This is a genomic window from Enterobacter genomosp. S, from assembly GCF_001631805.1.
In the GTDB taxonomy this organism is placed as follows: Bacteria; Pseudomonadota; Gammaproteobacteria; order Enterobacterales; family Enterobacteriaceae; genus Enterobacter; species Enterobacter quasihormaechei.
The window spans coordinates 288,358-344,139 of the sequence record NZ_LVVA01000020.1; the positions used below are offsets into that span (position 1 = coordinate 288,358).

Genomic DNA, 55,782 nt, shown 5'->3' on the forward strand with positions numbered 1-55,782 from the left:
TTTCCGCCCGACCTCCCTGCGTCCGAAGACGCTGTTTATCAACTTCCATCTGCACTGGCGCGACAAAGGTTTGCCGCGACTGTTTCTGATGGGATTCCTGCTGATGGGGTCATTCGTCACGCTGTTTAACTATATTGGCTACCGGCTGATGCTCTCGCCGTGGCATCTCAGCCAGGCATTGGTGGGTTTGCTCTCTGTGGCGTATCTCACCGGGACGTGGAGTTCACCAAAAGCCGGCGCCATGACCGCTCGCTTTGGCCGCGGGCCGGTGATGCTGGTTTCTACCGCCGTGATGCTGTTCGGGCTGCTGATGACGCTGTTCTCCTCCCTGTGGCTGATTTTTGCCGGAATGCTGCTCTTCTCTGCCGGCTTCTTTGCCGCGCACTCCGTTGCCAGCAGCTGGATTGGCCCGCGCGCGCGCCGCGCCAAAGGTCAGGCATCGTCGCTGTATCTGTTTAGCTATTACCTGGGTTCCAGCCTCGCAGGGACCCTCGGCGGCGTGTTCTGGCATCATTACGGCTGGAACGGCGTGGGCGGGTTTATCGCCCTGATACTGTGCGCGGCGCTGCTGGTAGGCGGAAGTCTGCATCAACGTCTGAAATAGGTTAACGCTATCCCCGCATGAACGTAATTGTGCGGGGCTCATTTATGACGTTAGTATTGCTTAATTTAAAATTAAGCAAAATCAACGACTTAATATCGTTTCGTGTATTTATCAACCTTCCCTCTCTCTGTAAGCTCATTGACTCCATTCTATAAAAAGAGGGGTTTTACATGGCTATTCCAGGCAACATGTGGTTGTACGATGACGGTGGTGCACTGATCAAAGGCGGATTCGACGTGCAGCAGAGGGAGTACAGCATTGAATTTAAGGGTTTTCATCATAATCTTTCCACGCCGACCGATAATCTGACAGGCAAACCCACGGGTAAGCGCATCCACTCCCCAATGATGATTGTTAAGGAATTTGATTACTCATCACCCTATCTCTATAAGGCAGTCGCCACTGGTCAGGCTCTGCAAAAAGCCGAACTCAAGTTCTATAAGATTAATGATGCTGGCCTGGAAGCGGAGTATTTCAATATTCTTCTGGAGGCCGTGCGAATTGTTTCGGTATCACCTGCCATGGCCGCGCCGGGCGACAACAATAACAACCACCTCGAAACGGTTGAATTGCGCTACGAGAAAATCACATGGAAGCATAACGATGGAAATATTATTTTCTCTGACGCATGGAATGAGCGGGCGTCAGCGTAACTGGGATCGATATGGATACAATCGAAGAAGTTAACGGCACCTACTTTTATAGAGGCCATTCAAACGTCACTCCGGGCGAGTTACTTGAGATCATATTTCTGGAGGAGTTCTGTATGGAACTCGGAATAGACGCAGTATCGGGAGCTGCAATCCTTTCGGGCCAACCCTGGCTCGGCACCCGAGCCAAACCTGTAGGTGCAACACTGGGAACAAGCGTTGTTTCAAAATATGCCCGGATAATATTACGAGATGCGCGTATCCCCTTTGGGATAAAAGTCCCTACTCCCGTTGGCGTCAGGATGCAAAGAACTAACAAACTCGCAGCGGTAATTGGTCGTTATGTTCCTTGGTTAGGATGGGCTTCACTTGCGCTGACGCTGCATAGAATTTCAACGCGGACGCAAGAAAAATACAATTTGATTGCCCGACCCAAAGACCGCATACAATGGACATCTTTCTAATGACCATAATCGATGATGTATTATCTATGTTTCGGGAAGAAATCCCCGGCTATCTAGATGACCAGTGGGAAGAGGTTCCGCTGGAACTCGATTCTGATTTATTCGACTCACCAGGCGATGACCTTCACGACGCGTTAAACCGGTACGAGAAAGAATTTAACGTGGATTTATCTGCTGTTAAATGGTCTCGTTATTTTCCCTGGCAGAACACCCCATTATTGAAACGCTGGTTTAAGCTGAAGCGGGAAGAGGTGGAATCAACCCGCATTCCGTTAACCGTAAGAATGTTTGCTGAATCTGCAAAAGCAGGAAAATGGCTCTACGACTGAATTAACAGGGGCTTCACGCCCCTGTTATCAAAAGTGCACGGTTCCTCCCTGATTCGCGTTACACTCCCCTGAACACCTCCAACAGAACGAGAACTATAATTATGCAGAAAAACGTTTCTTATCAACAACTCACCCGCACCTTCCAGCGTCTCTCTCGCTTCTCTCATCTCTCCTCTATCGCCAGCTGGGACATGTTTACCATGATGCCGCCCGGCGGCAGCGCCGCGCGCGGTGAAGCTCTGGCGGAGATGAGCGTCCTGCAACATCAGATCCTGACCGATAAAAAAGTGGGTGAATGGCTGGATGCGGCGGCTGAAGAAGATCTGAACGACGTCGAGCAGGCCAACCTGCGTGAAATGACGCGCCACTACCAGCAGGCCACCTTACTGCCGGAATCGCTGGTTGAGGCAAAATCGCTGGCGGGCAGCAAGTGTGAACACGCCTGGCGCACTCAGCGTCCGGCCAACGACTGGCACGGCTTTTCAGCCAACCTGAAAGAGGTGGTGAAGCTCAGTCGTGAAGAAGCTCGCCTGCGCGCCGAGGCCAAAGGCTGCACGCCTTACGACGCGCTGCTGGATATTTTTGAACCCGACATGACCAGCGCACGCCTGGATGTGCTGTTTGGCGATATGAAGTCGTGGCTGCCGGATCTGCTGGCAAAGGTTGTGGAAAAACAGGTACAGCGATCGTTCGTTCCGCCACAGGGTCCCTTCCCGACCGCCACGCAGCGCGAGTTGGGCCTGGAAGCGATGAAAATGCTTGGCTTCGATTTTAACGGCGGTCGTCTGGACGTTAGCGCCCACCCGTTCTGCGGCGGCGTGCCGGAAGATGTGCGTATCACCACGCGTTACGATGAAGACGAGTTGCTCAGCGCACTTTTCGGCGTGATCCACGAAACCGGACATGCCCGCTACGAGCAAAACCTTCCCCAAGCGTGGGCCAGGCAGCCCGTTGCGCTGGCGCGCTCTACGGCGATCCACGAATCCCAGAGTCTGTTCTTTGAGATGCAGCTGGGCCGCAGCGAGGCATTCCTCAAGCATCTGCTTCCGGCGGTCCATGCCCGTTTCGGCAGTCAGGCGGCGTTCAGTGAAGAGAATTTCATTGCCTGGAACCAGCGCGTGAAACCGGGATACATTCGCGTGGATGCGGATGAAGTGAGCTACCCGGCGCACGTGGTGCTGCGCTATGAGATCGAGCGCGCGCTGATCAACGGCGAAATCGAAGTCGACGATATTCCCGCCCTGTGGGATGAGAAAATGCAGGCCTGGCTTGGGCTATCCACCAAGGATAATTATCGCAACGGCTGTATGCAGGATATCCACTGGACCGACGGCGGTTTTGGCTACTTCCCGTCTTACACGCTGGGGGCAATGTACGCAGCACAGCTCTTCCATGCCGCCAAAACTGCACTGCCCGGGTTGCAGGCATCCATTGCCGGAGGCGATTTCTCGGCGCTGTTTGACTGGCTGCGTCAGAACATCTGGCAGCACGGCAGCCGCTTCAGCACGTCGCAGTTAATCACTCAGGCTACGGGTGAGGATTTGAACATCCGTTACTTCCGCGAACACCTGACTTCCCGCTACCTGTAACCGAACGCGCCGGGGTGACGCCCCGGCGTTGTACATACGGTTACACGCCGATACCAATCACTCACGGAAACCCCGAATTTACAGGGATATAGTTCTTTCAACGGCCCCGCAGTGGGGTTAAATGAAAAACCAAATTCGAGGGTATGAAAATGAAAAAAGTATTAGCTCTGGTTGTTGCGGCTGCTATGGGTCTGTCTTCTGCTGCATTCGCGGCTGAAACTACCGCCACCGCAGCGCCTGCGGCGACCACTTCGGCTCCGGCCAAAACGGTTCACCATAAAAAACATCACAAAGCGGCTAAACCTGCGGCAGAACAGAAAGCGCAGGCGGCTAAAAAGCACCACAAAAAAGCGGCAAAACCCGCGGTAGAACAGAAAGCACAGGCGGCTAAAAAGCATCACAAAAAAGCGGCAAAACACGAAGCGGCTAAACCTGCTGCACAGCCAGCAGCGTAAGAGTACAAGCTTAACCGTGCCCCTCGGGGCACGTTGGTAAACCGGCGCTGAACGGGTTTGAGGTCAGCGCCGTTTTTTTATCCGAAGGGCGTATGCTGCGGCGCTATCGGTTTGAGTTCATTCTTATCCTGCTAATCTTGTGCGCGCTCATCGCCAGCCACTTTTATCTTTCCTGAATGTAGCACGCTGATTTTACTCCCACTTTCTCGCTGTCGCGTCTATAGTATTTTCATAGGGTTCACTTTTAATAATCATAATTACCCCCACCAGAGTGTGATATGCGTAAATCTGTTGTGTTGTTACTGGGAACGTTTAGCCTTTTTGCTGGCTTTTCACATGCGGATGATGGTGACGATGTCGCCATTAGCGCCAAAGAGGTAAAGACGCTGTTTTTTGGTCATGACGATCGTACGCGTGTCACCGATCCTACCGAAGCGCCCTGGGATGCCATCGGGCAACTGGAAACCGCCAGCGGCAATTTATGTACCGCAACGCTCATTACGCCACGCCTTGCGCTGACGGCAGGTCATTGCCTGTTAATGCCGCCCGAGGGCAAACCGGATAAAGCGATCGCCCTGCGCTTTGTGTCGCAAAAAGGAATATGGCGCTACGAAATCCATGGTATTGAGGGGCGGGTGGATCCGTCGCTCGGTAAACGCTTAAAACCGGATGGCGATGGCTGGATTGTGCCGCCCGGGGCGGCATCCTGGGATTTCGGTCTGATCGTTTTGCGTTATCCGCCGTCCGGGATCGCTCCCCTACCGCTTTTTGATGGCGACAAAGACGCGCTCACCGCCGCCCTGAAGGCCGCCGACCGCAAAGTAACGCAGTCAGGCTACCCTGTTGATCACCTCGATTCGCTGTATACCCATACGGACTGCGTGGTGACGGGCTGGGCGCAAAACAGCGTGCTTTCGCATCAGTGCGATACGCTACCGGGTGATAGCGGATCGCCCCTGATGTTGAAAACCGCTAACGGCTGGCAGCTGATTGGCGTTCAGAGTTCTGCGCCAGCGGCGAAAGACCGCTGGCGCGCCGACAACCGGGCGTTGGCGGTGACCGGTTTTCGCGACAGGCTGGAAGCCCTGGCGCAGCAGTAGGTTACTCAGGCCAGTTTAATCATGATCATGCCGGCGAGCAGTAATACCAGCCCTATCCAGCCTTTATTGTTTAAACGCTGCCCGAACATAATCCAGCCTGCCGCCAGGGTGGCGGCAATCCCGAAGCCGCCCCACAGCGCATAGGCCACGGATAGATCGATGCCTTTTACCGCCTGTGACAGGGCGCTAAACGCCCCCAGCACCGCGGCAATCGAAAGCAGGCCGTAGGCTTTACGACGAAAACCGTCGGAGAACTTCAGAAAGACGTTCGCAATAATTTCTAAAACGATCGCGAAACCCAGCCAGGCCGCGTGGATCCATTCAAACTGCTGCATGGGTCTGCTCCTTCTGCTGTTTTGCCGGCTTGCGCGTACCCGATTTAATCAGCACGATACCTGCCACCAGGGTCGTCAGCCCGGCAATTTTCATTGTCGTCAGGGTTTCATCAAATATCATGACGCTGAACAGCGTGATCAATAAAATACCAATACCTTCCCACAAGGCATATGCCACGCCCAGCGCGATTTTTTTAACCGCGAAGGAGAGGAAAATATAGGAAAGCGTAATCATGACCAGCATCAAAATAAATCCGGTGTTGCCGTCACTCACGCTCGCCCATTTCATCGACAGGGTGCCGGTAATTTCAGCTACGATAGCCAGCGCTAATAAAATCCAGTAAAACATGTTTTTCTCCTGCTTGAGAATATAATCCATCGAGGCTCGCTGCGGACAGCAAACCAAAAAATTGGGAATTAAATCAATTAGCTAAGCGCATAGCGCCAGCTCAGGCAGAAGACGTGACTATAGCGCGGAGCGCCAGTGTTGTTCACCGGAAAGCATGCAGAGGGAGGTTGAAAACAGAGCAGTGTTGTTTGAAAAATACGTCCTGAACAAATTGTCCATAAAATTACAATTATCCGCGGTGTTGCTTCTCGTCTTTGCGGATGAAAATTGTCCTCAGTAGTTGAACACGCCTGATTTGTATCATAAGCCAGGACTTTACTCAAAGCCTTTTCATTTCTTTACCCAGTCTGTTTGATTTTGGTTAGTTTTTTTAATCCGCTTTCCCCTCTATTATAAATAAAAAACTTTTCAGGAACGTCCATGGCCAAACCCATTATCACCCTCAACGGGCTTAAGATAGTCATCATGCTGGGCATGCTGGTGATCATTTTGACCGGCGTTCGTTTTGCGGCCGATATCATCGTGCCCTTTATCCTGGCGCTTTTTATCGCGGTGATCCTCAACCCGCTGGTGCAGCGGATGGTGCGGATGCGCATACCGCGCGTGCTGGCGATCAGCCTGCTTATCAGTATTATTATCGTTGCGATGGTGCTGTTAGTTGCCTATCTGGGAACGTCCCTGAACGAGCTGGCGCGAACCCTACCGACATACCGTTCTTCCCTGGCGACCCCGCTGCTGCAAATTGAACCCTGGCTGCAACGCGCCGGCATCGAAGTTTCGGTTGAGGAGTTGCTTAAATACATCGATCCGAATGCTGCCATGACGATTGTCACCAGCCTGCTGGCACAGCTTTCCAACGCCATGACCTCCATTTTCCTGCTGTTCCTGACGGTCGTATTTATGCTGCTGGAAGTCCCTCAACTGCCTGCAAAGCTACAGCACATCATGGTGCGTCCGGTGGAAGGAATGGGCGCCATTCAGCGCGCGCTCGACAGCGTTTCACGCTATCTGGTTCTGAAAACGGCTATCAGTCTGGTGACGGGATTCGTGGTCTGGGGGATGCTCGCCGCGCTGGACGTGCGTTTCGCCTTTGTCTGGGGGCTGCTGGCCTTTGCCCTTAACTACATTCCTAACATCGGCTCCGTGCTGGCGGCGATCCCCCCTATCCTTCAGGTGCTGGTTTTCAGCGGTTTATATGATGCGCTGATTCTGCTGGCAGGCTATTTGGTGATTAACCTTGTCTTCGGGAACATTCTTGAGCCACGCATAATGGGACGCGGGCTGGGGCTTTCAACCCTCGTTGTGTTCCTGTCCCTGATCTTCTGGGGCTGGCTGCTCGGGCCTGTCGGCATGCTGCTCTCCGTTCCGCTGACGATTATTGTGAAAATTGGCCTGGAGCAGACCGCCGGTGGACAAAGTATCGCTGTACTGCTGAGCGACATGAGCCATAAGGCCGATTAATCCTTCATCGACAGCACGGGCTTGCGCGTTCTACCCGCTTCGCGATAGTTGCCCAATGCCCGCTGCCATTCCGACAGAGGGTAAAGGGTGACATCGCTGCACTGGCTGGCCCGCAATTTCGGCCAGATGCGCTGAAACTCCGCCTGCCACGCCTCCGCGCTGAGCGCGTCCAGGTAGTTACGAATGTGAAACCACGCCACGCGCGGCAGCGCCCGCTGCTGGCGGAACGTCTGACCGGAGAGCAGCCCGTAGCAGACAAACGTGCCGCTTTCAGGCATCACGCTCAGGATTGTCTCCGCCAGGCTGCCGCCCGTGGCGTCGTACACCACGTCTGCGCACGCGGCGGCAGCGTTGACTGCGGCCATATCATGTTGCGCAATGGGGACGATCCCTAATTCGGCCAAACGTTGAGCGTGAACGGGCGAGCGGTGGATCCCATAAACCGCCTCTGCACCCGCCTGACGTGCCCATTGCCCGAGCAGAACGGCACAGTCAGAACCGGCGGCGGTGAGCAGCACCGTTTTCCCGGCCGGAGGATAGCGGTCCAGCATCATCTGTGCAGCGAGCGGATTGATATACGCCCGCGCGGCAAGAAGCGAGTCGACGTCGTCCGGAACAGGAACCACGTACCCTGCCGGGCAATCGACATAACGCTGCCACGTCCCCTTACCGCGTAACGGCAGCACCCGCTTGCCCAGCAGCGCCGGGTAAGCGGCGGGCGTTTCGGTTACTATCCCGACCCCTTCATAACCGGCTATCGCAGGCAGCGCCGTGCGATGGCGATACGCCCCGGTTATGGGGATAAGATCGGAGGCGTTCACGGGCGAAAAAAGCATGCGCACACGTATCTCTCCCGGCTGGCGCGGCGACAAAGGCGCGGTTTCCGGTTGCAGTACCGATTCAGGCTCACCAAACCGGCGATACCAGAGGGTCAGATTACGCATTACGATCGCGCCATCCCATTTCCGGTGCGACATGTTTCAGTATGGACTCGATGACATGCGCGTTGTATGCCACGCCCAGCTGATTCGGCACGGTAAGCAATAGCGTATCCGCTTCAGCGATCGCTTCATCCTTTTTGAGCTGTTCAATCAGCTTGTCTGGCTCTGCGGCGTAACTGCGTCCGAAAATTGCCCGCGTTTTCTCATCCAGATAGCCAACGCTGTCGCTCTCGTTGCGGCCTGAACCGAAATACATCCGGTCGCGATCGTCCATCAGGGCAAAAATACTGCGGCTGACCGAAACGCGCGGCTGGCGAGTATGCCCAGCCTCTGCCCAGGCCTGTCGGTAGGCACGGATCTGTTTTGCCTGCTGAATATGAAACGGCTCGCCGGTTTCATCGTCTTTTAGTGTTGAGCTTTGCAGGTTCATCCCCAGTTTTGCCGCCCATACTGCCGTTGCATTGGAGCCAGCGCCCCACCAGATACGATCGCGTAAGCCTTCTGAATGCGGCTCCAGACGCAACAATCCCGGCGGGTTGGGGAACATCGGCTGTGGGTTAGGCTTCGCAAACCCTTCACCGCGTAATACATCAAGCAGTACTTCGGTGTGGCGGCGCGCCATATCAGATTCGTTTTCCCCTTCCTGCGGCACGTAACCAAAATAACGCCAGCCATCAATCACCTGCTCCGGAGAGCCCCGGCTGATACCCAGCTGTAATCGCCCGCCGGAGATGAGATCTGCCGCGCCAGCATCTTCCGCCATATACAGCGGATTCTCGTACCGCATGTCGATCACGCCCGTACCGATTTCGATACGTTTGGTTTTTGCGCCTATCGCAGCCAGCAAGGGGAACGGCGAACTGAGCTGGCGGGCAAAATGGTGCACGCGGAAATAAGCGCCGTCCGCGCCCAGCTCTTCAGCGGCGACCGCCAGATCGATGGACTGTAGCAGCGCGTCAGCCGCGGTCTGCGTGCCGGACTGAGAAGACGGCGTCCAGTGACCAAACGACAAAAATCCAATCTTTTTCATAGTGAGGTATCCTGACAAAGCATTGCGTTACCCCTACTCTACGCATTCGCGGATGAGAATAAATGGTGATTATTTAACGGAATGCTTCAAATAAACTGACAGAAGCCATCAAGTTTCAATCTATTCTACACTGGTTATCTGTCTGATTTAGCGCTATTACTGTAAGCCATTTCCCGCCAGGCAGAACAAATAATGAAAAGACGCTATGTCGTTGCAGATGTTTTTACGAATACGCCGTTTCTCGGTAACCCGGTCGCCGTTGTCCTTGATGCTGAGGGTATGAGCAGTAAACAGATGCAGCAGGTTGCCGTTGAATTTGGCTACAGCGAAACGACATTTGTGCTGCCGCCAGAAAATCTCTCCAGTACGGCACGTGTGCGGATATTCACCCCCTCGCGCGAAATACCTTTCGCCGGGCACCCTAACATCGGAACCGCCTTTGTGCTGGCGCATCACGCCATAGAAAACGGGCAGACATTACCCGACACCTTGCGCTTCGAAGAAATCGCGGGGATGGTGCCGGTGCGGCTGTTAAAACAGAACGACACGGTGACGGGAGCTGAGCTGTTAGTTCCTGAAGCGCTTTCCTGCCACTCTGAAGTCAGCGCAGAGCAGGTTGCTGCCTGCCTTTCCTTAAGCCCGGACGATATACGCAGGGACGTGCATAATCCTGTTGTTGCCTCGGTGGGTCTGCCCTTTTTGATCGTAGAGCTGGTCTCCCGCGATGCGCTTCGTCGATGTGTGCCCAATTTACAAGGTTTCCGCGCGATTCTGCCCCTTGACGGCGCAGTCTCTGTCTATACGTATACTTCAGACAGGGCTTCAGATGAGTCCTCCGATCTTCAGGCACGTATGTTTACTCCACGAATGACGGAAGATCCGGCAACCGGCAGTGCAACCGCAGCAACTACGGCGTTGCTGGCCCTGCATCATAATCAAACCACGCTTTCACTGAAGATCAGCCAGGGCGTTGATATGGGGCGGAAAAGCATGTTGTTTTCGGACTACGATGCATCGTCAGGAAAGGCTGTGGTTCGGGTCGGTGGTGAATGTGTTATTACGCTTGAGGGAACATTTACGCTTTGACGAAGAGACGCGTTCCCCTTCCGTTCTCTTATGGGATATATTGACGCTATATTATTTTTAACAGGTAACAACAGTAATGGCTCTGATCCCCAAAAACTACGCACGGCTGGAAAGCGGCTACCGTGAAAAAGCGCTGAAAATTTACCCGTGGGTCTGCGGACGCTGCTCGCGAGAGTTTGTCTATTCGAATCTTCGTGAACTCACGGTTCACCATATCGATCACGATCACACCAATAACCCGGAAGACGGCAGTAACTGGGAGCTGTTGTGCCTGTTTTGCCACGACCACGAACACTCAAAGTACACCGAAGCGGACCAGTATGGCACCACCGTTGTCGCGGGTGAGGATGCGCAAAAAGACGTGGGTGTCGCCACGTTTAACCCTTTTGCCGATCTCAAGGCGATGATGAACAAGAAGAATTAATATCGACGATTTTACTGCCCATACCTGCCGTATGGGCAGTCGGTGATCTATTCAAGTCACAGGTTGAATAATGAGACGGCCTTAATATCCGCTTCAGGATTCACGCGTTTTACTGCCTCTAAAAACGCAGCGAAGTTTTGATTAAACACCGTCAGATTATTATAAAACTGCACCTGCTTTTCACCGGTTCCCTCAAGATAGCTCACAGACCAGATCCGCCTGTTATTCACCACTATCGAGCCCGGCTTAATTTTTACGATAGCCGCCAGTTCAATTTTATGGGTGCCGCTCTTTCTGACCTCGTATAAATACTGCTCATCAAAAAAATAGGTTTTAGCTGACGATCCGCCAAACCAGAAAGGATGGGTAGAGATTTTTTTCATTCCCCGGCCGTCGGCAACAATACGCGTTGGATGCCGGATACGCCTGACGAAAAAGCGCATCAGCATAATCAGCGCCGCAAAAGACAGAACCATGAAAAGTATATTAATGCTCTCGCGCATATTTCGTTACCTGCCACGCATTACTCTACGTGGCGGAGTATAACTCAGGGAACGTATGCAGGGTAATGGCAGCTGAAACGGGAAATGCTTTTGCCTCGACACGCAAGACGATGTGCCGTTCGCCATACCGTTAAGTGATATTAACAATTGCTGCTAAGTTGTAAATTTCTCCTTGCCGGACCGGACAAATCGGTTATCGTGCCAGGCAACTTTTTCGGCAATACAAGACAGTGGGATGCGCTATGGCGATTTTTGATGGTCACAATGACCTGTTGCTTAACTTATGGCTTCACCATCGCCAGGATCCGGTAACGGCCTTCTTTTCCGGTATTGAGAACGGACATCTCGATTATCCCCGCATGCAGCAAGGCGGATTTTCCGGCGGGCTGTTCGCACTGTTCGTGCCGCCGCAGGCGTATATCGCCCGCATGGCGCCGCAATACGCCAGCGAGCCGTGGGAGCCGGTCGACATTCTCTGGCAGCAGTTGACGATCCTTAAGCAGCTTATCGCCCACTCCGCAGGCCGGGCGCGGTTGTGCCTGAGCGCGGCGGATATCGAACGCTGCCGTCAGGATAAGGTGCTGGCAATGGTGGCGCATATTGAGGGCGCGGGCGGTTTTGATGGCGAGGGAGACGATCTACAGGCCTTTTATGCCGCAGGCGTACGCAGCATTGGGCCTTTCTGGAACATTGCTAACCGTTTCGGCACCGGCGTTAACGGGGCGTTTCCCGGCAGCCCGGACAGCGGCCCAGGACTCACCGCGGAGGGGATCGCCCTCATCAGGCAGGCTAACGCCCTGAACATGGTGATTGACGTCTCGCATATGAATGAAAAAGCGTTCTGGGATACCGCTCGTCATTCCTCTTCACCGCTTATCGCCACCCATTCCAACGCCCATGTGCTGTGCCCGCAACCGCGCAATCTGACCGATCGGCAGCTGCTGGCTATCCGCAACAGCGGCGGCGTGGTGGGCGTTAATTTCGGCAATGCCTTTTTGCGTGCCGACGGTAAACGCGATAGCGATACTCCGCTGAGCACAATCGTTCGCCATATCGACTATCTTATTAACATCATGGGTGACGATCACGTCGCGCTCGGCTCCGATTTTGACGGCATTACGTTGCCGGATGATTTGCACGATGTGAGTGGTTTACCGCGGCTGATCAGCGCGTTGCGCGACAGCGGCTATGATCAATTTGTGCTGAATAAACTGCTGTGGGGCAACTGGCAAAGGGTATTGCAAAATGTTTGGCAACAATAGGTTGCGTTGTAAACATTACGTTAATTCCTTACATATTTTGGGTTGAGCTTTGCCCCCCTGTAGCGCATTATTTGATGACCATCACAAAACTGGCACAAACGATGGCGTGAGTGCTGTATTTTTAAAGAGGAAAAAACGATGTGGAAGAAACCTGCTTTTATTGATTTACGTCTTGGCCTGGAAGTGACGCTGTACATCTCCAACCGCTAATCACTCAGCCCGCCATCCGTGCGGGCATTTTCGTTTTACTACCTGGCCTATCTTCATGTTTATTAAAGTCCTCGGTTCCGCCGCCGGCGGCGGTTTCCCACAGTGGAACTGTAACTGTGCCAACTGTCAGGGTTTGCGCAACGGTACTCTTCAGGCGACCCCTCGCACCCAATCGTCGATCATCGTCAGCGATAACGGCAAAGAGTGGGTGCTGTGTAACGCCTCGCCCGATATCAGCCAGCAGATTGCCCACACGCCAGAACTGAACAAGAAAGAGGTTCTGCGCGGCACGCATATTGGCGGCATTATTCTCACCGACAGCCAGATTGACCACACCACCGGGCTGCTCAGCCTGCGCGAGGGCTGCCCGCATCAGGTATGGTGTACGCCCGAGGTGCATGAAGATCTTACCAGCGGTTTCCCGATTTTTACCATGCTACGGCACTGGAACGGCGGCCTGATTCATCATCCGATCGCCCCGCTCACCGCCTTTAGCGTGGAAGCCTGCCCTGATTTGCAGTTTACCGCTGTCCCCATCGCCAGTAACGCACCGCCCTATTCACCGTGGCGCGACCGCCCGCTGCCGGGACATAACGTGGCACTGTTTATCGAAAACCGCCGCAACGGTCAGACGCTGTTCTACGCGCCGGGTCTCGGTGAACCCGATGACGCCATTCTGCCGTGGCTTAAAAAAGCGGACTGTCTGCTGATTGACGGCACCGTCTGGCAGGACGATGAGCTTCAGGCCGCCGGCGTCGGGCGCAATACCGGCCGCGACATGGGCCATCTGGCGCTCGGCGATGAACACGGCATGATGGCGCTGCTGGCCTCACTGCCGGCAAAGCGCAAGATTCTGATTCATATTAATAACACTAACCCGATCCTTAACGAGCAATCGCCGCAGCGTCACGCCCTCACGCAGCAGGGAATAGAAGTGAGCTGGGACGGGATGACCATCACGCTTCAGGACTAACTATGCACATTCGCGAAACGCTCTCGCCGCAAGAGTTTGAACACGCCCTTCGGGCGAAAGGCGCCTTTTATCATATTCACCATCCGTACCATATTGCGATGCATAACGGCGAGGCCAGCCGCGAGCAAATCCAGGGCTGGGTGGCGAACCGTTTTTACTATCAGACGACGATCCCGCTGAAGGACGCGGCAATTATGGCGAACTGCCCGGATCCGCACACGCGTCGCAAATGGGTGCAGCGGATCCTCGATCACGATGGTAGCAGCGGTCATGACGGCGGTATCGAAGCCTGGCTCCAGTTGGGCGAGGCCGTGGGGCTTAGCCGCGATGAGTTAATCAGCGAACGCCACGTGCTGCCCGGCGTCCGTTTCGCCGTCGACGCTTACGTTAACTTCGCCCGCCGCGCCAACTGGCAGGAGGCGGCATGCAGCTCGCTAACCGAGCTGTTTGCCCCGCAAATTCATCAGTCGCGTCTCGACAGCTGGCCACAGCACTATCCGTGGATCAAAGAGGAAGGCTATTTCTATTTCCGCAGCCGCCTCAGCCAGGCCAGCCGCGACGTTGAACACGGTCTGGAGCTGGCGAAGAGTTACTGTGATAGCGCGGAAAAGCAGAACAGGATGCTGGAGATCCTTCAGTTTAAACTCGATATCCTGTGGTCAATGCTCGACGCGATGACCATGGCCTACGCGCTACAGCGTCCGCCTTATCACACGGTCACCGACAAAGCGGCCTGGCACACAACCCGACTGGTATAAGCATGCAAAAGAACTCAATTGTCGCCTTTCGTCGCGGCTATCGCCTGCAATGGGAAGCCGCACAGGACAGCCATGTGATCCTCTATCCGGAAGGCATGGCTAAACTCAATGACACCGCGGCCGCCATCCTCGAACTGGTCGATGGCCAACGCGATGCGGCAGCCATTATTGCCGTACTCAACGAACGCTTCCCGGAAGCCGGCGGCGTGGATGACGACGTCGTTGAATTCCTGCAAATCGCTTATCAACAGAAGTGGATTATTTTCCGTGAGCCAGAATAAAACCGCCGTCAATCCACCGCTGTGGCTGCTGGCGGAGCTGACCTATCGCTGTCCGCTACAGTGTCCTTACTGCTCTAACCCGCTGGACTTCGCCCGGCAGGACCAGGAGCTCACCACAGAACAGTGGATCGACGTTTTCCGCCAGGCGCGGGCGATGGGCAGCGTGCAGATAGGCTTTTCCGGCGGCGAACCGTTGACGCGTAAAGACCTGCCGGAGCTGATTCGTGCCGCCCGCGATCTCGGTTTTTATACCAACCTGATCACCTCGGGAATTGGCCTGACGGAAAGCAAGCTCGACGCGTTCAGCGAGGCGGGTCTGGACCATATCCAGATTAGCTTCCAGGCCAGCGATGAAGTGCTTAACGCTGCGCTGGCGGGGAATAAGAAAGCCTTCCAGCAGAAGCTGGCGATGGCCAAAGCGGTTAAAGCACGCGATTACCCGATGGTGCTGAATTTCGTCCTGCACCGGCACAATATCGATCAGATAGATAAGATCATCGAACTGTGCATCGAGCTGGACGCCGATGACGTCGAACTTGCCACCTGCCAGTTCTACGGTTGGGCGTTCCTCAACCGTCAGGGGCTTCTGCCGACGCGGGAACAGATCGCCCGCGCTGAGCGCGTGGTCGCTGACTACCGGCAAAAAATGGCCGCCAGCGGCAATCTGACCAACCTGCTGTTCGTCACGCCCGATTATTACGAAGAGCGGCCAAAAGGCTGCATGGGCGGCTGGGGGTCGATTTTCCTCAGCGTAACCCCGGAAGGCACGGCGCTGCCCTGCCACAGCGCGCGCCAGCTGCCGGTGGAATTCCCCTCGGTGCTTGAGCAGAGCCTGGAGTCCATCTGGTATGACTCTTTCGGCTTCAACCGTTATCGCGGGTTTGACTGGATGCCGGAGCCGTGCCGCTCCTGCGATGAAAAAGAGAAAGACTTCGGCGGCTGCCGCTGCCAGGCCTTTATGCTTACCGGGAATGCTGATAACGCCGATCCGGTGTGCAGCAAATCGCCGCATCATCATAAAATTCTGGACGCGCGACGCGAAGCAGCCTGTAGCGATATGAAAATTGGTCAGCTTCAGTTCCGCAACCGAACCCGCTCTCAGCTTATCTATAAAACCCGGGAACTGTAGCGACAATGACCATCCGCATCGTTGAGCTGGCGGGCGGTTTACGCGCAACGCTGGTTCATCAGCCGCAGGCGGCGCGCGCGGCGGCGCTGGTGCGCGTGAGCGCCGGAAGCCATCATGAGCCACCGCGCTTCGCCGGCCTCGCGCATTTGCTTGAGCATCTGCTGTTCCGCGGTAGCGAGCGCTATCAGGGCGACGATCGGCTCATGGCCTGGATCCAGCGTCAGGGCGGCAGCGTCAACGCCACCACGCTGGCTCGCCATAGCGCGTTTTTCTTCGACGTTGCCGCCGATAACCTGTCCGACGGCGTCGCACGACTGCGGGATATGGTGCAGGCGCCGCTGCTTTCCCGGCAGGACATCCAGCGCGAAGTGGCGGTCATTGATGCGGAAAACAGGCTCATCCAGCAGCATGATGCCGCCCGGCGCGAAGCCGCGGCGCGCCACGCGATGGAACAACCGGGGGTTTTTCGCCGTTTTCAGGTGGGTAGCCATGATTCTCTGGGGCAAGTCACGGGATCGCTGCACGCCGCGTTGCGCGACTTTCATCGCCGCTATTATGTGGCCGGACACCTGCAATTGTGGCTACAGGGACCGCAAACGCTGGATGCGTTAACCGAGCTTGCCCATACGTTTGCGACAGGTTTTGCTTCAGGTGGCGTGCCTGAAGCCGCACCCCCGTTACGCCTTAGCGCTGAAGCAAATTATCAGCTGGCAGTGACGGAGCGACCCGCGCTGTGGCGCTGTCCATTAATCCGAAAAAGTGACAACGTCACTTTACTTCGGGAATTCTTGCTGGACGAGGCCCCCGGAAGCCTGATTGACGGGCTGCGGGCGCGCGGGCTGGCAGAAGAGGTATCGCTGGACTGGCTTTATCAGGATGACGATTACGGCTGGCTGGCGCTAACGCTTGACGGCGAACGGCCCGAGGCCATAGACGCGCATATCACGCGCTGGCTGCGGGCCCTACAGCAAACGACCCAAGAGCAACAGCGGCATTATTATCGGCTGGCACAGCAACGCTTTAGCGCCCTGTTGCCCCTTGACCAGCTTCGCCAGCGGGCGTTTGGTTTTGCGCCCGGCGCGGCGCCGGTTGATTTTTCCGCCTTCTGTGCCGACTTACTGGCGGCGCCCACCTCATATCTGGCCTGTAAAAAAATGGAAGCCGCCGGGACAATTTCCAGCCAGGGATTTGCCCTGCCGCTTAGCCACTGGCGTCGCCAGCCGGTTGCGGATGAAAGCCCCATCGCGTTTTCCTTCTACCCACGTGCTACCCAATATTGTGCGCCAGCCCTGACGCCAGAAGCCGTTCCGCTGCTGCATTTATCGGTGCAGGCACAAGCGCCGACGCTGATCCTCCGCAGGCCTTTTTATTCGCGTGTAAGCGAGTCACAGGGGGTGGCGACAGGTAAACAATTACGCCCTCTTCTGGCTGAACTGCGCCATATCGGCGGCAGCGGCGAGTGGCAAACGGTTGAGGGTAGCTGGCAGCTAACCCTGCGGCTGCCTGACGCAGTGGTGACGGCGGAACCCATCATCAGGGCGATTGCCGATCGCCTCTCCCGCCCCATACCGGCTGTTACGCCAGCGCCAGATGGCATTGCGATCCGTCAGCTGCTGAAGCAATTGCCTGAACGGCTGGCATCGGAACCGCCACGGGATGGCTGGCTGGCGGCGTTAGCTGGCGGCAGCGCCGAACACGCGCACGGTATAGCCCGGCAGCTTGGCCTGCTCCGGTCGCCGGTTAACGCTAAGTGGTCGCCGTTTAGCGATTGTCAGTGCGGGATCGAACGTATCCCGCACGCCAGCGCGGACTCGGCGCTGCTGGTGTTTATTCCGCTGCCGCCGGGCGCTTCGCTCGCCGCGCTGCGGCTGCTGGCGCTATGCTGCGAACCACAATTTTTCCAGCGCCTGCGCGTGGAACAGCAAATTGGCTACGTGGTCAGCTGTCGTTATCAGCGTATTGCCGATCGCGATGGCCTGCTGCTGGCCCTACAGTCGCCTGACCGTTCTCCCGTGGAACTGCTGGGCTGCTGTAAACGCTTTTTGCGCGAGCTGACGCCGTGCGATGAATCCGGGTTCAGCCTATTGCGACGGCAGCTGGCGACGCAGATCCGGTCACCGAGGGATGCCAGCGCCACGGCAGTGGCCGCCCTGCGCCAGCGCTATGGTTTGTCGGTGTTAACCCCGCAGGCTATCGATGCCCTGCAACATGATGAGATCATCGCGCTGTGGCGCGAAATGACTCGCCGTCGCCGCCGCTGGCGGGTGCTTTTCGCTGGCTGACCGGAACCGCCGCTTTCCCGGTATGCGTGATTTTTAGCCATAAAAAAAGCCCCGTACTAAGACGGGGCCTGGCTGCTTATTTCGCTGTTACTTATCCAGCGCGTAGGCAATCACGTAGTCACCACGATCCGGCGACTGGCGTGCACCGCCGGCAGAAATCAGAATGTACTGTTTGCCGGTTTTCGGTGATACATAGCTAATAGGACCGCCCTGGCTACCCACCGGGAGACGCGCTTTCCACACTTCTTCCCCCGTAGAGGAATCAAAGGCACGCAGGTAGTAATCCTGGGTTCCGGCAATAAAGACCAGACCGCCCTGAGTGGCGAGCGTACCGCCCAGCGTCGGCATACCGACAGGCATTGGCATGCGCATTTTTACCCCAAACGGACCGGTATCCTGAACGGTACCGACCGGCACCTGCCAGACGATTTTCTGCGTTTTCAGGTCAATGGCGGACAGGGTGCCAAACGGGGGTTTCTGGCACGGAATGCCCAGCGGTGACATGAAGCGGTTTTTGTTGACCGAGTATGGCGTCCCTTTCATAGGAACGGCGCCCATTCCGGCGTTCACGGCTTCACCGCCGGTGTTTGCCACCGCGCTTTGCGGATCTTGCTTAATCAGCTGAACCCACAGACCCAGACGCATGTCGTTGACGAAAATGTACTGGTTGTTCGGATCCGTGGACAGACTACCCCAGTTCATTCCTCCCAGCGAGCCCGGGAAACTCAGGGAAATATCGGTGCCCGGCATCGTGTACAGACCGTCGTAACGCATCGACTTGAAGCTGATACGACAGGCCAGCTGGTCAAACGGCGTCGCTCCCCACATATCAGACTCTTTCAGGGTCTCCGCGCCAATCTGCGGCATGCCCACGGAACGTGGCTGCGTTGCGGGATACTGCTCACGCGGAATATCCGCTGGTTTTACCGGAACCTCTTTCACTTCGGTGAGCGGTTTACCGGTCAGGCGATCGAGAACGTAAATCTGCCCCGCCTTGGTGCCCACCACGACCGCTGGCTTGTTGCCTTCTTTGGTTGGGAAATCAACCAGGCTCGGCTGCATCGGAATGTCGAAATCCCAGAGGTCGTTATGCACGGTCTGGTATACCCACTTCTCTTTCCCGGTTGTCGCATCCAGCGCCAGGATTGAGGTGGCGTACTTGTGGTCTTCCGGAATACGGTCTGCGCCCCACAGGTCAACAGAGGAACTTCCCATCGGGATAAACACGGTATTCATCGACGCATCCCAGGACATAGGGGCCCAGGAGTTTGCGGAGCTACGTTTGTAGTGTTCGCCCGGCTTCAGAACGTAGTTCGGATCCGGATTACGCGGATCGAACGCCCAGCGCAGCTGGCCGGTGATCACGTCATAGCCGCGCAGCACGCCGCCCGGCATATCGGTGCTTACGTTATCCGCGACGCGCCCGCCTACCACGACCGTGGTGCCCGCCAGGGTTGGAGCCGACGTCAACACGTAGGTGGGATCTGACACATCGCCCATCCCTTCATGCAGGTTAACGCTGCCGTTAGTGCCGAAGTCCGGACAGAATTTGCCGTTATCGGCGTCTAACGCGATCAGCTTACCGTCAATGGTATTCATCAGAATACGACGCTGGCATGCTGCGCCCGGTGCGACCTGCGCAGGCAGAACCGGCGTGGAGCCGGCTACCGTTGGCTGCACCAGCGGTTTGGTGGCATCGAAGTACGCCAGACCACGGCAGCGCATCCAGATGGCAGACTTGGCGTTGATTTCCGCTTTCCAGATCTCTTTACCGCTGTCGGCATCCACGGCGATCACGTTGTTATGCGGCGTACACAGGAAGACACGATCGCCTACCTGTAGCGGCGTTTGCTGATCTTCTGCGCCATTGCCATCCGGGCTTAGCGGAATATCACCGGTATGGTAGGTCCAGACCGGTTTCAGATCTTTCACGTTGTCACGGGTTATCTGGTCCAGCGCCACAAAGCGACTGCCACCAGCCGTATTACCGTAGTGATCCCAGTTCTGCTGTTTCGCCTCGTCTTTTACCGGCACCAGCGGGCGCTTGTCGCCGCTAAACGGCACGGTCGGATGGGGTTGAAACATCTGAACAAACGTGACGCCCATGCCGAAAATAAGGACTGCACAGACCCCCATCGCCCCTTTCGTGGAGGACGATTTTCCTTCACGCTTGCGCAGTGCAGGCCAGCTGGCTGCTGCCAGCACCATCAGCCCGGCGGGTACCATCAAACGGGAAACCAGCGGCCAGAAGTCGAGTCCGGCATCATAAAATGCCCAAATCAGGGTGCCAAGAAACACCAGGGCAAACAGCCCCACGGCGGAAGACTTGCGGCGGAAGAACTGGATTGCAGAGAGCAGCGTGACAATCCCGGCAATGAGAAAGTACCAGCTCCCCCCCAGGGTAACCAGTTTAAAACCGCCGATGGCAAAGAACAGCCCTGTCACAAGAAGTACCACACCCACCAGCAGGCACCACAGGCCTAACCAGCCGAACGGGCGGGGATTATTGTCTGACATAAAAATGAATCTCCTGATTTCTTTATATAAAGCAGGGTCTTATTAACTGCCACGATGCTAAAACCCTGCACAACGCTAATTGTTCGTATGCGAAGCATAAATTAAAAAGAGAACGTAGACAAAAGCAATTACGTGGTAAGAAAAGAAAACCAGCGCAATTGTATGGATTTAGCAACGTAAAATAAGTGAATATCGCTAACCCTACCACCACCGCTGGAATATTTGACCACCCAGACATCACTTAAAGGATGAATATCAGGATTTCCCGGCAAGACCGTTCTTATAACGTCAGATTTTTACAGTTGAGCCTTCAGACAATAGATTTAATTATGCAATACCCATTAATAAGCAGAGTGATTAACCTGAATTAAGTTTCAGGCAGAAATTATTCATGAGTGTGTTAAACATTCAGTCATTAACAGAACTGTAAATGATATTTTCTGCATAAATACGGATTCAAAGCGTGGATAACGCAGACACTACATCAACACTTCATTAAGACTTAATGACATAACAATACAAAATCATAATCACTGAGTCATCACTATTCGTTGACTTTATATTGAGACTAACGCATATTTTACAGCACAAATTAGCAAGACAATTTTGGAGGACGTTTTCTATGCCAGCCCGTGATTATCCCGATAAGCGTGTCGCTCGCGGTTTAGCAAAGGAGGCCGATCTCAGGATGTTAAGCGCCCGCATCGATCCCGCGCTGATGGAGTACATCCGCATCACTGCGTATGAAACACGGAAAAGTAAGCAGGAAATCGTGGCGGAAGCGTTAGCGCTTCACCGTGAACAAAGTCAGATTGGATCGTAAACAACAAAAGCCCGAAAGATCCTCCGGGCTTCCGTTGCCGTCGGGATTACTTCACCAGCGAATTTAACGTCTCCAGCGCCTCAGGCGGTAACACCAGATCGGCTGCCCCCAGGTTTTGATGCAGATGTGCCACCGAAGAGGTTCCCGGGATCAGGAGGATATTTGGCGAGCGTTGCAGCAGCCATGCCAGCGCCACCTGCATCGGCGTCGCACCCAGTGAATCCGCCACCGCCTGTAGCCCGGAAGATTGCAGAGGCGTGAAGCCCCCCAGCGGGAAGAACGGCACCCAGGCAATCCCCTGCTCCGCCAGCGAATCGACCAGCGCATCGTCACCACGATTCACCACGTTGTACATGTTCTGCACGCACACCACGGAAACCATCTTCTGCGCCTCAGCAACCTGTGAAGCAGTGACGTTGCTGAGCCCTATATGGCGAACCAGCCCCTGCTGTTGCAGCTCCGCGAGGGTGCTCAGCGGCTCGGCAATCGATCCCTCCGCCGGCCCGTGGGCGCTAAACATGATCCGCAGGTTAACCACGTCCAGCACATCCCGCTTCAGGTTACGCAGGTTGTCATGCACCGCCTGCGTCAGCTCCTGCGCGGAAAACGCCGGTAGCCAGGAGGCATCTTCACCGCGTCGGGCACCGATCTTGGTCACAATCGTGAGGTCGTCCCGGTATGGATGAAGCGCCTCGCAGATAAGCTGGTTGGTGACATGGGGGCCGTAAAAATCGCTGGTATCGATGTGATTCACGCCCGCCGCCACCGCTTCACGCAGCACCGCCAGCGCGGCATTTTTGTCTTTTGGCGGACCAAAAACCCCCGGTCCGGCAAGCTGCATTGCACCATAACCAAACCGTTTAACCGTACGCGTTCCGAGCGTGAACGTGCCGCTTTTATCAATGCTGCTCATGCTGACCTTCCTCATAAAAATGATCCGGATTTACAACAGGTTCCGCAACGAAACCATTAGTTAAGCAATAGTAAAATTAAAGTTTAAATTCGCTACGACGATAGTATTGATGTAACCCTGCCTCTTCTCTTACGGACGACCGCTATGCTGAAAAATCTGCACGTGATTACCGGTATTCTCTTTGCCCTCACCATATTCTGTCTGCTGCAAGTTGTCACGGGAGGGTTGTTCTACTCTGCCGTTAACAACGATCGTCATAACTTTCAGAACTCCGGGTTGCTCAATGCCCAACAGGAGAGCCTGAGCGACAGCGTTAACACGCTGGTTAAAACGCGCGTCACCGTCACCCGCGTGGCGATCCGCTACCTGAAAAACCAGCGAGACCCGGCCTCTCTCGCGGCGATCAACACGCTGCTGGGTACCGCGAACGGTTCGCTGACCAAAGCCGAAAGCTATTATAAAAACTGGCAGGAGACACCGCAGGTTGACGGTCAGGATCCCGCCCTTACCGAAGAGATGCAGAAGGCCTGGCAGCACATGCACGAGGTGATGCGCTTATCCATTGCATATCTACGCGCCGATAACTATCAGGCCTATGGAGACCTGGACGCCCAGCAGGCGCAGGATGAGATGGAGGCGGTCTATACCCGCTGGCGCGCCGAAAACAACGTTCTGCTGAAAGCCGCCGCCGACGAGAACCAGAGCAGCTTTACCCAGATGCAGTGGACGCTGGCGGCGATTTTCCTGACCGTTATCATCGTGCTGGTGGTGATCTGGCAGGGTTTACAGCACCTGCTATTGAGACCACTCAACGCCATCATGAACCATATTCGCACCATCGCGAGCGGCGATCTGACGCAAAACGTCGATATTTCCGGGCGCAACGAAATGGGCCAGCTGGCCGCCGGCCTGCACGAGATGCAGCAGTCGCTGGTGAGCACCGTCAGCGCCGTGCGCGGCAGCACGGATTCGATCTACACGGGCGCAGGGGAAATTGCCGCCGGGAGCAATGACCTTTCCGCCCGCACCGAGCAGCAGGCCGCCTCGCTGGAAGAGACCGCCGCCAGCATGGAAGAGCTGACGGCCACCGTCAAACAGAATTCGGATAATGCCCGTCAGGCGACGCTGCTGGCGAAGAATGCGTCTGAAACCGCCGCTCGCGGCGGTCAGGTCGTGGATAACGTGGTGCGTACCATGAATGACATCGCCGACAGTTCACAGCAAATTGCCCATATCACCGGCGTTATCGATAGCATTGCCTTCCAGACCAACATTCTGGCGCTTAACGCCGCGGTTGAAGCCGCGCGTGCCGGGGAACAAGGTCGCGGCTTTGCGGTTGTGGCAGGTGAAGTACGGACGCTGGCCAGCCGCAGCGCGCAGGCGGCGAAAGAGATCAATGGGCTTATTGAGAGCTCCGTCAGCCGGGTGAACACCGGCTCTGAACAGGTGAGCGAGGCGGGTGCGACCATGAAGGAGATCGTCGCGGCCGTGACGCGCGTAACCGATATTATGGGGGAAATCTCGTCTGCGTCAGACGAGCAGAGCCGCGGTATTGAACAGGTCAGCCTGGCGGTCTCGCAAATGGACAGCGTTACGCAGCAAAACGCCGCGCTGGTACAGGAGTCGGCAACGGCAGCCGCCGCGCTGGAAGATCAGTCAGAACAGCTGCGCCAGGCCGTGGCGGCGTTCAGGCTGAATGATCAGGGTTCTCCGGCATCCCGTCCTGAAAATCTGAAAGCGCCCGCACTGCTGCGCCCGTCAACGGCAGGCACAAATACCTCCGACACAAACTGGGAAACCTTCTGAGTGACGGGCGGGCGAGTCTATCGCCCGCCTGGCTGATTAGCGGCTACGCTTGGCGTGACGCTCCCAGTTATCTCGCTTCGCTTCCTCAGACTTACGCAACGAGACATAGCAGGCTCCACTGCCGCCGTGATACGGCTGCGCTTCGCAAAAGGCCTGGACTTCGTCAAACTCGGTCAGCCAGCGCGCAAGATAGCTGCGCACTACGTTAGGGTGCGATTGCTGCTCACGCCCTTTACCGTGCACGATGATCAGGTTGCGCAGCCCGTCACGTCCGGCCTGGCGAATAAAGGAATACACCTGCTGGCGGCATTGCTCGGCTGGCTGGCGTAACAGCGTTAAGCTGGCCTGACGGGAATATTTGCCAGAACGCAGCTTATCAAATACTCCCTGCTGTACCCCTTCGCGCTGGAACATCAGCGGCTCTTCAAGGGGCAGCAGTTCAAGAAACCCCAGTGTCAGAAAGTTATCGAGCTGCTCGGTATCCATTTCCTGACGCACCCGCGTATTGCGGCTCTGCTGCCAGTGAATATCCGTGCAGCGTTTGAGCGGCTGGACATCCTCCATGGCGTCAAGGAAAAGTGATTTGTCGTCAGGGTTCATGGAAATCCTCCGGCTACATCTGAGTAAGTACTATACCTGCGCCCGTTGCGGGTCTCAATCACTCCGGCAATGGTTCAAATAAGGGTCCAGGAAGCGGAGTAATGACAGCGGCTATTAAAGTTAATCCAACCTTAACTTAAACTTCAGCCTTCATTAATTTAAACGTTTACGTTAAAAAATCGTGAAATAAATCACTTAGCGTTCTTCTCTTTTAAGAAAAAGCTGTTATAACTTAATAAACCTGCCCAATGGATAATGCATGTAGGGTCCGCGAAAGGATGCACGACTGTGTGTACTGTGGAGTCTGTTTGATGTCGGGCAGACTCTATTTTTTTATTATTTTTATCATTATTAATTTAATTTTCCAGCTTCCCTTCTGAACTGCGTTATTAACGATTCGGCGAGCGGCGTCTGGCGAGAATCGCGTCGCTGAATTAAATAGTATGCTGCTTTAGGAAGAGACTCGACAACCGGCAGCATGACCAGACGGTGCGCCAGGAGCGGATCACAGCCCAACTCCTCCGGTAAAATACTGATAAAATCGCTTTGTGTAACAAGGCTAATACAGGAAGAAAAGGTCTCGCAGACCACACCAATTCGCGGTATTTGAGAACGGTGGATAAAGGTATCCTGCAACTGCTTATAATAACTTCCCCGGGGCGTTGGCATCGTCCAGTTATATTGCAGCAGCTCATTAATTGTGGTTACCCCTGTTGCCGGATGACCCGCCCGACAAAATACGGCAAAAGGTTTTTCGAAAAGTTTTTCAAACGTAAATTCATGATCGTACGGTCCCTGATAATAGGTGTTGATGGTGAAATCCAGTTCACCCTGTCCTAATTCATTCATCACTGTTTTTAGGCTTCCTGCAACGCTACAGACCGGAGGCTAAGCTGGGTACCTATTATTCGCTGGTCCTGCCCTATCCGCTTATCTTTTTAGGGGTATGGCTGGTGATGCTGGTGGCGTGGTATCTTGTCGGCCTGCCGATTGGACCGGGGGTTTACCCGAGGCTGAATTAAGGAGTATTGATGCTGAGATTACTCGAAGACAAGATTGCAACGCCGCTGGGGCCGCTGTGGGTTATCGCGGATGAAGCGTTCAATTTGCGCGCGGTGGAGTGGGAAGAGCACAGCGACCGGATGGTTGAGCTGCTCAATATCCATTATCGGGCCGAGGGTTACCAGCGCATCACCGCCCGCAATCCTGGCAAGCTGAGCGAGAAACTGGCGGCCTACTTCGAGGGCGATCTCAGCATTATTAATACTCTGCCAACCGCCACGGCGGGCACGCCTTTCCAGCGCGAGGTGTGGCAGGCGCTGCGTAATATTCCCTGCGGGCAGGTGATGCACTACGGTCAGCTGGCAGAGCAGCTTGGTCGTGCCGGTGCGGCGCGCGCAGTCGGTGCGGCAAATGGCTCTAACCCCGTCAGTATTGTGGTGCCTTGCCATCGCGTGATTGGACGTAACGGCACCCTGACCGGCTATGCCGGGGGCGTTCAGCGCAAAGAGTGGCTGCTGCGTCACGAAGGGTATTTTTTGTTGTAATTCCCAGGCTATTTGTGCCTATTTTTCTTCCCCTTAGGCTAATAATCCTTAATCAATCTGTGGAATTTCAAGGAGATGGCAATACGCTGCCGTCTCTTGCCTTTATTGAAGGATTGCCAGGCTTACGTCCTTACCAAAAAGATGTTAAAATTGACCAATATCAATTAAGGCTTGAGCAAACCTATGATCCCGGAAAAGCGAATTATACGACGCATTCAGTCTGGCGGTTGTGCTATCCATTGCCAGGATTGCAGCATCAGCCAGCTCTGTATCCCGTTTACCCTGAATGAGCATGAACTCGATCAGCTTGACAACATTATCGAGCGCAAAAAGCCTATTCAGAAAGGGCAGACGCTGTTTAAGGCGGGAGACGAACTGAAATCGCTCTATGCTATCCGTTCTGGCACCATCAAAAGCTACACCATTACCGAACAGGGCGACGAGCAGATCACCGGCTTCCATCTGGCAGGCGATTTAGTCGGCTTTGACGCCATCGGGAGTGGCCATCACCCGAGCTTTGCTCAGGCGCTGGAAACCTCTATGGTCTGCGAAATCCCGTTTGAAACGCTGGACGATCTGTCTGGTAAGATGCCGAACCTGCGCCAGCAGATGATGCGTCTGATGAGCGGTGAGATCAAAGGCGACCAGGATATGATCCTGCTGCTTTCCAAAAAGAATGCGGAAGAGCGTTTGGCCGCGTTTATCTACAACCTCTCCCGCCGTTTCGCGGAACGTGGATTCTCTCCGCGCGAGTTCCGTCTGACCATGACGCGTGGCGATATTGGTAACTATCTGGGCCTGACCGTGGAAACCATCAGTCGTCTGCTGGGTCGTTTCCAGAAGAGCGGAATGCTGGCGGTTAAAGGTAAGTACATCACCATCGAAAACGGTGAAGCGCTGGCGATACTAGCCGGTCACTCCCGCAACGTGGCATAACCCGCCCGGTTATCTGTTGCCAGGTCGATAAATTTTCCTCATTTATTGATCTGGCAAAAACTTCCCCCCTGTTTCATTCAAGATATATAGGTTACTCTTTTACTTACAGACTGTGGTGACAGTTGTAAGGAGACCTGTATGGCAAAGTATCAAAACATGCTGGTGGCTATCGATCCTAATCAGGACGATCAGCCAGCATTACGACGTGCTGTGTATTTACATCAACGGATTGGTGGCAAAATTAAAGCCTTTTTGCCGATTTATGACTTCTCATACGAGATGACCACCCTTCTGTCGCCTGACGAGCGTACCGCTATGCGTCAGGGAGTGATCAGCCAACGTACCGCGTGGATCCGCGAGCAGGCGAAATATTACCTGGAAGCGGGCGTACCTATCGATATTAAAGTGGTCTGGCACAACCGCCCTTTCGAAGCCATTATTCAGGAAGTGGTGGCCGGTGGGCACGACCTGCTGCTGAAAATGGCGCACCAGCACGACAAACTGGAATCCGTAATTTTCACGCCGACCGACTGGCACCTGCTGCGCAAATGCCCTTGCCCGGTATGGATGGTGAAAGATCAGCCGTGGCCTGAAGGCGGGAAAGCGGTCGTGGCGGTCAATCTGGCCAGCGAAGAGGATTATCATAATTCGCTGAACGAGAAGCTGGTGAAGGAGACCCTTCAGCTTGCCGACCAGGTTAACCACACCGAAGTCCATCTGGTGGGAGCGTATCCGGTTACGCCAATCAATATCGCCATCGAGTTGCCTGAATTTGACCCGAGCGTGTATAACGACGCGATTCGCGGTCAGCATCTGCTGGCAATGAAAGCATTGCGCCAGAAATTCAGCATTGATGAGAACATGACGCACGTAGAAAAAGGATTACCGGAGGAGGTTATTCCGGACCTGGCAGAGCATTTGCAGGCCGGGATTGTGGTGCTGGGCACCATTGGCCGCACCGGGATTTCTGCCGCGTTTCTGGGGAACACCGCCGAGCAGGTGATCGACCATCTGCGCTGCGACCTGCTGGTTATCAAGCCGGATCAGTATCAGACGCCGGTTGAACTGGACGATGAAGAAGACGATTGACCCAAAATGAAAGCCCGCCGGTAACGGCGGGCTTTTTTTATTACGCTTCGCTCAACCGCTGGTCGGGCGCCTCGTCGCCGGCGTCCATCCAGGGCGCGTGAAGAACCATGCTCGGCAGCGCCAGCTTGATCTCCTGCTTATTCAGCCCTTCCAGAATACGGATATTGATCTCCTGCTGAATATCCATGTACTTGTTGTAATCCGCCGTATTAACGATATGGACCACCTCGAAGGTCAGACGATCGCGATCGAAGCCCAGGAAATGGGCGCGGTCAAACTTCGTTTCCCCGACGTCGGTGATGATCTGTTTAACCATCTCACCCACAGAACGCAGTTTATCCGGCGCCGTGTCGCTGGCGACGCCGAAGGTAAAGACGATTCGGCGCGTTTGCATCCGCTTATAGTTATGCAGCGTCTGTTGCAGCAGGATGGCGTTCCCGCAGACAATCTGCTCCCCGCTCAGGCTGCGGATACGGGTGGTTTTCAGACCAATGTGCTCGACCGTGCCGGCGACATCGTTAAACACCACAAAATCGCCAATTTCGAACGGCTTATCAAAACCGATAGAGAGCGAGGCGAACACGTCGCTCAGGATCGTTTGCACCGCGAGGGCGATAGCAATCCCCCCTACCCCAAGGCTGGCAACCAGAGCAGTGATGTTGACGCCCGCGTTAGCAAGAATAGACAGCAGCATCACTGACCAGACAATGGCACGGAGGATGAGCCCCGTGATCACCAGCGTAACGGGGTTTTTATGGCTTCCAGGTGCCAGCATGACGTGATGAAGCCACGACACAACCCCCTGATCCATCCACAGCGCCACCTGAATGGCGAAGACCAGGAACCAGGCGTGGCTCACGGTGCCAAAGAGATGTTCCGGTAAGTCAACGAAGCGCAGGCTGAACAACATGGCCACGACAAAAAGCAGGAAGCGGCTGGTGCGGTTAAGCATATCCGAGAGGATAAAGCGCATCCGGTTGGTGGTGGGATGCTTATCGCCCCAGGTGGTGATGCCTTTCTTCACGAAGGCGATCAGGCGCGTCAGCAGCCAGTATACCAGCAGCGTCACAAAGACCACCGTGGCGACGCCAATCCAGAATGATGGCGTCATCATCAGCGCGATGATGTCGAAGCGGGACAGAAATTGCATTACACCTCCTCGTATTACACAAAGGGTAAAGTATAGACAGAGGAGAATGGCTGACCGCAGAATTAAGAAAACCGCCCCAGGGGGCGGTTTGTAAGGATGAAGCTAATTTAAAGCGATTTCAGAATCGCATCCACGCTGGCCTTGGCGTCGCCAAACAGCATGTGGGTGTTCTCTTTAAAGAACAGCGGGTTCTGCACGCCAGCGTAGCCGGTATTCATAGAGCGTTTGAAGACAATGACGTTCTGCGCCTTCCACACTTCCAGAACCGGCATGCCCGCAATCGGGCTGCGCGGATCGTCCTGCGCCGCCGGGTTAACGGTGTCGTTGGCGCCAATCACCAGCACGGTGTCGGTATCGGCGAAATCATCGTTGATCTCGTCCATTTCCAGCACGATGTCGTAAGGCACCTTCGCTTCCGCCAGCAGCACGTTCATGTGGCCTGGCAGACGCCCCGCCACCGGGTGAATACCAAAGCGCACCTTGATACCGCGCGCGCGCAGTTTTTCAGTGATTTCCGCCACCGGATATTGCGCCTGCGCCACCGCCATGCCGTAGCCGGGGGTGATGATGACGGAATGCGAGTTTTTCAGCATCTCAGCGGTGTCTTCTGCGCTGATTTCACGGTGCTCACCCACTTCCTCATCAGAACCGGTTGATGAACCGTCAGAGCCGAAGCCACCCGCGATAACGCTGATGAACGAACGGTTCATCGCCTTACACATGATGTAGGACAGGATCGCACCGGAAGAACCGACCAGCGCACCGGTGACAATCAGCAGGTCGTTGCTCAGCATGAAGCCTGCCGCCGCCGCTGCCCAACCGGAGTAGGAGTTCAGCATGGAAACGACCACCGGCATATCTGCCCCACCGATAGACGCCACCAGATGCCAGCCGAACGCCAGCGCGATAATGGTCATCACCAGTAACGCCAGCACCTGCAAGCCTACGCTTTCGGTGCGCACGAAGATCACCAGCAGTACAAAGGAAACGACCAGCGCCGCCAGGTTCAGCTTGTGGCGGTTAGGCAGCATCAGCGGCTTAGACGAGATCTTCCCGCGCAGCTTGCCGAACGCCACAATCGACCCGGTGAAGGTCACTGCACCGATGAAGATGCCGAGGAACACTTCGGTCAGGTGGATGTTAACCAGAATCGGCTCCAGGCCCGGTTCGTGGTAAAGGTAGCTGTTAAAGCCCACCAGCACCGCAGCCAGACCCACGAAGCTGTGCAGAATAGCAACCAGCTCCGGCATCTCGGTCATTTCAACGCGTTTCGCCAGTCGAATGCCAATCGCGCCGCCGATGATCATCGCCACCAGGATCCACGCCACATTGCCGGTGTCCGGCCCGAAGATGGTGGCAATCAGCGCAATCGCCATCCCGGCGATACCAAAGTTATTTCCCTGCTGAGACGTTTCGTGTTTGGAAAGTCCCGCCAGACTGAAAATAAACAGGATTGCAGCAACAATGTATGCGGCTGTGACTAATCCTCCAGACATATGCTACCCCTTAGCCTTTACGAAACATTTTCAGCATGCGCTGAGTCACGGTGAAACCACCGAAAATATTGATACTGGCGATCAGCACCGCAATAAAGCTCAGGAAGCTGATCCAGCCGCCGTGACCAATTTGCAGCAATGCCCCAACTACGATAATCCCGGAGATGGCATTGGTGACCGACATCAGCGGCGTATGCAGCGCATGGGAGACGTTCCATACAACGTAGTAACCAACCACGCAGGAGAGCGCGAAGACGGTGAAGTGGCCAAGGAATTCTTTTGGCGCGACGTCCGCCAGCCAGCCAAACAGGATAATGACCAGCGCCATGATGGCGTATTTGCGCCACGGTGACGCAGGTGTTGCTGGCTCAACGGGCTCTGGCGCCGCTTTCGGGGCAGCCTGAGGTTGAGCAGAAACCTGAATCGGCGGTGCAGGCCAGGTGATTTCACCTTCACGCACCACGGTCACGCCCCGCACCACTACATCATCAAAATCAACGGTGATGTTGCCGTCTTTCTCTTTGCAAAGCAGTTTCAGCAGGTTAACGAGGTTCGTGCCGTACAGTTGAGAGGACTGCGTTGGCAGACGCCCCGGCAGGTCGGTATAGCCGATCACCTTCACACCGTTCGCGGTCGTCGTCACCTGATTTGGCACGGTATACTCACAGTTACCGCCGTTTTGCGCCGCCAGATCGACAATCACACTGCCCGGCTGCATGGAGTCTACCATTTCACGGGTGATCAGCTTCGGTGCCGGTTTACCCGGAATAAGCGCGGTGGTGACAATAATGTCAACCTCCTTCGCCTGCGCTGCAAAAAGCGCCATTTCCGCTTTGATAAAGGCTTCAGACATTACCTTCGCGTAACCATCACCGCTGCCCGCTTCTTCCTTGAAGTCCAGCTCAAGGAACTCGGCGCCCATACTCTGCACCTGCTCCTTCACTTCCGGTCGGGTGTCAAACGCGCGGACGATAGCGCCCAGGCTGTTTGCCGCCCCGATAGCGGCAAGGCCTGCCACACCGGCACCAATCACCATCACTTTTGCGGGTGGTACTTTACCTGCCGCCGTAATTTGACCGGTAAAGAAGCGACCAAATTCATGAGCAGCTTCGACAATGGCGCGATAGCCGGCAATGTTCGCCATAGAGCTCAGCGCATCCAGAGACTGAGCGCGCGAAATACGCGGCACGGAGTCCATTGCCATCACGGTGACGCCGCGTGCCGCCAGCTTCTCCATCAGCTCCGGGTTTTGGGCTGGCCAGACAAAGCTCATTAGCGTAGTGCCCGCGTTCAGCAGTTCAATTTCACTCTCTTCCGGTGCATTGACCTTCAGAATAATGGGTGATTGCCAGACTTCAGCACCGTCCACGACGTCCGCGCCAGCCTGAATAAAGGCCTCGTCATCGAAACTCGCCAGTTTGCCCGCGCCGCTTTCAATCGCGACGGTAAAACCCAGTTTAAGCAGTTGCTCCACCGTTTTCGGTGTTGCCGCTACGCGGGTTTCATTGGCTAACCGTTCTTTTGGTACCCCAATACGCATAGTTTTCCCTTCCATCGGTTTTTGATGATGGTTTGTCGATAATTGCCCGCGGTTTGTATCAATTTTCGCCAGCGTGATAGCGGCGGAGAATGATTCACCCCGGAAAATAAAACAGTAACAAACTTTCTATAACCTACTGAAAATAGCGCCCGCGATCTACCGCCAGAAAACACTATTTCTGACTTTATCTGTGAAAAATAAGCGATCGGGGTCACTGACAGAGATATTTACCTTAAATTCGCCTTCGCGACCGATAAATCGCGCAAGCGAAGCGGTAAAAACATGATATAGCGCCATAAAAGAACAACTCATTAACATTAAATTAACTTGTAAAAGTCATATGCTTTATCAGTTTTGCTTGTCAAACGTCTGTTTTTTCCACATATCACTAAATGTTATCGAATCAGAACCTTTGGTGAGCACAGGCTGTGAAAAATGCCGCAGACAGCGACGGGTGTTAAATGCCATAATCGGGACCGTCTCAAATTAACAACAACACCAGTACATGGTTTGCGCAAGGCGAAGGATTATTTTTATGAAGCTTAAGAACACACTCCTGGCGTCCGCACTTCTTTCCGCGACCGCCCTGTCTGCGAATGCCGCGACAGAGTTAACGCCGGAGCAAGCGGCAGCGTTAAAACCTTTTGACCATACGGTCATTGTGGGTCGCTATAACTCCATTGGCGATGCCGTCGCCGCTGCATCAAAAGCCGCCGATAAAAACGGCGCTGCCTCGTTTTACGTTGTGGACCAGTCCGATCAGGGCAACAGCGGCAACCAGCGCGTGACCGTTGCGCTGTACAAAGAGAATGCACCAAAAGCGGATGAACAGAAAAACCGCGTGATTAACGGCATTGTTGAACTGCCGAAAGATCAGGCCGTTCAGCTGGAACCGTATGATACCGTTACCGTACAGGGCTTCTATCGCAGCCAGCCTGAAGTTAACGATGCCATCACCAAAGCCGCGCGAGAAAAAGGCGCTTACGCGTTCTACATCGTGCGTCAGGTAGATGCCAACCAGGGTGGAAACCAGCGCATCACCGCCTTCATCTATAAGCAAGATGCGAAAAAACGCGTGGTGCAAAGCCCGGATGCGATTCCAGCGGATTCAGACGCCGGTCGCGCCGCGTTAGCGAAAGGCGGTGAAGAAGCGAAGAAAGTTGAAATCCCCGGCGTAGCAACGTCTGCTGCACCAAGCGCTGAAGTGGGCCGTTTCTTTGAAACCCAATCCACGAAAGGTGGCCGTTATACCGTTACGTTGCCAGACGGCACGAAAATTGAAGAGCTGAACAAAGCCACCGCCGCGCAGATGGTGCCGTTCGACAGCATCAAGTTTACGGGCAACTACGGCAACATGACGGAAATCTCCTATCAGGTGGCGAAGCGTGCCGCGAAGAAAGGCGCGAAATATTACCACATCACCCGCCAGTGGCAGGAACGTGGTAACAACCTGACCATCAGCGCCGATCTGTACAAGTAACAAAACGGTTTCACAAAGGCGGCACACTGCCGCCTTTTTTGTTACTTTTTTTCTGATTTCTGCCCCACGTCATTGCATGCATCCGCCACACTCCGTAAAATCCCGCGCCTTAGTGTGATCCACCATTTTTATGCGCCTTAGCGAAATAATTATTCTGGGTTTGGACCTTTCATAACAGGAAGCCAATGGAAAAGAAACTTGGCCTGAGTGCTTTAACTGCACTTGTATTGAGCTCAATGCTGGGCGCGGGCGTATTCAGTTTGCCGCAGAACATGGCGGCCGTTGCCAGCCCTGCCGCATTACTGATTGGCTGGGGCATTACCGGTGTCGGGATTTTGCTGCTGGCATTCGCCATGCTGCTGCTGACCCGTATTCGCCCGGATCTGGACGGCGGAATATTCACTTACGCCCGTGAAGGTTTCGGCGAGCTGATTGGCTTCTGCTCCGCCTGGGGTTACTGGCTGTGTGCGGTGATCGCTAACGTCTCCTATCTGGTTATCGTCTTCTCGGCGCTCAGTTTCTTTACCGATACGCCCGAGCTGCGCCTGTTTGGTGACGGCAATACCTGGCAATCCATCGTCGGCGCCTCGGTGCTGCTGTGGATTGTCCACTGGCTGATTTTGCGCGGTGTCCAGACCGCGGCCAGCATCAACCTGGTGGCGACGCTGGCCAAGCTGGTGCCGCTAGGCCTGTTCGTCGTGCTGGCCTTCCTTGCCTTCCGTCTCGATGTGTTTACGCTCGATTTCAGCGGCATTGCGCTGGGCGTCCCCGTCTGGGAACAGGTAAAAAATACCATGCTGATCACTCTTTGGGTGTTCATCGGCGTTGAAGGGGCCGTCGTGGTCTCTGCCCGCGCGCGCAACAAGCGCGACGTGGGACGGGCTACGCTGCTGGCCGTCCTGGCGGCGCTGGGCGTATATCTGCTGGTGACGCTGCTGTCGCTTGGCGTGGTGGCCCGCCCTGAACTGGCGGAAATGCGTAACCCGTCCATGGCCGGGCTGATGGTTAAGATGATGGGTCCCTGGGGTGACGTGATAATCGCGGCGGGTTTAATCGTCTCCGTTTGCGGCGCATACCTGAGCTGGACCATTATGGCCGCGGAAGTTCCGTTCCTGGCCGCCACGCATAAAGCGTTCCCGCGCCTCTTTGCCCGTCAGAACAAAAACAGCGCGCCATCGGCCTCGCTGTGGTTGACCAACATCAGCGTGCAGGTTTGTCTGGTGCTGATCTGGCTCACAGGTTCGGACTATAACACCCTGCTGACCATCGCCTCCGAGATGATTCTGGTACCCTATTTCTTAGTGGGTGCATATCTGTTAAAAATTGCGACCCGCCCGGCACACTATGCTGTGGGCGTCGGCGCCTGTATTTACGGTCTATGGTTGTTGTATGCTTCCGGCCCGATGCATCTGCTGCTGTCCGTGGTGCTCTACGCGCCGGGCCTGCTGGTGTTTATCTACGCTCGTCGTACGCATCAGCTTGATAACGCCCTTAAACGCCGCGAAATGGCGTTGATAGGTTTGCTGTTAGTCGCTGCCGTACCGGCAACGTGGATGTTAGTGGGATAGCGCCGCCTGTCCCATTGTTCAACTGAAAAGGAGATTACGATGGGACTCTCGCAGCAACGCCCAATATTGATCACTGGCGCAGGCCGTCGCATCGGCCTCGCCCTCGCCCATCACTTTCTCAATCTTCGCCATCCGGTTATCGTCAGTTACCGAACGGAGTATCCCTCCATTGAAGGGCTTCGTAATGCCGGAGCAGTATGCATTCAGGCGGATTTCTCCACGGATGAAGGCATCCTCGCCTTTGCGGAAAACGTAAAATCGACCACCCACGGGCTGCGGGCGGTTATTCATAACGCCAGCACCTGGCTTCCTGAAAAAGCTGGACATTCGCTCAGCGAAACGCTTGCCTGCATGATGCAGATCCACGTTAATGCGCCTTATCTGCTTAACCATGCCCTACAGGATCTGCTGCGCGGACACGGCCATGCCGCAGGCGACATTATCCATTTCACTGATTACGTGGTGGAGCGAGGAAGCGACAAACACATCGCCTACGCGGCCAGCAAAGCCGCCCTGGATAATATGACCCGCTCGTTTGCGCGCAAGCTGGCGCCAGAGGTGAAGGTCAACGCGATTGCCCCGGCAATGATTTTGTTCAACGAGGGCGATGATGCCGAGTATCGCCAGCAGGCGCTCAACAAGTCGCTGATGAAAATCGCGCCCGGAGAGAAAGAAGTGATCGACCTGATCGATTATCTGCTGACCAGCTGCTACGTCACGGGCCGAACGTTTGCTGTGGACGGTGGCCGTCCGCTGCGCTAGTGAAAGCGGCTCCAGAAGAATATGAGCACCCAGGCGCTGAGGCTCCAGCAGACCACCGCCCCGCCCAGCGCCACGGGCAGACGCAGAAACCCGGTGAAGTACCACAGCGACAGCAGATAGATAAAATACGGGATGATTGACCACATCCCAAAGACGATCGTGGCGCGCAGCGCCTCAATACCTCGCTCGGAGGCCACGATATAGTGTGCGATTAACGCAAAGGTCGGGAACAGCGGAATCAGCCCAGCAATATAATAGTTCTTCGTTTTAGCCAACACCCCAATCAGTAACACCACCAGTGCACCCAGCGCGGCTTTTATCACCAGCCCCATGCTTTTTCCTTTACAATCAAATAACAATGCTACGCAGCATAACGGAACTCCAGCTAATTTAGAAAGATTAATGGAAGGTTAAGGTTGCGCGGTGTATGTTGACGTTTTTCGTGATGACAGACGTTGTATGAATAAGATTGTTTATGTTGAAGATGAACCCGAAGTGGGGCAATTGATCGCCGCTTATCTGGGTAAACATGATATGGAAGTGGTTGTCGAGCCTCGTGGCGATCGCGCTGAGGACGTCGTCACCCGCGAAAAACCGGATCTGGTGCTGCTGGATATCATGCTGCCCGGGAAAGATGGCATGACGCTCTGCCGGGACCTGCGCGCGAAGTGGGACGGCCCGATCGTGCTGCTGACCTCTCTGGACAGCGATATGAATCATATTCTGTCGCTTGAGATGGGCGCTAATGACTACATCCTAAAAACCACGCCCCCGGCGGTCCTGCTTGCCCGCTTACGCCTGCATCTGCGCCAGCGCGCCAGCGCTGAACGGGAAGCGCCTGCGCCTTCTTTAACGCCGCATAAAGCGATGCGGTTCGGCACGCTTTCTATCGATCCGGTGAACCGCCAGGTTATGCTTTCCGGTGAGCTGATTGCGCTCTCAACCGCAGATTTTGACCTGCTGTGGGAGCTGGCAACCCATGCCGGGCAAATTATGGACCGGGACGCATTGCTGAAAAATTTGCGCGGCGTCAGTTACGACGGGATGGATCGCAGCGTTGACGTGGCGATTTCACGTCTGCGTAAGAAACTGCTGGATAGCGCTACTGAGCCCTACCGCATTAAAACCGTGCGCAACAAAGGCTACCTGTTTGCACCGCACGCCTGGGAAACCTGATGGTGCCCGGCGCATAAGACTTTTCTTGCTATTACAGCAAGATGTTGCATAATTGTACGTATGCACTTCTCCTTCTTCTTAAGGGCACATGCCAGCAGCAGCGACATAAACCAGGAACCGCTTCTGCCGCTTGCCCCAGTTCTTCTTAACCTTCAGAGCTTCTAAGCAGTGACACGCTTCTGACAGTGACGTTGCAAGCCGTACTTCTCCAAAAAAATCTTGATATGAGGATTTAAGCCTATGAAATATGTATAGCTACGATGATGTAGAGAACATTAAAACCAACCTTGAATGGATTGTTCATCAAACCACAGCCAGCCAAATGCTGCCTACCCGGCACGACCAAAAAGCCCTCTTTAATCTTCTGGAACTGATCCAGACCTATGAAGCGCTCCTTGAACTGATCGACGAATACGGTATTTCCGTCATTGATGAGGGTATCGCGGAAGGCCTGTTGATTACCGAAAAGCTGATAGCCAAAGTGAAACGTCCCGGAGACGCCATTTAATTATTTTGCGCATTGCCATTACGATGTGTTTTTCCATGGTAATGGCAATGAAACGTTCGGACAATTCCTTAAGATTACATCGAAATGTTAAATCCTTTTCTCGATCAAAATTTAACCGACACTGTCTTTCCGTGAGAAAAAATCATAAAAAAAACCCTCACCTCCGTGAGGATTATATCATTGAAATGAAAGGAAATAATCTATACCCAAATAAAATAACGATCAATATCAATAAGTTACGACATTGATTAACTAGAAATCTCGTGCTAAATAAAATTACAGGCTTATCATCCTAATCTGAGGGAAGCATAATGGCATGGCGCGTTTTAAGTTCTGTGATCTGTCCTAATACAGGCATTGTTTACTCCTGCATCGTTGGCCTTAAACTGATCAGATTAATTATCTGGTACGAAAGCGATATATATTTAGTGCCGGGAGACAGAATTCACCCTACGAAAAACGGCGTGTTTATTAATGGAGAATTTAGCCAGATATCACTTTATAACGTGTCACCCTACCGGGAAGCGCTATGGGAAGAGATAAAAAATAAAATGGCGTGCCCGTTTAATAAAGAAAGCGAAACAAAAACCTGTTCGTATTCAGTGCATTGTAACGCGCGAAAATGCCCGCACGGCTTTACCACTAATCCGTTAATAATAGGATTACGGCGTAATCATTAATATGGCTAACAAGTAACCTATACCTGCAATGCTCTGATTCAATAAGAAATCTTAATGAGTTGGGGCCCTTTCTTGTGCACACCTCTTTCGTTCCAGAAAACCCGCGTCAGGTATTATGCGCTGCTCCGCCGTAATGAATGTTGTCAGGCGCTGTAAACCCTGCTTTGATAGCGTTAATGATGATAAACAGAAACGCTAACGTTGCGTATCGGTGATATTTAATGAAAAAGCTGTTTGTACAGTTTTAGTGTGCAGAAAGTTCGCAACTCTTTGAAATCCTGATAAATAAATATATTTCAATGAGTTAGCTAAAAACGCTTAACGGACATCTACGGACGTGCACGGTCTTTTTTGTGCCCCTATCGATGTCCCTTCTTTCAAAATGCCCCCAAATCTGCCCCCAAAATCCCCCTCTCTTGCGTAGCTCCTTCCAGTTTCGCAACACACCGCTTCACGCATCTCTACCTGATCAGCATAATCGCCACGATTCCGCTTGTAAGACTTCACCATTAACCAGCGCACGCTACTTTTTCTCCCTGCCCTATACTTTCAGTCTGACTGACTGGAGGTTTCTATGTGTGGACGTTTTGCACAAGCCCAAACCCGTGAAGAATATCTGGCTTACCTGGCCGATGAAGCCGATCATGACATCGCTTATGACCCGGAACGTATTGGACGTTACAACGTCGCGCCCGGTACCAAAGTACTGCTGATGAGCGAACGCGACGAAAAACTACATCTCGATCCGGTGCTCTGGGGTTACGCGCCAGGATGGTGGGATAAAACGCCTCTGATCAACGCGCGCATCGAAACGGCGGCTTCCAGCCGAATGTTTAAACCGCTGTGGCAGCACGGCCGGGCGATCTGCTTCGCGGATGGATGGTTCGAATGGAAAAAGGAAGGTGATAAGAAACAGCCCTACTTCATACACCGTGCCGACGGTCAACCGATTTTTATGGCGGCGATCGGCAGCACACCGTTTGAGCGCGGCGATGATGCAGAAGGTTTTCTCATTGTGACATCGGAAGCAGATAATGGCCTGGTCGATATACACGATCGGCGGCCGCTGGTTCTGTCGCCAGAAGCTGCAAGAGAGTGGATGCGGCTGGACGTTGGAGGGAATAAAGCGTTAGAGATAGCTTCAGACGGTGCAGTGCCCGCCGATAAGTTCAACTGGCATGCGGTAACGCGTACAGTTGGAAATGTAAAAAACCAAGGGAGGAATTTGATAGAGCATATAACAATCAAATCTAATATCAGTTAGACCTGCACCTTTTAGCTAGTCTCACAATAGCGTATTTTTAAGAAAGAAATATGTTTGCCGCCATTGGACCACTGAGTCCATTTATACGGTAGAACTCAACACGAACACCAGGACTTAACGTTTGGTTTTCGCTATTGTTTAATGCAGAGATGTGTAAGAAACATCTTTACGCCCATCCGATGGTATAATGAACCCCTTTTCACTCTTGCAGTCAAAACTTTTGACAACGCCTGTCATTTTAAGAGTCAAATATTTTCCTTTTGTGAAATCCAATTTTACTATACAGGAAAAATTTGGATTAGCTAATCTAATTTTCATAGCCTCCCAGATGGCTAAAATAAAACTTGCTAAATAGTTTAACGCGTGCCTTAATGATCTGGTTAGTTCGATGCAATGTGAATCTGACTTTTTCTAAGCAATCCTCATAACCAGGTGCTATCTCTGATATCCCTCCTCTTGAGTCCATACGTATGCCATTATGCGTTTCTTTTCATGAAGTTGTAATTTCTTAAGTGTTCAAGGGGAGTTTTTATGTCTTCAAAAATGATAGGTCTTGTTAAGTGGTTTAACGAAGATAAAGGTTTTGGTTTTATCTCCCCACTCGATGGAAGTAAAGATATCCTTGTTCACTCTTCTTCACTACAGGGAGAGACATTCAAAACTCTTTTTGAAGGACAAAAAGTGAAATTTATTATCATTGCCGGTACTAAAGGTCCGACAGCTGCAAATGTTACGCTCTGCGATAAATAACCCCCTCAATGGCCGTTTAAGCTTATACGAATTAAAAAACAAGAAGAGTCATTTATCGTTTGCGAATATCATTACAACAGGCCAGCATATTTCAGCACCGTCAAGTTTGCTGACCGATGTGATGAAATGCAGGACTGCTGCATGAATAGTCTCAAAGCAGAAGCTAACTGCTTATAAAATATTAAAGTGCGTAAGAGGTTAGGCAGCCTCCAAAAGCATCACATCTTATTTATTGTATGAGTTTTTTAGTAACGTTCAGGGGCTTTGAACAAAGCATTACAGTAAGGGCATACTAATTGAGATCCCTTTTGTACACGATTGTAACTATGCTCCGAATCTTTTGAGCAGTTTGGACAAGGGCATTTGACTAAATAATTTCGGCGGAATTGATTGTTTTTACGTGCAGACACAGGCTTCTCCAGTTCAAATGGGCTACTACAGTACACGCTAAGGCAGGATATTGCTTGTTTTAATTTCGAAAAACAAACAATACATAGAAAAAAGCAACACTTACCGAACAGCCACGACCGCTAAATTCGTTTGGATACATGGTGATATATGAAAAAAGTAATCATTTTCTTTAATGGTAAACCAAGTAAGGTTGTCACTGTGCTTAAAGGCGTAACATCAATACTCGAACAGTACCCTGGTGGAGAAGAGATCAATCTTCAGATAATGTCAGCCGGTTTCCCCTCTTTAACAGGGGACAATGAAGTTGTCTATGTTGCATCAGATCGAGAGCTAACCTCTCAGGAAATTTTTGATGCGGCACGAAAGTATCTATAAGCTTCGGTGTTTTTTACCAACATCGCGGAAGATATTGAACAAGAAGCATTATAAAAATAATTAGAAATCATCAGCATTGCCTACCTGGTGTAGGCTTTTTTTTATATAGCAGACGATACATTTCTTTAATGTTAAACAATACACATTGTCGCTATTTTAACTAACATACCGTTCACATGGCCTGAACCTACCCATGAGATTTCTATGAAAATCATAAGTTATACGGTGTTGCTAATGTTCGAAAGCAAGCCCTTCAATCAAATGGATAACTCCTTGATTGTAGATTTCTTACGTAGTCGTCAATATTTGGAAAAATCTGGTAGTGGAGTGAGATTTCCTCAAAACACCTACATCGGAATTGAAAAACAAATGGTTTTAGATTGGGAGTCTGAAAAAGACGGCGCAGCCAAGTTAAAACAGCGACTTTATGGCATTCTTCGTAGGATTAAAAATTTAGAGCATACGCCTATGGTCATTTTTTTGATGATATCACCAGAAGAAAAAACCCTTACATTTGTGCCCAGACTCAAAGGTAAAAAATGAAATAAATGGTGAGGTAGCTTCAAGGATATGGCCAGACTTTTGCGAATTCGCTGATATTTAAGGACTCTCAATTTTGTATGTATATTTTCATCCCTCGGGTAATTGCTCATTATGAATTTTGTCCAGCCGATCATAATAACCTGAGTAAGCTAGTTTGATGCTGGATAGCCAGCCGCCGCACTCATTACATTCTATGTAGTACGGCATTTAATACCATCCTAACTTAAGTCACATATTTTTAACTGTTTGGAATTTTTTTTGATTCACACAGTCTAAAAAATAAAATCATATAAGGGTCATTTATGATAACGCTCATAATCTCTACTATCGTCGTAATAGTTCTGGCATTGATGATATTCTGTCTGGTTAAAGTTGGGATCTGCACATCTAATAATCCTGATGATCTATAATCATTTACGTTTCGCTGATTCCCTTGAGGGCTGTGAATTTCTTATACAAAGTACATACGGCCACATCATAGATAATTGCCACCTGCTTTCTGTCCACGCCGTTTGAAATCAGCCTGCCAGCCTGCGCCCATTGCTCAGGGGTTAACTTCGGCCGTCTTCCGCCTATGCGCCCTTTCTCCCGGGCTGCCGCCAGTCCTGCCCGGGTGCGTTCCACGATTAACTCCCTCTCCATTTCAGCCAGTGCTGACATAATGTGGAATATGAAACGCCCCATTGGGCTGGAAGTGTCGATGCTATCCGTAAGGCTTTTGAAGTGGATGCCGCGCTGCCGGAGTTCGTCCACCAACAGTACCAGGTTTCGCATGCTTCGCCCGAGGCGATCCAGCTTCCACACCACCAGCGTATCGCCCTCATTCAGCGTTCGCAGAAGCTTTTTAAGCGCTGGCCGGTTCGCTACCGTCCCGCTCATTTTTTCCTCAAAAAACTTGTTCACATCCTGCGCGTTCGAGAGCTTGTCGCTGAAGATCCGTGTTTTGGTCATTTGTTGACACCCTTACATAGCCAATTTGCATGCTTTTCACCCAATATTTTCTGCAAAAAAATCAGGTGAAGTTATCGGCACTGCTGCCAGAGGGCAATCTATAAAACGTCGGTTTAGGAAGCAGCTCGACAAAGAACGTCGGAACGGCAGTGGGAAATGTAATGGAGGTAGGCGCGTTTGGTTTTGGTGGAAAAGGGGCTTCATTCAATGCAGAGACAGTTGCTGAGGTATGGGCAAACCTCATGGATAAAGGTTCTCGTGTTTTTCGCAACAACAAAACTGTTAACTCACAAACAGCTTATGCTGCATCGCTATATTTTGCAGCTGAAGATACTCACGCGATCATCAGCGTTGCTTACGGAACAGGGGTGGTTGGGGTCTTGGCAAGAAACACCTCAGGAACCTCCGCAACCTCAACCTTTAACATGCTTTACGGTACCACCAACACGACCCGTGCCAGCGACGGAACGCTTAAAGCAGCCTCTCCAGTAGTTAAGCTGTTTGCAGATGGTTCGTTTGAAACGAATGAAGAATCAGAAGGTTGCACTGTAACTCGGATAAAAACCGGTGAGTATCTGATCGAGGGCTGCATGGGTCTGAACTCTGATGCGGCCTGGGGAGGGATTGACGGCGGATTCGATATACCTAAAGACCGCAATAGGCAGGCCCTAATCTGGCTGGACTATGAGGTTAGTGCCGACGGGTCAGTACTGGTAAAAACATTTCACCGGGAATACCCGACAGCACCGGCATTTGCGAGGAACTCACTGGAAGGTTACGCGGATGGAGACCCGGCCGACATCCCCGCCGATCAGTACGTCAGCGTTCGTGTAGAGATGCCTCAAAACAGCATATCGAATCTGCACGCGGCTATGGTTGAAGTCCCTGATTCATCCGCTGCATAAACAGTGAATCTGCCGGCATATCAAGGCGAACATCGATCCAGCTGTTCACCGGCACGTCCATCGGTTCCCCTTTCGTTTTGACGATCTCCCCGTTATCGCTCAGCATGTATTTCCGTTTGAACAGGCGGATAGCCAGTCCGCCGCTTTCGGTTTGCTCAGCTTCTACAACTCCCAGCTCCCCCATGCCGCCAGGGTCCATTGGCGGCAGTAACTGCCATCCCTCAGACGCCAGGCCAGCCGAACCAGTTAGCACATAAACACCAACATCGAGCCGGGAAATTTCGATTCCTTCAGCCTCTGCATTCGCCGTACCGCAGCCGCACCATGAAAAACCATCCTCAGCAATATCTGAGCGCAGGCAGGTATCTGCGCTTGCACTGATACGAGCAACCGGAGAAGCTGCTTTCAGGGTGCCATCGCTGGCCTTTGTAGTATTCCCTGTCGTGTATGCTTCCTGATAAAGCCACCCTGTAGGTGTGCGATAGCTGAAGAAAGTCCGCCCTAGTGTGTAGATTTGATGTATGCGAGTTGGTCGACCTCCCCGAGCAATCACGATTGATGTGATGCTCTGGCTGCCTGGTACGCCCATATAACTGGCATCCTCAACTGACCATATAAACGATGAGGGGTAGGATTCACTCATTGTATTAAGTGAAACTGATTCGGTAATTTCACGGCCCAGGCCGAAGGCACCCACAGTTAGAACTTTCCTTTGAGCGGCATCACCCCAAGAACTTTGTGCATCCAATAAAGCACTATTTCCTAAACCGAGGTTTGTGCGAACGTCAGCGGCATTCGTTGCCCCGGTCCCACCCTGGCTAATTGGGACTGCTCCATTACTTCCTTTCTGGGCCAGTTTACCGATCGCCGGAATAGTTACACGTGTCCCGTTGATGGTAACGGTGATGTTCTGGTTTGCTGAGGTGGTGACGAACGTCTCCCACGCGCCGATGTTCTCGTCATACTCGTTGATGAGCTGAGACATGCTCTGCGCCAGGCCGTCGACCGAGAGACTATCAGTAACAAGAATGCCGTACTTCTGGCCGCTCAACGCCGGAGACGCGGCAGGCGTAACCGTCAGTGATGTCGCACTGTTGATGGCGGTGATCTGAAACATCTGTACCGGGTTGGAAAGAACAAACAACGTCTGGCCAACCCGAATCTGGCTGGCCGGTGCCGTCCAGTTCGTGCCAGTGCCGGTTGCGGTGTTTCCGTTAACTGCGATGGTGCCAGTGTTATAAAGCATGAAGTGCCTCACGATAATAACGATCGTTTAAAGTGATCAATTCTGTAAAATTGATCGCTTATATCAATCTGACTATTTTTTAGACTCTAATAAAATGGGGATTCCCGTATAAACAGGATTGTTGAAATGAAACTTTTATTTGCCGTCGCTTTTTTGCTTCTGGTTGGATGCGCTGATAAACACACAGACTACAAATTCAAAATGGATTATCCGGTGGAAGCAGCACGTTTATCGCTTGGTGGAGATATTCATGTGAATATCGACTGTGCCATGCGAGAAATGGTTGTTCTTTCCGATAGTAGTAATGGAATTTTTAGCCGCCATGTTCATAAGCGGCTTAGTAATATTTGCTATAAAAAGACTGATAAACTCGACGTGGTCTACAGATTTAATTCAAAGAAAGGTGTAAGGCAAAGTATGATTTCTACGCAATATCCTCGCGTACCACCTGAATCAAATACCTACAAATTGAGCGAGGGGAATTCTTAAACCCCGACTCTGTAATGTCTGGCTCCAGTTACGCTGGTTCTGCGCGATATATCTGCCCTGCAACTGTGAGCCAGTCCATTTGAGCATCAATCCTGAATAACCCACTACAGTACCGTCATCGCTGAGATTTCCTGGACAGTTGTTTAACAAAATCCATGGGGTGTAGCTGAGACTTACTGAGAAGGTATTGTTCTGTAAGTCATAGTTTGCCGGCACATCATAAAACCCAACGACTCGTGGCATTTTTGATGCTGAAGCTGCACTCCAAATCAGATTTCCCGAACTATCGAACACATCCAGATAGCCACTCTCCATACCTATATTACGTGCAGTTCGGATCATGCTTCCGGCATTCTCTTCAATCAAATCGGCGCCGAGTAACCCATATTTATTTGCGTTAAGCTTTAACCATCTTAATGTACCGTCCTTACGAAATGCCTGTGGAAGATCTCCTAAAGTGCTGCCATTGCCAAATGGACTATCTATGAGGTAATAACCCTTATTCTCCACTGCACCAAGCGTACGTTGATCGCGAAATATCGTGGACCTGTTTTGCGAGTCCACGAGGAGCTTTCCGGCACTGTTATAGATTTCGAAACCGCTCATTGGAAATTATAAACCTCCACATTCAGAGTATTTGCTGGGCTACGTCCACCTGGTAAATAAAGCACTGTGAAGCCTCCATTATAAGCGCGGCAGTAGTATTCATTCGCAAGCGCACCAGTCGATATGTTCGATATGAATGTTCCATCCTGTGTAACCCCTGCAAAGGAAACATTTTTAGACGTTTCCCCGGCAGAGAATGTTACAGAGGTGCTTCCAATATAACGGATTGCATAATCACTTAAATCAACGGCAATTCGACCATCGCCGTCCCAACATTGCAAGCCCTGTGGCATTACCATAACCCCATTCTGACACGTAGCACGTTATTGCTGTCGTAGATACGAATGAGAGTGCTGGATATCAGCATTCTCCCGCCCCCGGCCACGCCGTTGATTTCGAACGTTCCCCCTTTATCAAGCTTCCACCCAGCAGAACCAGCCACATAATTATTGGACTGGATGTAGTTCCCAATCTTGGCGTTCTCGATGGTGCCGTCCTGAATGAAGCTGGCCCGGATGAATGTCTGCCCGTTCTGGATCACGAACGGCAAAGCTACGCTGTTACCGGCAGCTGTGGTGACTGCGAAGCGGTCAGCCAGGAAGATGACCTGCGACTGCATGCCGGACGACGTATTCTCCACGCCGATCCCCATCCCTGCCGCGTAATACTGACCATTGCTGGACATCCCGACCTTGATGCTGTACATCGCCTTCAGGTCTCCGTTGACGTTCGCAATGGCCTGCGCGTTGGTGGTGATCGCTGATGTGTGCCCATTGACGGTTGCCGTGATGCTGTTTACCTGCGTGGCCATAGCCTGCTGGTAATCCGAGAACGTCTGGTTAAGGCTGTTGATGGATGCCTTGTTGCCGTTCACGTCAGTCTGCAAACTCAGCAGCGAACGCGCCGTTGCCTCCTTCTCGTTGACGATCACCTCATCAATGTGGTCCAGCTGCGCGCTGTTACCGGCGACCGACGCAGACAGTGTTTTGCGCGCCGCCACCTGAGCCAGGTTGCCCTGAATAATCGCGATGGCGGAGTTCTTCACTCCTCCCGTCATACCGTCCACAGACACGCTTATGCTGTCGATACGCTGGCCCAGCGCGGTATCAGCCGTTGCCACTGTCTGCTCAAGCTCGCTCAAAGAAGAAGACACATCTCCGACCTTGCTCGACAGGTTTGTAACGCTGGTCTGAACCTTCCCGATATCCCGGGCATTTTGGGCAATTTTCTGCGCCTGTTGCTCCAGTTCGTCGTTGGCCTGTTTGATGTCGTCAGCCATGCCAGCAATTTTTTCATTGCTGTCTACCGCGTTCTCGATCAGGTCTTTGAACGTATCGGAACCTTTCATGTCCTCCAGGATTGCATCGGTGATATCGGATACATCGATGCTGGCCTGCCCGCGCACAAAGTCTGTATACCCTGATTCGTTTCCGCTACGATCTACCAGCTGCGCCCGGTACCAGAAAGTCTGCCCTGCCTTAAGGCCCATCTGCTGATACTTGCGCTGCGGATAGGGTACGTCTGCCAGCAGCATCGCATCGTCTTCCGTCCCGGTCAGGCTGTACTGAATTTCCGTCTTCAGCGTGTCGTCGGTGTTCGCCGGGAATCCCCAGCTCAGCTCGATACCGAAAACCACATTATCAGAAGCGATGAAGCCGACCGGTTTCGGCGGATTGCCCACTTTCCCCGTCAGCGTTTTCTCTTCTGAATAGCCCCATCCGGACGAGATTTCTGCGGCATTGATTGCGCGTACGCGCACCAGGTAGCGCCCGGCATAAATCCCGGGGACGTCGAATGAAGTGGTGGAGCTGCGCGGCACGTTAACCCAGTTCCCATCATTGCGGCGCCATTGCGCTTCATAGGCGATAGCATTCTGCGCTTGGTCCCAGCTCACGCGCATCGTTTCGACGCTGATATTTTGCTGTACCACAGAAAACGAGCTGATCACGATGTTCGCAGGCGGCGACTGGTTGCCCGGCGGGATCACGCTCACCGGCCGCTGGTCAATGATGGCTCCCGTATCAATGCGATCGAATTTATCCGGATCGTGATTTGCACCGACGATTGTGAACGTGCCGTCATTATTATCAGTTACCGTAATAACGCGATACTGCTGTGCGTAGAGCTCATCAGACTCAATGACCCATACGGCCTCAGCCACAGGCGTTTCGCTGTAAGCAGTCGTGACGGTTACTTTATTGCCCCTTATCGACTGGATGGTGCGTGACTGCGAAACCCCTGATGGCAGATTGACAATCATCCTGTCGCCCGAAGATGCATCCGGTGCCCTGTCCAGCGTCAAAACACGACCATTCACCGCAGAAACACGGCCGCCAAGGTCACGTCCGGAAAGATTTCGGTCGGCTACAGCAATTACATAGCCAGGCTGTGGAATGTTACCGTCTTCCCCTACATTGAAAGTAACAACGCGATCTTTGTTATTGGTGAGGATCCCCCATCGCCCCTTTCGGTTCGCCTCCGATTGCCGGGTACAACCAATAGCTGTTATCTCAAGTTGATTAAAACCATAACGCGAAACCAGCGCCTGTTCAAAAACAGGTTCCATCGCATCAGAATAGGCGTTATCAGGATCAGACCAGGATACGAGCGCATTGGTATAACGGTTCTTTGTGGTGCTGCTGGAATAGGTAAACCGGCCATCGATAACGTTCGCATGCGTGTATGTAAAATCAACATCCCTCGGCATGTCCGCCAGCGCAACAATCTGGTCGTCGCCCCAGTAGGTCATCCCGCGGAAGATAGCAGCAAAATCACGCAGGACCGTATAAGCGTCGTTGCGTTCCTGAATGTAGACGTTGCAGGTATAACGTGGTTCGGTGCCACTTCCGCCTTTGCCATCCGGCACCATCTGATCGCAATACTGTGCAACCTGGTAAAGTGTCCATTTGTCTATGTTCGCTGTTGTGAGACGATCCCCAAGCCCGAAACGGTCGCTAACCACCAGGTCGTAGAATATCCACGCAGGGTTATCTGTCCAGGCCCATTTGAATATCCCAAGCCACGTACCGCTATAAGTTCTTGTTTCCGGATCGTAAGTATCCGGTACGCGGATGACACGACCACGTGGTTCACAGGCAATTTGGGGAATAGAGCCATTGAACTGGCTGGAATCAAACTCGATGTACAACAGAGCTGTGTTTGGATAGCGCAGTTTGGCATCGATGACCTCTGTATAACTTTGGAGCGTCATCGTGTCGCCAATTTTGGCACTGTTTGCGTCAGCGGTAATTTTGCGCAGTCTGATGGTCCAGGTGCTGCCAGCTTTCGGTAAATCGATGCGATGGCTGCGTTCATAACCGGATGTGGTTTTCCCGGTCACATTAGTATCAAGGACCTTTTGCCAGCTACCACCGTCCGTCTGAAGCTCCACCACATAGTTGATGGAATACCCTACCAAATCCCCGTTATCTTGCTGTTTGAAAAGAGATGGCCACTTCAGGCGCAGGCGAACCGCTGAAAGCTGCGTATTGGTGAAGGTATGCGTCCAGGCTGTTTCGCTGGATACTTCGGTACCGACGCTGATTTCATTTTCTGTGCCAGGTATCCCCTGAATGTAATCCTGAGCCTGTGTCCCTGGGCGAAACTCCCACACGACACCGCTGAAGTTCTCGGAACCATCAGCGTTTTGTAAAGGTGTGCCGTCAAGATAGATATCCCTCGCGGTCAGCCCACCAGCAAACTCCCCTTCACCGAGAACCATCAGGATTTTCGCTTTCGCAACGGACTGGAGATCATCGGGCTGCTCGACAGGGGTGCGGGAACTCGAACTGCCGCCTTTACGTCCGGTAATTGTTTTAGCCATATCGCGCCCATAAAAAAACCACCCGAAGGTGGCCTGATTGACAAATATTTGTTATTGCTGGTCTTCTACGTAAATCCCGGCAGAGGCAACAGCGCCGCCGATTCGCCGTTTACCATAGAGAATGGGGACAGGGTTTCCCTGAGAGGTTGTGTTCGTCACGCCACCAAATGCATAGCTGGCGCGGTTATCTGCTGATTGCTTGCTGGCTAGCCCGGTAGTCTGGGGAGAAAGCATCTGGACTACGCCGCCGATCGCCATTGATGCCCCAATCCCCGCCACAGCTCCCCATCCACCAGCAAAAGCAGTCCCACCAATCCCGATCGCGGCCCCTCCCGTGACGAATGCAGCAACGGCGACAAGGGCAACCCCGAGGATTGTCTGAAAAATCCCGGCCCGCTTACTGCCGATGATCACCGGCGCGATACGGATTTCCTCTGTGCTCCTGTCCATACTGAGTTCATCGTTTACGAGGTTTCGTTTCCCGCTGAATACAGCATAAGTTAAACCCCGTTGTTTGCTGGTATTAAGGTAACGCTCAAAACCCGGCACGATAACGCTCAGGGCACGGATGGCCTCTTTTGGTGAAGCTACTGATAAACGATATTCACGCCCGAAGGTGGCACCTAGCACGCCTTACAATCGAATTGTGCGGACAGGCTCAACATTGAGTAATGCAGCCATTTTTCCCCCATAAAAAACTGTCACAGGCGGTTATCAGAAACAGTCTTTAAACCGCAATATTTTCATTGTGCGCTCAAGCCAATAACCGCCATAAGGAACGCGTTGGCTCAGATGCCCATAAAGGTGATGCAGTAGCATGTTACCTTCCAGCAGAATCCCCGCATGATTCCACTTATCAGCCTGAACCTGCATGATCACCATATCGCCAGGTTTCGGCGGCCCGTCGAATTCACGAAATCCGCACTCGTACCAGCAATCCTGATAGAAGTTGTCCGGATAGTCGTTTTCCCACCAGGGATAATCAACCCGGTAATCGTGGAGTTCGATACCATGCGTTTGCCGGAAATAGCTCATTACCAGCCCCCAGCAGTCAAAGTGACCAAGCACAAAAGGACGCTCCAGCAGCGGCAGCTCTCCGCGCGGCTGAATGGTGCGTAAATCCCCCTCTGGCCAGCTCACGATATGCCAGGGTAAAAGCGTTGAGTCGCATTGCGCTTTATCCAGTTCGCTCGGCTGCGTAGTGGCGTCAGGGTGGCTGTGAACGATGGCGATCACCGTACCCCAGTCCTCAGCAACTGCGTAATCTTCCGGGCAGAGGACAAAATTTTCCTCCGGTGCCGCGGCAAGGTTCCGGCACGGGAAATAACGTTCAACACGACTTTTTTGCGCCACCACACCACAGCACTCACGAGGATATTCAGCGGCAGCGTGCGCCATAATCGCATCAATGGTTTTCTGGCGCATATCAACTCCTAATCAACGACGTGCCCGGGAATCCACCGAACGGCAGTTCGTTGCCGTCTCCATGCCGGAGCTTACAGGCCGTAAGCGTGCCGGGGCATTCATCCAGCGACGGATCGCTCACCGGGTTGTTGTTTTTATCGAAATAGCGGGTACCGGCATAGTCGCAGCCGTCGCCGGTGCGGTACTTATTGCGCATGCACCAGGTGCACAGGGAATGAAGCTGGCGCGTGGGGATCATCTTACCCTGCAACGACATCGGGCTATCGAGTACGAATTCGATACTTTCGCCCGGAATTTCGCTGCTTTTGCCATCGATGTAAAAAACTCGTTTTCTGACCTGTTGCGGATCAGCTGTTGCGTTACCTGCTGGGAAGTTCTTCGCATCGAGATAATGTGAAAAAGTGTCATGGATAGTGACTTTCGCCTGAAGCATATCGTCATAAGCCAGGCACAGCGCTGTAATCTTGCTATCGATATCTGCGACCGTGAGCATTGGCTGGGCGCTGTTGCCGTCTGTGGAGGCTTCAAGCCCTTCAATTTGATACGGCCAGGCGGCATATTCTTCCCCCTGCCACCAGATACTTCTCGCCTTCAGCTTTGATTCATCGCCACCAGCGGCTGCGATTTCTTCTTCTGTGTGCGGGAGGTTGTACGCGTGGAATCGCAGTACATCATCCACGCCGAAAGTAGAACCATCAACTTCGATAAGACGGACTTTGTTGCCGGGCTCAAGGCTTTGATAGTCGGCTGTGATCATGGTGCATAAGCCTGTTTAAATGTTGCAGAAATGGTCATGACTTTGCTGGATAAGGGCTGTGACTTGATTGATTCGGCCTCAATCCGGTAGAGCCCAGTTTCGCCAACTGGAGATGTCCAGATAAATGCCTTTGTGACGTGAGAACGAAAGAATTTTAGGGCCCGAAGCATGTCCGTTTTTTTGCCCGTTAGGGTTACAGGCCATGACTGCTTTTCAGGGTTGATGCCTTCCCCGGCAATCTGCTCATAGCCGTCGCCAAAGGTTGCAGAGCGGGTTTTATGGCTAAACGTTCCCTCCATTCCCGCCTGTATCTGGGTTCGCCAGGTGAATGTTTCGATTGCCATGCTTTCTCCGGGCATAAAAAAACCCGCCGAAGCGGGTTGAGTTTAATTAGTGGTATAAAGAATTTTTCTCCAACTGCCTATTCATTACGTATATTTGAATGGCTTTTACACTACTTCACTACACAGCGAGTTCTTATGAAAACACTACTAGTTGCCGTTCTTTCTTTAATCCTTGTGGCGCCTTCGATCACTTATGCAAAAGGTTCTCGTGGTCATTATACAAACGGGAAAGGCTCCTCACACAAGGGTGGCACATATACAACCCATAAGTATCTGCCTCGTAAATGATTAATCATGTGATAGCAGGCTCAAACAAGGGACTGCTATCAATTTTTCAACGGCTTTTCATAGCGTTCCATATCAACCTTCCGGGTTGCAACTCCTTAGCAATTCCAGCACGAACAGACTGATCGATAGTCTGTTTGTAAGCCCGAGAAATGGCGTCGTTGTTACCAGATGCCTGCTGCTGAGTGTTCTGATTATGAACGACCACGGACGTTTGAACGGTTACACCGCCAATTGCCGAAGATTGCAGCCCATACATCGGGGCATGGCCAACATAGCCGCCGTTTGCATACCCCTGAGCTCCACGCATAAGCGCATACAGATTGCCAACACCCAGCGCACTGGTTGCCTCCTTGGTGAATACGAATTCGCCACCATGGACCACGCCTTTTGGCTGATACTTACCTCCATCCCCCGTATAGCCGCCAGTATCAAACTCAGGGACTGCGCCACCATCAGAAAATCCGAAAAATGAACCAAATGAGGTTCCACCAAACGCAGACTTCATTCCGTTGACCAATGCCAACTGCGTAAGCATTTGGGCGGTGCCCTTCAGGAAGGTAGACAGGAAATCTGAGAAGTTAGATTTACCTGTAGTAAAAAAGTCGGTTAGCGTGCTGGCCATCCCGGTGAACGCATTGCTGGTAATAGTCTGCACCTGCGAGTAAACATTGGTCGCGCTGTCCTCAAATTCAGCCCAGCCCTTTTTCGCGCCAGTCAGCCAGTCGCCACGTAACCGGTCCTCGGCATCATAGTAATCATTCGCCGCTTTAAGCTGCTTTTGATAACTCTCGTCGTCAAGCTTAGCGCCGGAGTTGATCCAGCCAGAAGAGAGCTGGCTCTTTGCCAGTTCACGTTGTGCCTGACGGTCACTCATCCCGGCACCTTTCACTAATGCAGCCTGTTTCTCAGCCATCTGCGTGACATATTTCTGAGAGGTATCCATTCGCTTGTTCAGCTGGTCCTGTGCGGTAATCTGATCACCTAACAGGGCTTTCTGCCGTGCCAACTGAAGCACCTGGTCTTTACTCGCCAGCAGGGATTGTTCCTGCTTCGTCAGTGAACGTGAACGCGAGGCCTCTTCCAGCACCTGAAATTTCGCCTCAGTGGTCCACAGATCTTTGCGCTGCTTGCTGATAGTGTCGTTCAGCCCTTTATGCTGCTGAAGCGCTCGCAACTGCGCCTGAAGCGCCAGCAATTCGGCCTGAGCAGCGTTAGTACTGCGGTCGCCAGCAGATACAGAGCCCTGTTTTCCTGTTTTCGTTTTTTTGCCAAACGAAGCGACTGCTTCGCGATCCTTCTGAGTGGTCGCGGCGCTTATCTTGCGGGATGTATCGAGGTACTTGCCTGCGCTAATGTCAGCTGCGTCCCAGTCCTTTTCCAACTGAGATACGCTGTTACCATAAGCGGCGGCCATTTGTTCGTTATAGGCCTGCCATCCCTGCAAAGTATCAGTTTTCGCCCAGTCAGGAACGAGATTAATCGCAGCCGCGATAGAAGAAGAAATAATATGGTTCAGCTTCTGAAAAACTATCGCGACGCTGTAATAAATTGCGTTAAATTCCTTTAGCGTGTTCGATGCCAGTTCAGCAACCAACTGACCGATGCTCTGCATAGCCTCAGACGCCCATCCCTTGATATCAAGCCACAGGCGGCCAAATGGTGTCAGCGAGTCGTAAGCCTGCTCTCCGCGCTCTGCCATCGTGTCGCCAAACAAATCCATAGCTTGAGTAACGGCAGCGGTCTGGTCTTTCTGCTTAACTAACTCGTCAATGTGCTTAAGCTGTGAAACGGTGAGAAAGTTGAATTGCTCATTAAGGTTCTGAAGAGCCTTAACCGGATCCTTTTCAATATCCTTATAAGCCTTGGTAATGTCCTGAGCCGAAACAATGCCAGTTTCAACTGCCAGCGCCGTCGCTTTGGTAGCTTTCTCAAGCTGTTGCTGAGTCATTGAGCCGATACCAACCAACTCTGTCATCAGACTCTGGACAATGCCCACCGTAGCCCCGGTTGAAGCAGAGATTGACTGGGAGGATGCCATAATCTGTAGCGCTGACGTACCGGCAATGTTTCCAGTGCGGATGACAGCTTTATTGATTTCGTCATAGGCAGTGAAGTAATCAGCTCCTGCCTTCGCGGCAAGGAGAACTGCACCAGCCAGACCACCAATCGCTACACGCGCCGGGGTGGCCATGGATAACATAGCTTTTAGCGCGTTACCCACTCCGCCAAAGGAATCACGCAGCTGACCACCCTGCTGGATAGCGATCATATAAACCGGCATACCGGAGGCCAGTGAAGTCACAATATCCGTCATTTGCATTGGCAGGTAACGCATGGCATTACGGTACTGCCCCGCACTGATAGCTCCAGATTTCCAGGACTCTTCCTGCTCTTTTAGTCGGGCAATCATTGGAGCAGCGCGATCCGAAACGCCGAGCTGGGCCGCTTTCAGTTCAAGCAACTCTGCACGGGTTTTTCCGATAGCTGCAACCTGGTCCTCGAGTGAGTCGATAAAATTTTTGCCTGCGGCAGCTGCCCGTTGCGCTGCCTGTGCCTGCTCAATGCGAGCACGGCCCTCTGCTGTTTCAGATTCCATGACCTGCGCCAGTTTCGCGCGGGTTGACTCAAGCACGCTTTTGTAACGCGTAAAATCTTCATCATCCACCAGCCCTTTACTGCGAAACTTAGACAGGCTCTCCTGAATGGTATCGAGTTCATCCAACGCTTTGTTAACGGGGCTGATTTTATTCAGCAAGTTTTGCAGTTCCTGCCGTTGCTGTTTCAGGCTTTCGCTGTTTT

The 55,782-nt window shown here is 53.0% G+C and carries 57 protein-coding genes and 6 pseudogenes (2 of these 63 cut by a window edge); 37 read left to right on the forward strand and 26 right to left on the reverse strand.

All coding sequences use genetic code 11. The features are described 5' to 3' along the window. From A3466_RS16475 to A3466_RS16505, 8 genes are all read left to right on the forward strand, one after another. Window positions 1–604, forward strand: the 3' portion of a protein-coding gene (locus A3466_RS16475; protein ID WP_063451479.1) for an MFS transporter. 650 nt of this gene lie to the left of the window's left edge; only the last 604 of its 1,254 coding nucleotides appear in the window; the start codon falls outside the window, past its left edge; its stop codon occupies window positions 602–604. 170 nt (window positions 605–774) lie between these two features. After that, window positions 775–1,257 (forward strand): Hcp family type VI secretion system effector, encoded by a 483-nt coding sequence (locus tag A3466_RS16480; protein WP_063451480.1) that lies wholly within the window; start codon window positions 775–777, stop codon window positions 1,255–1,257. An 11-nt stretch (window positions 1,258–1,268) separates the two neighbouring features. Further along, window positions 1,269–1,718, forward strand: coding sequence for an STM2901 family protein (locus A3466_RS16485; RefSeq protein WP_063451481.1), 450 nt, complete (start codon window positions 1,269–1,271; stop codon window positions 1,716–1,718). Further along, entirely contained in the window at window positions 1,703–2,047 is a 345-nt protein-coding gene (locus A3466_RS16490; protein ID WP_063451482.1) for a DUF1493 family protein, read from the forward strand. Before A3466_RS16485 ends, A3466_RS16490 begins: the two co-directional genes overlap by 16 nt. A 101-nt stretch (window positions 2,048–2,148) precedes the next feature. Then, on the forward strand, window positions 2,149–3,636 hold the full coding sequence (locus A3466_RS16495; RefSeq protein ID WP_063451483.1) for a carboxypeptidase M32: 1,488 nt from the start codon (window positions 2,149–2,151) through the stop codon (window positions 3,634–3,636). A 149-nt stretch (window positions 3,637–3,785) separates the two neighbouring features. Continuing rightward, complete coding sequence (gene asr, locus A3466_RS16500) at window positions 3,786–4,091, forward strand: acid resistance repetitive basic protein Asr (protein WP_063451542.1); 306 nt, start codon at window positions 3,786–3,788, stop codon at window positions 4,089–4,091. Window positions 4,092–4,183: 92 nt separating this feature from the next. Further along, window positions 4,184–4,267: a hypothetical protein gene (locus tag A3466_RS23910; protein WP_057979992.1), complete on the forward strand. Its 84-nt coding sequence runs from the start codon at window positions 4,184–4,186 to the stop codon at window positions 4,265–4,267. A 102-nt stretch (window positions 4,268–4,369) separates the two neighbouring features. After that, window positions 4,370–5,191: a trypsin-like serine peptidase gene (locus A3466_RS16505; RefSeq protein WP_063451484.1), complete on the forward strand. Its 822-nt coding sequence runs from the start codon at window positions 4,370–4,372 to the stop codon at window positions 5,189–5,191. 5 nt (window positions 5,192–5,196) lie between these two features. Here A3466_RS16505 and mdtI read toward each other — a convergent pair whose 3' ends face one another. The 3 genes and pseudogenes from mdtI to A3466_RS23915 form a co-directional block, all read right to left on the reverse strand. Further along, window positions 5,197–5,526, reverse strand: coding sequence for a multidrug/spermidine efflux SMR transporter subunit MdtI (mdtI, locus tag A3466_RS16510; RefSeq protein ID WP_063451485.1), 330 nt, complete (start codon window positions 5,524–5,526; stop codon window positions 5,197–5,199). Continuing rightward, window positions 5,513–5,875, reverse strand: a complete 363-nt coding sequence (mdtJ, locus tag A3466_RS16515) for a multidrug/spermidine efflux SMR transporter subunit MdtJ (protein ID WP_063451486.1) — start codon at window positions 5,873–5,875, stop codon at window positions 5,513–5,515. Before mdtJ ends, mdtI begins: the two co-directional genes overlap by 14 nt. A gap of 117 nt (window positions 5,876–5,992) precedes the next feature. Beyond that, a pseudogene (locus A3466_RS23915) lies at window positions 5,993–6,163 on the reverse strand (hypothetical protein). 132 nt (window positions 6,164–6,295) lie between these two features. Between A3466_RS23915 and A3466_RS16520 the strand changes: the two are divergent. After that, window positions 6,296–7,336, forward strand: coding sequence for an AI-2E family transporter (locus tag A3466_RS16520; protein WP_063451487.1), 1,041 nt, complete (start codon window positions 6,296–6,298; stop codon window positions 7,334–7,336). Here the strand turns inward: A3466_RS16520 and A3466_RS16525 are convergent. Both A3466_RS16525 and A3466_RS16530 read right to left on the reverse strand, forming a co-directional pair. Continuing rightward, window positions 7,333–8,280: a zinc-dependent alcohol dehydrogenase family protein gene (locus A3466_RS16525; RefSeq protein WP_063451488.1), complete on the reverse strand. Its 948-nt coding sequence runs from the start codon at window positions 8,278–8,280 to the stop codon at window positions 7,333–7,335. The genes A3466_RS16520 and A3466_RS16525 overlap by 4 nt on opposite strands. Continuing rightward, complete coding sequence (locus tag A3466_RS16530) at window positions 8,273–9,307, reverse strand: LLM class flavin-dependent oxidoreductase (protein WP_063451489.1); 1,035 nt, start codon at window positions 9,305–9,307, stop codon at window positions 8,273–8,275. The genes A3466_RS16525 and A3466_RS16530 overlap by 8 nt, the downstream gene beginning before the upstream one ends. A gap of 192 nt (window positions 9,308–9,499) precedes the next feature. Here A3466_RS16530 and A3466_RS16535 point away from each other — a divergent pair, with 192 nt between their 5' ends. Both A3466_RS16535 and yajD read left to right on the forward strand, forming a co-directional pair. Further along, on the forward strand, window positions 9,500–10,393 hold the full coding sequence (locus A3466_RS16535) for a PhzF family phenazine biosynthesis protein (protein WP_063451490.1): 894 nt from the start codon (window positions 9,500–9,502) through the stop codon (window positions 10,391–10,393). 76 nt (window positions 10,394–10,469) lie between these two features. Beyond that, window positions 10,470–10,817 carry an HNH nuclease YajD gene (gene yajD / locus A3466_RS16540; RefSeq protein WP_063451491.1) on the forward strand — a complete coding sequence of 116 codons (348 nt, stop codon included), beginning with the start codon at window positions 10,470–10,472 and terminating at the stop codon, window positions 10,815–10,817. 56 nt (window positions 10,818–10,873) lie between these two features. Here yajD and A3466_RS16545 read toward each other — a convergent pair whose 3' ends face one another. Further along, window positions 10,874–11,320, reverse strand: a complete 447-nt coding sequence (locus tag A3466_RS16545; RefSeq protein WP_063451492.1) for a hypothetical protein — start codon at window positions 11,318–11,320, stop codon at window positions 10,874–10,876. Window positions 11,321–11,562: 242 nt separating this feature from the next. Between A3466_RS16545 and A3466_RS16550 the strand changes: the two genes are divergently transcribed. The 7 genes from A3466_RS16550 to pqqF all read left to right on the forward strand — a co-directional run bounded on the left by A3466_RS16550 (window position 11,563) and on the right by pqqF (window position 18,215). After that, window positions 11,563–12,582, forward strand: coding sequence for a dipeptidase (locus tag A3466_RS16550; RefSeq protein WP_063451493.1), 1,020 nt, complete (start codon window positions 11,563–11,565; stop codon window positions 12,580–12,582). 138 nt (window positions 12,583–12,720) lie between these two features. Beyond that, window positions 12,721–12,792 (forward strand): pyrroloquinoline quinone precursor peptide PqqA, encoded by a 72-nt coding sequence (gene pqqA / locus A3466_RS22510; RefSeq protein ID WP_002905689.1) that lies wholly within the window; start codon window positions 12,721–12,723, stop codon window positions 12,790–12,792. A gap of 55 nt (window positions 12,793–12,847) precedes the next feature. Next, window positions 12,848–13,765 carry a pyrroloquinoline quinone biosynthesis protein PqqB gene (pqqB, locus tag A3466_RS16555; protein WP_063451494.1) on the forward strand — a complete coding sequence of 306 codons (918 nt, stop codon included), beginning with the start codon at window positions 12,848–12,850 and terminating at the stop codon, window positions 13,763–13,765. Between the two features lie 2 nt (window positions 13,766–13,767). Then, window positions 13,768–14,523, forward strand: a complete 756-nt coding sequence (gene pqqC / locus A3466_RS16560; protein WP_063451495.1) for a pyrroloquinoline-quinone synthase PqqC — start codon at window positions 13,768–13,770, stop codon at window positions 14,521–14,523. A 2-nt stretch (window positions 14,524–14,525) separates the two neighbouring features. Further along, complete coding sequence (gene pqqD, locus A3466_RS16565; RefSeq protein ID WP_063451496.1) at window positions 14,526–14,804, forward strand: pyrroloquinoline quinone biosynthesis peptide chaperone PqqD; 279 nt, start codon at window positions 14,526–14,528, stop codon at window positions 14,802–14,804. Then, window positions 14,791–15,933, forward strand: a complete 1,143-nt coding sequence (gene pqqE / locus A3466_RS16570) for a pyrroloquinoline quinone biosynthesis protein PqqE (protein WP_063451497.1) — start codon at window positions 14,791–14,793, stop codon at window positions 15,931–15,933. Before pqqD ends, pqqE begins: the two co-directional genes overlap by 14 nt. 5 nt (window positions 15,934–15,938) lie before the next feature. Next, the gene (gene pqqF, locus A3466_RS16575; RefSeq protein ID WP_063451498.1) at window positions 15,939–18,215 is read left to right on the forward strand and encodes a pyrroloquinoline quinone biosynthesis protein PqqF; all 2,277 of its coding nucleotides are present in this window, start codon (window positions 15,939–15,941) and stop codon (window positions 18,213–18,215) included. Window positions 18,216–18,302: 87 nt separating this feature from the next. Here the strand turns inward: pqqF and A3466_RS16580 are convergent, their stop codons facing one another. Beyond that, complete coding sequence (locus tag A3466_RS16580; RefSeq protein WP_063451499.1) at window positions 18,303–20,732, reverse strand: glucose/quinate/shikimate family membrane-bound PQQ-dependent dehydrogenase; 2,430 nt, start codon at window positions 20,730–20,732, stop codon at window positions 18,303–18,305. Window positions 20,733–21,354: 622 nt separating this feature from the next. Between A3466_RS16580 and A3466_RS16585 the strand changes: the two genes are divergently transcribed. Then, on the forward strand, window positions 21,355–21,555 hold the full coding sequence (locus A3466_RS16585) for a hypothetical protein (protein ID WP_063451500.1): 201 nt from the start codon (window positions 21,355–21,357) through the stop codon (window positions 21,553–21,555). A 46-nt stretch (window positions 21,556–21,601) separates the two neighbouring features. Here the strand turns inward: A3466_RS16585 and A3466_RS16590 are convergent, their stop codons facing one another. Continuing rightward, window positions 21,602–22,468: an aldo/keto reductase family oxidoreductase gene (locus tag A3466_RS16590; protein WP_063451501.1), complete on the reverse strand. Its 867-nt coding sequence runs from the start codon at window positions 22,466–22,468 to the stop codon at window positions 21,602–21,604. Between the two features lie 144 nt (window positions 22,469–22,612). On the opposite strand from A3466_RS16590, the gene tcp reads away from it, so the two are divergent. Beyond that, on the forward strand, window positions 22,613–24,274 hold the full coding sequence (gene tcp / locus A3466_RS16595; protein ID WP_063451502.1) for a methyl-accepting chemotaxis citrate transducer: 1,662 nt from the start codon (window positions 22,613–22,615) through the stop codon (window positions 24,272–24,274). A gap of 36 nt (window positions 24,275–24,310) precedes the next feature. Here the strand turns inward: tcp and smrA are convergent, their stop codons facing one another. Both smrA and A3466_RS16605 read right to left on the reverse strand, forming a co-directional pair. Then, window positions 24,311–24,874 (reverse strand): DNA endonuclease SmrA, encoded by a 564-nt coding sequence (gene smrA, locus A3466_RS16600; RefSeq protein WP_063451503.1) that lies wholly within the window; start codon window positions 24,872–24,874, stop codon window positions 24,311–24,313. 351 nt (window positions 24,875–25,225) lie between these two features. Next, window positions 25,226–25,726: pseudogene (locus A3466_RS16605) on the reverse strand (LysR substrate-binding domain-containing protein); the annotation flags it as partial. On the opposite strand from A3466_RS16605, the pseudogene A3466_RS22515 reads away from it, so the two are divergent. From A3466_RS22515 to uspE, 4 genes and pseudogenes are all read left to right on the forward strand, one after another. Further along, window positions 25,723–25,896 (forward strand): annotated as a pseudogene (locus A3466_RS22515) (AbgT family transporter); the annotation flags it as partial. The pseudogenes A3466_RS16605 and A3466_RS22515 sit on opposite strands and share 4 nt — an antisense overlap. A gap of 9 nt (window positions 25,897–25,905) precedes the next feature. After that, window positions 25,906–26,421 carry a methylated-DNA--[protein]-cysteine S-methyltransferase gene (gene ogt, locus A3466_RS16610; protein WP_063451504.1) on the forward strand — a complete coding sequence of 172 codons (516 nt, stop codon included), beginning with the start codon at window positions 25,906–25,908 and terminating at the stop codon, window positions 26,419–26,421. Window positions 26,422–26,604: 183 nt separating this feature from the next. After that, complete coding sequence (gene fnr / locus A3466_RS16615) at window positions 26,605–27,357, forward strand: fumarate/nitrate reduction transcriptional regulator Fnr (RefSeq protein WP_000611906.1); 753 nt, start codon at window positions 26,605–26,607, stop codon at window positions 27,355–27,357. A 138-nt stretch (window positions 27,358–27,495) separates the two neighbouring features. Next, a complete protein-coding gene (gene uspE, locus A3466_RS16620; RefSeq protein WP_003857535.1) occupies window positions 27,496–28,446 on the forward strand; it encodes a universal stress protein UspE in 951 nt (316 codons plus the stop codon). A 40-nt stretch (window positions 28,447–28,486) separates the two neighbouring features. Here uspE and A3466_RS16625 read toward each other — a convergent pair whose 3' ends face one another. The 3 genes from A3466_RS16625 to pntA all read right to left on the reverse strand — a co-directional run bounded on the left by A3466_RS16625 (window position 28,487) and on the right by pntA (window position 32,632). Then, window positions 28,487–29,596 carry a mechanosensitive ion channel family protein gene (locus A3466_RS16625; protein ID WP_063451505.1) on the reverse strand — a complete coding sequence of 370 codons (1,110 nt, stop codon included), beginning with the start codon at window positions 29,594–29,596 and terminating at the stop codon, window positions 28,487–28,489. 107 nt (window positions 29,597–29,703) lie between these two features. Then, a complete protein-coding gene (gene pntB, locus A3466_RS16630; protein ID WP_063451506.1) occupies window positions 29,704–31,092 on the reverse strand; it encodes a Re/Si-specific NAD(P)(+) transhydrogenase subunit beta in 1,389 nt (462 codons plus the stop codon). Window positions 31,093–31,102: 10 nt separating this feature from the next. Next, window positions 31,103–32,632 (reverse strand): Re/Si-specific NAD(P)(+) transhydrogenase subunit alpha, encoded by a 1,530-nt coding sequence (pntA, locus tag A3466_RS16635; RefSeq protein ID WP_063451507.1) that lies wholly within the window; start codon window positions 32,630–32,632, stop codon window positions 31,103–31,105. A 535-nt stretch (window positions 32,633–33,167) separates the two neighbouring features. Between pntA and ydgH the strand changes: the two genes are divergently transcribed. The 3 genes from ydgH (at window position 33,168) to folM (ending at window position 36,442) form a co-directional block, all read left to right on the forward strand. Further along, on the forward strand, window positions 33,168–34,112 hold the full coding sequence (ydgH, locus tag A3466_RS16640; protein WP_063451508.1) for a DUF1471 family protein YdgH: 945 nt from the start codon (window positions 33,168–33,170) through the stop codon (window positions 34,110–34,112). Window positions 34,113–34,297: 185 nt separating this feature from the next. Then, window positions 34,298–35,680: an amino acid permease gene (locus A3466_RS16645; RefSeq protein WP_063451509.1), complete on the forward strand. Its 1,383-nt coding sequence runs from the start codon at window positions 34,298–34,300 to the stop codon at window positions 35,678–35,680. Window positions 35,681–35,719: 39 nt separating this feature from the next. Further along, window positions 35,720–36,442, forward strand: coding sequence for a dihydromonapterin reductase (folM, locus tag A3466_RS16650; protein ID WP_063451510.1), 723 nt, complete (start codon window positions 35,720–35,722; stop codon window positions 36,440–36,442). Here the strand turns inward: folM and A3466_RS16655 are convergent. After that, window positions 36,439–36,774, reverse strand: a complete 336-nt coding sequence (locus A3466_RS16655; RefSeq protein ID WP_063451511.1) for a GlpM family protein — start codon at window positions 36,772–36,774, stop codon at window positions 36,439–36,441. The genes folM and A3466_RS16655 overlap by 4 nt on opposite strands. A gap of 127 nt (window positions 36,775–36,901) precedes the next feature. Between A3466_RS16655 and rstA the strand changes: the two genes are divergently transcribed. From rstA to A3466_RS16670, 4 genes are all read left to right on the forward strand, one after another. Next, complete coding sequence (rstA, locus tag A3466_RS16660) at window positions 36,902–37,618, forward strand: two-component system response regulator RstA (RefSeq protein ID WP_063451512.1); 717 nt, start codon at window positions 36,902–36,904, stop codon at window positions 37,616–37,618. 247 nt (window positions 37,619–37,865) lie between these two features. Further along, complete coding sequence (locus A3466_RS16665) at window positions 37,866–38,126, forward strand: hypothetical protein (RefSeq protein ID WP_063451513.1); 261 nt, start codon at window positions 37,866–37,868, stop codon at window positions 38,124–38,126. Between the two features lie 311 nt (window positions 38,127–38,437). Further along, on the forward strand, window positions 38,438–38,806 hold the full coding sequence (gene iraM, locus A3466_RS22520) for an anti-adapter protein IraM (protein ID WP_074161062.1): 369 nt from the start codon (window positions 38,438–38,440) through the stop codon (window positions 38,804–38,806). Between the two features lie 574 nt (window positions 38,807–39,380). Further along, window positions 39,381–40,070, forward strand: a complete 690-nt coding sequence (locus A3466_RS16670) for an SOS response-associated peptidase (RefSeq protein WP_063451514.1) — start codon at window positions 39,381–39,383, stop codon at window positions 40,068–40,070. Window positions 40,071–40,107: 37 nt separating this feature from the next. Here the strand turns inward: A3466_RS16670 and cspF are convergent. Continuing rightward, window positions 40,108–40,319: pseudogene (gene cspF, locus A3466_RS22525) on the reverse strand (cold shock-like protein CspF). A gap of 282 nt (window positions 40,320–40,601) precedes the next feature. Here cspF and A3466_RS16675 point away from each other — a divergent pair. Further along, entirely contained in the window at window positions 40,602–40,820 is a 219-nt protein-coding gene (locus A3466_RS16675) for a cold shock domain-containing protein (RefSeq protein ID WP_063451515.1), read from the forward strand. Window positions 40,821–41,065: 245 nt separating this feature from the next. Here the strand turns inward: A3466_RS16675 and A3466_RS23730 are convergent, their stop codons facing one another. Then, window positions 41,066–41,266, reverse strand: coding sequence for a YnfU family zinc-binding protein (locus A3466_RS23730; RefSeq protein ID WP_308464266.1), 201 nt, complete (start codon window positions 41,264–41,266; stop codon window positions 41,066–41,068). A gap of 112 nt (window positions 41,267–41,378) precedes the next feature. Here A3466_RS23730 and A3466_RS16680 point away from each other — a divergent pair, with 112 nt between their 5' ends. The 3 genes from A3466_RS16680 to A3466_RS23920 all read left to right on the forward strand — a co-directional run bounded on the left by A3466_RS16680 (window position 41,379) and on the right by A3466_RS23920 (window position 42,559). Further along, window positions 41,379–41,606, forward strand: coding sequence for a hypothetical protein (locus A3466_RS16680; protein WP_063451516.1), 228 nt, complete (start codon window positions 41,379–41,381; stop codon window positions 41,604–41,606). Between the two features lie 204 nt (window positions 41,607–41,810). Next, window positions 41,811–42,149, forward strand: coding sequence for a hypothetical protein (locus A3466_RS16685; protein WP_063451517.1), 339 nt, complete (start codon window positions 41,811–41,813; stop codon window positions 42,147–42,149). A 302-nt stretch (window positions 42,150–42,451) separates the two neighbouring features. After that, the gene (locus tag A3466_RS23920) at window positions 42,452–42,559 is read left to right on the forward strand and encodes a YnaM/YnfT family protein (RefSeq protein ID WP_350188533.1); all 108 of its coding nucleotides are present in this window, start codon (window positions 42,452–42,454) and stop codon (window positions 42,557–42,559) included. Window positions 42,560–42,563: 4 nt separating this feature from the next. Here A3466_RS23920 and A3466_RS22890 read toward each other — a convergent pair. Next, window positions 42,564–43,131, reverse strand: a pseudogene (locus tag A3466_RS22890) (recombinase family protein). Between the two features lie 406 nt (window positions 43,132–43,537). Here A3466_RS22890 and A3466_RS23925 point away from each other — a divergent pair. Beyond that, window positions 43,538–44,005 (forward strand): annotated as a pseudogene (locus A3466_RS23925) (phage tail protein); the annotation flags it as partial. On the opposite strand, the gene A3466_RS16700 reads toward A3466_RS23925, so the two are convergent. After that, on the reverse strand, window positions 43,971–45,251 hold the full coding sequence (locus A3466_RS16700; RefSeq protein WP_063451519.1) for a hypothetical protein: 1,281 nt from the start codon (window positions 45,249–45,251) through the stop codon (window positions 43,971–43,973). The pseudogene A3466_RS23925 and the gene A3466_RS16700 overlap by 35 nt on opposite strands. Window positions 45,252–45,377: 126 nt before the next feature. On the opposite strand from A3466_RS16700, the gene A3466_RS23445 reads away from it, so the two are divergent. Then, a complete protein-coding gene (locus A3466_RS23445) occupies window positions 45,378–45,740 on the forward strand; it encodes a hypothetical protein (protein ID WP_165602759.1) in 363 nt (120 codons plus the stop codon). On the opposite strand, the gene A3466_RS16705 is transcribed toward A3466_RS23445, so the two are convergent. From A3466_RS16705 to A3466_RS16735, 8 genes are all read right to left on the reverse strand, one after another. Further along, the gene (locus A3466_RS16705; protein ID WP_058676442.1) at window positions 45,705–46,346 is read right to left on the reverse strand and encodes a hypothetical protein; all 642 of its coding nucleotides are present in this window, start codon (window positions 46,344–46,346) and stop codon (window positions 45,705–45,707) included. The two genes, A3466_RS23445 and A3466_RS16705, sit on opposite strands and share 36 nt — an antisense overlap. Then, window positions 46,343–46,645 (reverse strand): hypothetical protein, encoded by a 303-nt coding sequence (locus tag A3466_RS22540; RefSeq protein ID WP_245167763.1) that lies wholly within the window; start codon window positions 46,643–46,645, stop codon window positions 46,343–46,345. Before A3466_RS22540 ends, A3466_RS16705 begins: the two co-directional genes overlap by 4 nt. After that, window positions 46,639–50,169, reverse strand: a complete 3,531-nt coding sequence (locus A3466_RS16710; RefSeq protein WP_063451520.1) for a host specificity protein J — start codon at window positions 50,167–50,169, stop codon at window positions 46,639–46,641. Before A3466_RS16710 ends, A3466_RS22540 begins: the two co-directional genes overlap by 7 nt. 51 nt (window positions 50,170–50,220) lie before the next feature. After that, window positions 50,221–50,799, reverse strand: a complete 579-nt coding sequence (locus A3466_RS16715) for a tail assembly protein (RefSeq protein WP_074161063.1) — start codon at window positions 50,797–50,799, stop codon at window positions 50,221–50,223. Window positions 50,800–50,883: 84 nt separating this feature from the next. Continuing rightward, window positions 50,884–51,594, reverse strand: a complete 711-nt coding sequence (locus A3466_RS16720) for a C40 family peptidase (protein ID WP_063132094.1) — start codon at window positions 51,592–51,594, stop codon at window positions 50,884–50,886. Between the two features lies 1 nt (window position 51,595). Then, window positions 51,596–52,351, reverse strand: a complete 756-nt coding sequence (locus A3466_RS16725; protein WP_063451521.1) for a phage minor tail protein L — start codon at window positions 52,349–52,351, stop codon at window positions 51,596–51,598. Beyond that, entirely contained in the window at window positions 52,348–52,695 is a 348-nt protein-coding gene (locus A3466_RS16730) for a phage tail protein (RefSeq protein WP_017694307.1), read from the reverse strand. Before A3466_RS16730 ends, A3466_RS16725 begins: the two co-directional genes overlap by 4 nt. A 334-nt stretch (window positions 52,696–53,029) precedes the next feature. Continuing rightward, window positions 53,030–55,782: the 3' portion of a phage tail tape measure protein gene (locus tag A3466_RS16735; protein ID WP_063451522.1), read on the reverse strand. 160 nt of this gene lie beyond the right edge of the window; only the last 2,753 of its 2,913 coding nucleotides appear in the window; its start codon lies beyond the right edge, outside the window — the gene reads right to left on this strand; the stop codon is at window positions 53,030–53,032.

What these genes read in the sequence shown, in the direction of transcription:
- A3466_RS16480 (WP_063451480.1), top strand. Translation starts at nt 775, where the DNA reads ATGGCTATTCCAGGCAACATGTGGTTGTACGATGACGGTGGTGCACTG.
- A3466_RS16485 (WP_063451481.1), top strand. Translation starts at nt 1,269, where the DNA reads ATGGATACAATCGAAGAAGTTAACGGCACCTACTTTTATAGAGGCCAT.
- A3466_RS16490 (WP_063451482.1), top strand. Translation starts at nt 1,703, where the DNA reads ATGGACATCTTTCTAATGACCATAATCGATGATGTATTATCTATGTTT.
- A3466_RS16495 (WP_063451483.1), top strand. Translation starts at nt 2,149, where the DNA reads ATGCAGAAAAACGTTTCTTATCAACAACTCACCCGCACCTTCCAGCGT.
- asr (WP_063451542.1), top strand. Translation starts at nt 3,786, where the DNA reads ATGAAAAAAGTATTAGCTCTGGTTGTTGCGGCTGCTATGGGTCTGTCT.
- A3466_RS23910 (WP_057979992.1), top strand. Translation starts at nt 4,184, where the DNA reads ATGCTGCGGCGCTATCGGTTTGAGTTCATTCTTATCCTGCTAATCTTG.
- A3466_RS16505 (WP_063451484.1), top strand. Translation starts at nt 4,370, where the DNA reads ATGCGTAAATCTGTTGTGTTGTTACTGGGAACGTTTAGCCTTTTTGCT.
- mdtI (WP_063451485.1), bottom strand. Translation starts at nt 5,526, where the DNA reads ATGCAGCAGTTTGAATGGATCCACGCGGCCTGGCTGGGTTTCGCGATC.
- mdtJ (WP_063451486.1), bottom strand. Translation starts at nt 5,875, where the DNA reads ATGTTTTACTGGATTTTATTAGCGCTGGCTATCGTAGCTGAAATTACC.
- A3466_RS16520 (WP_063451487.1), top strand. Translation starts at nt 6,296, where the DNA reads ATGGCCAAACCCATTATCACCCTCAACGGGCTTAAGATAGTCATCATG.
- A3466_RS16525 (WP_063451488.1), bottom strand. Translation starts at nt 8,280, where the DNA reads ATGCGTAATCTGACCCTCTGGTATCGCCGGTTTGGTGAGCCTGAATCG.
- A3466_RS16530 (WP_063451489.1), bottom strand. Translation starts at nt 9,307, where the DNA reads ATGAAAAAGATTGGATTTTTGTCGTTTGGTCACTGGACGCCGTCTTCT.
- A3466_RS16535 (WP_063451490.1), top strand. Translation starts at nt 9,500, where the DNA reads ATGAAAAGACGCTATGTCGTTGCAGATGTTTTTACGAATACGCCGTTT.
- yajD (WP_063451491.1), top strand. Translation starts at nt 10,470, where the DNA reads ATGGCTCTGATCCCCAAAAACTACGCACGGCTGGAAAGCGGCTACCGT.
- A3466_RS16545 (WP_063451492.1), bottom strand. Translation starts at nt 11,320, where the DNA reads ATGCGCGAGAGCATTAATATACTTTTCATGGTTCTGTCTTTTGCGGCG.
- A3466_RS16550 (WP_063451493.1), top strand. Translation starts at nt 11,563, where the DNA reads ATGGCGATTTTTGATGGTCACAATGACCTGTTGCTTAACTTATGGCTT.
- pqqB (WP_063451494.1), top strand. Translation starts at nt 12,848, where the DNA reads ATGTTTATTAAAGTCCTCGGTTCCGCCGCCGGCGGCGGTTTCCCACAG.
- pqqC (WP_063451495.1), top strand. Translation starts at nt 13,768, where the DNA reads ATGCACATTCGCGAAACGCTCTCGCCGCAAGAGTTTGAACACGCCCTT.
- pqqD (WP_063451496.1), top strand. Translation starts at nt 14,526, where the DNA reads ATGCAAAAGAACTCAATTGTCGCCTTTCGTCGCGGCTATCGCCTGCAA.
- pqqF (WP_063451498.1), top strand. Translation starts at nt 15,939, where the DNA reads ATGACCATCCGCATCGTTGAGCTGGCGGGCGGTTTACGCGCAACGCTG.
- A3466_RS16580 (WP_063451499.1), bottom strand. Translation starts at nt 20,732, where the DNA reads ATGTCAGACAATAATCCCCGCCCGTTCGGCTGGTTAGGCCTGTGGTGC.
- A3466_RS16585 (WP_063451500.1), top strand. Translation starts at nt 21,355, where the DNA reads ATGCCAGCCCGTGATTATCCCGATAAGCGTGTCGCTCGCGGTTTAGCA.
- A3466_RS16590 (WP_063451501.1), bottom strand. Translation starts at nt 22,468, where the DNA reads ATGAGCAGCATTGATAAAAGCGGCACGTTCACGCTCGGAACGCGTACG.
- tcp (WP_063451502.1), top strand. Translation starts at nt 22,613, where the DNA reads ATGCTGAAAAATCTGCACGTGATTACCGGTATTCTCTTTGCCCTCACC.
- smrA (WP_063451503.1), bottom strand. Translation starts at nt 24,874, where the DNA reads ATGAACCCTGACGACAAATCACTTTTCCTTGACGCCATGGAGGATGTC.
- ogt (WP_063451504.1), top strand. Translation starts at nt 25,906, where the DNA reads ATGCTGAGATTACTCGAAGACAAGATTGCAACGCCGCTGGGGCCGCTG.
- fnr (WP_000611906.1), top strand. Translation starts at nt 26,605, where the DNA reads ATGATCCCGGAAAAGCGAATTATACGACGCATTCAGTCTGGCGGTTGT.
- uspE (WP_003857535.1), top strand. Translation starts at nt 27,496, where the DNA reads ATGGCAAAGTATCAAAACATGCTGGTGGCTATCGATCCTAATCAGGAC.
- A3466_RS16625 (WP_063451505.1), bottom strand. Translation starts at nt 29,596, where the DNA reads ATGCAATTTCTGTCCCGCTTCGACATCATCGCGCTGATGATGACGCCA.
- pntB (WP_063451506.1), bottom strand. Translation starts at nt 31,092, where the DNA reads ATGTCTGGAGGATTAGTCACAGCCGCATACATTGTTGCTGCAATCCTG.
- pntA (WP_063451507.1), bottom strand. Translation starts at nt 32,632, where the DNA reads ATGCGTATTGGGGTACCAAAAGAACGGTTAGCCAATGAAACCCGCGTA.
- ydgH (WP_063451508.1), top strand. Translation starts at nt 33,168, where the DNA reads ATGAAGCTTAAGAACACACTCCTGGCGTCCGCACTTCTTTCCGCGACC.
- A3466_RS16645 (WP_063451509.1), top strand. Translation starts at nt 34,298, where the DNA reads ATGGAAAAGAAACTTGGCCTGAGTGCTTTAACTGCACTTGTATTGAGC.
- folM (WP_063451510.1), top strand. Translation starts at nt 35,720, where the DNA reads ATGGGACTCTCGCAGCAACGCCCAATATTGATCACTGGCGCAGGCCGT.
- A3466_RS16655 (WP_063451511.1), bottom strand. Translation starts at nt 36,774, where the DNA reads ATGGGGCTGGTGATAAAAGCCGCGCTGGGTGCACTGGTGGTGTTACTG.
- rstA (WP_063451512.1), top strand. Translation starts at nt 36,902, where the DNA reads ATGAATAAGATTGTTTATGTTGAAGATGAACCCGAAGTGGGGCAATTG.
- A3466_RS16665 (WP_063451513.1), top strand. Translation starts at nt 37,866, where the DNA reads ATGTATAGCTACGATGATGTAGAGAACATTAAAACCAACCTTGAATGG.
- iraM (WP_074161062.1), top strand. Translation starts at nt 38,438, where the DNA reads ATGGCATGGCGCGTTTTAAGTTCTGTGATCTGTCCTAATACAGGCATT.
- A3466_RS16670 (WP_063451514.1), top strand. Translation starts at nt 39,381, where the DNA reads ATGTGTGGACGTTTTGCACAAGCCCAAACCCGTGAAGAATATCTGGCT.
- A3466_RS16675 (WP_063451515.1), top strand. Translation starts at nt 40,602, where the DNA reads ATGTCTTCAAAAATGATAGGTCTTGTTAAGTGGTTTAACGAAGATAAA.
- A3466_RS16680 (WP_063451516.1), top strand. Translation starts at nt 41,379, where the DNA reads ATGAAAAAAGTAATCATTTTCTTTAATGGTAAACCAAGTAAGGTTGTC.
- A3466_RS16685 (WP_063451517.1), top strand. Translation starts at nt 41,811, where the DNA reads ATGAAAATCATAAGTTATACGGTGTTGCTAATGTTCGAAAGCAAGCCC.
- A3466_RS23920 (WP_350188533.1), top strand. Translation starts at nt 42,452, where the DNA reads ATGATAACGCTCATAATCTCTACTATCGTCGTAATAGTTCTGGCATTG.
- A3466_RS16700 (WP_063451519.1), bottom strand. Translation starts at nt 45,251, where the DNA reads ATGCTTTATAACACTGGCACCATCGCAGTTAACGGAAACACCGCAACC.
- A3466_RS23445 (WP_165602759.1), top strand. Translation starts at nt 45,378, where the DNA reads ATGAAACTTTTATTTGCCGTCGCTTTTTTGCTTCTGGTTGGATGCGCT.
- A3466_RS16705 (WP_058676442.1), bottom strand. Translation starts at nt 46,346, where the DNA reads ATGAGCGGTTTCGAAATCTATAACAGTGCCGGAAAGCTCCTCGTGGAC.
- A3466_RS22540 (WP_245167763.1), bottom strand. Translation starts at nt 46,645, where the DNA reads ATGGTAATGCCACAGGGCTTGCAATGTTGGGACGGCGATGGTCGAATT.
- A3466_RS16710 (WP_063451520.1), bottom strand. Translation starts at nt 50,169, where the DNA reads ATGGCTAAAACAATTACCGGACGTAAAGGCGGCAGTTCGAGTTCCCGC.
- A3466_RS16720 (WP_063132094.1), bottom strand. Translation starts at nt 51,594, where the DNA reads ATGCGCCAGAAAACCATTGATGCGATTATGGCGCACGCTGCCGCTGAA.
- A3466_RS16725 (WP_063451521.1), bottom strand. Translation starts at nt 52,351, where the DNA reads ATGATCACAGCCGACTATCAAAGCCTTGAGCCCGGCAACAAAGTCCGT.
- A3466_RS16730 (WP_017694307.1), bottom strand. Translation starts at nt 52,695, where the DNA reads ATGGCAATCGAAACATTCACCTGGCGAACCCAGATACAGGCGGGAATG.